The organism is Embleya sp. AB8 (genome assembly GCF_049739465.1).
GTDB lineage: Bacteria > Actinomycetota > Actinomycetes > Streptomycetales > Streptomycetaceae > Embleya.
On the sequence record NZ_JBMHHY010000019.1, the window covers coordinates 1 to 57,386 of the forward strand.

Here is a 57,386-nt window from a genome sequence, read left to right on the forward strand (position 1 = left end):
AGCAGCCTCGGCTACCGCACGCCCGTCGAATACGAAGCCACACTCGCGGCCTGACCACCACAACGACGGTGTCCGTCAAAGCGGAGCAAGCTCAACCGGCCTGCGCTTCCCCCGGCACCGGCCGAGAATCATCAGGGCCACCGCCGTCCCCGCCCCCGGATCCGACTCGGCGTCACGAATGTAGGCATCCGATGCCCGTACCGACGCGCGGCCCCGTATACGCCGCCTCCCGCGAGGCCGAGTCCGTGGCAGCCCCTCCGATGTGCTCCGACGGGTCGGGACGTAATCCGATGGCCACCTTCCGCGTGGTGTACCTAGGGTCGGCGGCATGACACACGACCCCGGGGACCCGGCGACGATGACACCGGGGATGGCCGCTCGAATCCGCACGTGGCGAGTCGACGAGGAGTACACCTTTCGCGCCGTCGCCCGGGCCGCGACCGACCTGTGGGGCTCCACCTGGGGCAGCAACCAGGGCTACGGCATGGAACTGTGCATCACCGCAGCCGAAATGCTCGGAGAAGACCCCCACGCGGACCCGTGGAACTGACACCCGGCAGGCCGATCCCCGACCGGACCCGAGTCGGTGGTCGGGGCGACCAGGCGCCACCAGGCGAGAGTCGGGGGCCCACGCCAGGGCCGGGGCCGGATGCGCCCTCGGCCCTGTCGCTTCACAGGCCGACGATCGAACGATGCGACGCGGGACGGACGGCGGCGCAGCGGCGGGCGACAGTGATCAAGCGGCCACCCGCGGCGGCCCCTTCGGGCTCGATCGCCGAAGCCCATGCGTCGGGCGGGCCGTAGCGGACCACCTGCGGAACTTGGTCGGTACGTGTCAGTTGCCCGGACTCGATCCGAGGCTCGCGACCGGGCGCAACGTCGCCGCCCGCTGCCGACGGCCGTCTGCTGCCACGACACCGGACACCCGCACCTTCGGGATCGCCGGATTCACCCGGTGTGAGATACGGGAGACCCGTCACCGGTCGATCGGCTTCATGTCACCGCGTATTCGGGACGCCGTCGCCGTGATCGACCGCACGGCGACACCACCACCCGCCCGGACGACCCCGCCCCCCGGTGACAACCCCGCCGATCCTCACAGCACCGCGCCGATGCCGATATCCCCGAAGTAGCCGTTGCGCGTGAGCGTTCGACGGGTCGCTCCGACCGTTGCGGTTTGAACGCGCGTCGCAGGATGCCGGGCCCCGACTGTTCGATCTGCGGTCCCGGAGACTGCCGGTCGTGGACCAACTCCCCGATGGAGACGCGCATATGGACCATGGCATCGTTCGGTCACATGCGCAGCTCGACCACCCGGATGCCGCCGGAGGCCAGACGATGGACACGCCGGGAGAGCACGTAATCGGCCCGATGGGGCGCCGTGTACGTGCGGGCCACGCGCTCGGCCGCCGCCTCGGCTTCGGCACGACCGCCCGTCACCGCCTCGGGCCTGCGCAACGTCCACACGGTGTCCTCCGCCGCCGGAACCCCCTCCTCGACCAGGACGTACCAGGACCCGTCCACCACCACGGGCTCCCTCCCACGCCCGTCGCACCGACGGGGCACCGCCACTCTCGCACGCGCCGCGCCGCACCGCGACGAGGCGGGGCGGGGCGAGGCGGGGCGAGGCGCAGGCCGGTGGGCGGCCGGGGCTGCCGAACTTGGGAGGGGTGGAGTGCGGTGGGCGAAGTACGGGGCGGGCGGCCGGTGATGGGGGTCGGCGCGTTCGTCGTCCACCGGGGGCGGACCTGGCAGGTGGTCGCCGTGCAGGGGCAGCGGGTCCACCTGTTGCAGGAGGACGGGCAGGAAACGACGCTGCCGGTCGGGCGGTTGTTCGCCGACCCGGGTTTCGAGGTCGCGCAAGGACGAACCGGTCGGCCCCTCGTGGGAACCACGGTGACCGACGCCCCCCGGACCACGGTCACCCGGTCCCCGGGGGTTCCCCCCGATGTGAGGACACGTCTTGTGTGGCATGTGCGAGCGTAGGTGGGATCGTCCGCAGCTCGTCTTCGTGGGCGGTGGGGCCGAGTCGGCCGATTCGGGAGTGGCGGCGTCGGGTGTTGTGTCGGGTGTTGTAACGGCTTGCCCGGCGGAAGGTGTCGAGTCGGGGGCCTGGCGGTGGGCCGGTGATCGGAGCCTTGGAGCGTCTCGGGTTCGAAGGAGGCGTTGAACGGCTCGGCGGCGGCGTTGTCCGCGGAGTCGGCGATCGCGCTCGTCGAACGGGTCGGGCCCGCTTCGTGGCTGGCGTCGGGCGAATGCCTCGGACGTGTATCGGGAGCCGTGGTCGCTGTGGAAGGTCGCTCCGCGCAGGTCGCCGTTCCGCGTGCGGGCGGCGGCGTGGGGGGCGTCGACGACCGGGGCGGCCCGCATGTGGTCGGCTGTCGCCCGGTCGGCGAGCCGTGGCGGGCACGGGTCGACGATGCTCGCGAGGTGGGCCGGTTTGGCGCCGGTGACGGGCTGGTGGGTGATGTCGCCGACGTGCTTGCGGTTCGGGGTGTCCGCGGTGGGGTCGCGGCGGATGTGATCGGCCACCGTCGGTGCCGCGGGATCGGAGAGGGTGGTGCGGTGTTTCCTGCGCGGATGCAGGCCCGCGATGTGATGCGCGCGCACCACGCGTTCGACCCGTTCGTGGTCGACCCGGATTGCGGCGTCTTGGAGTTCGGCGGTGACGCGCGCCGAGCCGTGGGTCTGGTGGAATCGACGTGGATCCGTCGGAACCGGGCGGCGGGACGCGCGTCGGTCTTTGTCCTCACGGTGCGGGCCGGGGCGGCGTTCGCCCATGGGTGGAACCCGGGTCCGGAGAGTTCCGGGACCCGGCGGAGCCGCTTGACGGCGTAGCGGCGTCGGTGGTCGGCGACGCACGCGAAGCGGTTCGTCGGCGCGTCTCGCCCGCGAAATTTTTGGCCGCCCGGCGCAGGATCTCTTGTTCCTGCCGCGACTCGGTGTTCTCCGTGCGCAGGGTCTGGTTCTCGGCTTCCGGCGGCGTGGCCGGCGCCGATCGGGTCGTGGGCGCGGGCGTCCTGTCGTTGCCCCGCCTGCCTTTCGTCACGCGAATCCGACTATGCGGCGTTTCGGCGTCGGCACCCGGATCGGCGGCGGTCGAGGCGATCGTCGCTCCGGGCCGCGGGTGATGCGTCGCGACCGCGACCCGCCTCGAACTCGGGCGGATGGTGCTTCATCCCCGCGGGGGCTCCGTTCTCCCGGAGCATCAGGATCCGGTGTCTTCGATGTCCTCGCATCGGGGGGATGCCCGACCCGCTCGCGGCCGCCGGCGTCAGGGCGATCGTGGGAGCGAGGCGAGGATGGCGTCGAGACCGAACTCGAAGACGTCCCGCTGGGTGAAGGTCGGGAAGTCGACGGTGGTGGCGTGCATCGCCGGGTACACCTCGGCCGGGAGGCGGGCCCACTGTTGGCGGACTCGTTCCCAGTGCTGCGGGTCCTCGTCCCAGGCCCGGCGGACGGGGTAGAGCGTGGCGCAGCCGAGGACGAAGCGGATCAGCGTGGCCAGCAGGCCGATCGCCGTCCGGTGGTCGATGCGCAGTCGCGCCAGGCGGGCATAGACCTGCTCGGACATGCGGGCCTCGACCTCGCCGACTCCGTCGGAGGGGGCGTTGATCCGCAGGATGGCCGGGTGCGTGATGAACAGTTCGAAGTAGGCGCGCATCAGCTGCCGGAGCCATGCGACGTCGTCGAGGCCGGGGTCGGGCCATTGGAATCGGCTCAGCAGCTCTGCGGTGACCGCGAGGAGGATCGCGTCCTTGTCGCGGAAGTACGTGTAGAGCGACATCGGGCGGACGCCCAGTCGGTCGGCGAGCCGGCGGATGGTCACCGCGTCCAGTCCGTCGCGGTCGATCAGTTCGATCGCCGCGTGGACGATGGCCTCGGGGCTGAGGGTGCCGCGGGGTGCGCGAGCGGGCGTTGTCTTGTGCCTGGGCGACGACATTGGGGTTCCTGATTCGTTCGGGACACCAGTTCCATCACTGTACCGTACGTTGTACGTTTCCTGGGTCGAGACCGATTCAGGAGGCCGGATGTCCGCGGACGCACTCCCCACCATTGCCTACGACCGAGCTGAGCGGCTGCTGCTGCACAACCGATCCCGGCTCGCCCTGCGGGCCAAGGCGAAGCCCGTGTGGATCGGCGGCGGCGAGAGGTTCTGGTACCGGGTCGAGACCGAGCGGGGCGGCGAGTTCGTGCTGGTCGACCCCGCCGCCGGGACCCGGGGGCCGGCGTTCGACCCCGAACGGCTCGCCGCCGCGCTGGCGTCGGCCGCCGGCCGGCCGGTCCAGCCGTACGCGCTGCCGTTCCGTGCGGTCGAGTTCGCGGACGGGGCGGTCGCGTTCGACGCGTTCGACGCGCGCTGGACCTGCCGGCTGGCCGACTACCGGTGCGCGCGGGACGACAAGCACGCCCAACCCTCACCGCTGGAGGTCGCCTCGCCGGACAAGAAGTGGGCGGCGTTTCGCCGCGGCCACGACCTGTGGGTGCGTTCGGCCGAGACGGGCGAGGAGTTCGCGCTCACCGCCGACGGCACCGCGGATCGAAGCTACGCGGGCCAACCCGACGCGGCGGTCCCCACGCACCTGCTCGGCAAGCTCGGCCTCGCGGACATGCCGCCGGCGCTGCTGTGGTCGCCGGACTCGGCGCGCGTCCTCACCCACCGCACCGACCAGAGCGGTGTCGCCCTGATGCATCTGGTCGAAGCCGTGCCGCCGGATGGCGGCCGGCCGCGCCTGCGCAGCTACCACTACCCGATGCCCGGCGAGCCGGTGACCCGCGGCGAGTGGATCGTCTTCGACGTCGCGTCCCGGACCGCGACACCCGCCAAGGCCGACCCGTTCCTGCTGCCCTACATGTCGCCTTTCACGCTGAAGAAGGCGTGGTGGGCCAAGGACAGCGCGGCCGTCTACTACCTGGATCAGCCCCGCGACCCGCGGACGCTGCGGCTGCACGCACTGGACCCGGCGACCGGCGAGGTGCGCACCCTGATCGAGGAGCACGGCGACACGCGGGTGGAGGCCGCGCAGGAGATCACCCAGAAGCCGATCGTGCACGTGCTCGCCGGCGGCCGCGAGACGCTGTGGTATTCCCAGCGCGACGGCTGGGGGCACCTGTACCGCTACCGGGACGGGGCGCCGGTCGAACAGCTCACCCGAGGGCCGTTCGCGGTGCAGGAGATCGTGCACGTCGACGAGGCGGAACGGGTCGCGTACGCCGTCGTCTCGGGACTGGTCCGGGCCGACCCGTACCGGCGCTCGCTGGTCCGGGTCGGCCTGGACGGCGGCGGGATCATCAAGCTCACCGACGACGATCTGGACCACGTGATCACCGCGCCGGAACACGGCCGCTGGTTCGTCGACTCCGCGTCGACCGTCGACACCCCGCCGACGATCGCCGTGCGCGACCGGGGCGGAGCCGTGCTGGTCGAGCTGGAACAGGCCGACATCACACCGCTGCTGGCCGCCGGCTGGACGCCCCCGGAGCGGGTCGCGACCCTGGCCGCCGACGGCGTCACCGAGATCTACGGCGTCCTGTACAAGCCCCACGGCTTCGACGCCGCGCAGCGCTACCCGGTGATCGACCACCCCTACCCGGGCCCGCAGATCCACCGGGTGGCGGCCTCCTTCGACCCGGGCGCCTACGGCCACGACGCCGAGGCGGTGGCGGCGCTGGGCTTCGCGGTGCTGGCCGTCGACGGCCGCGGAACACCCGGCCGGGACAAAGCCTTCCACGACCACGCCCACCGCAACATGGGCGGCGCGGGCGCACTCGAAGACCATGTCGCGGCGCTGCGCCAACTCGCGAAGACGCGTCCGTGGCTGGACCTGGACCGGGTCGGCGTCTTCGGCGTCTCCGGCGGGGGATTCACCACCGCCCGCGCCCTCCTGGCCTTCCCCGACTTCTACAAGGTCGGCGTGGCCGAGGCCGGCAACCACGACAACCGCTACTACCACGCGCTGTGGGCCGAGGCCTACGACGGACCGTTCGACCCGGACGCCGGGGCCCGGCTGTCCAACACCGAGCTGGCCGGGAACCTGGCCGGGAAACTCCTGCTCGTCCACGGCGACATGGACGACAACGTGACACCGCATCTGACCATGCGGCTGGTCGACGCGCTGATCGCCGCGAACAAGGACTTCGACCTGCTGATCGTCCCCGGCGTCGAACACAGCTTCCTCGGCCGCAAAGGCTACGTCACCCGCCGCCGCTGGGACTACCTGGTACGCCACCTCATGCACCGCGAGCCACCGGCCGGCTACCGGCCGGCGGACGTCCCGCTCTCCCCGGAACTGCTCGAAACCCTCTTCGGCTGACATGGACAGGAGCCTCCCCATGCCCACCTTCTCCGCCCGCGCCCTCCAAGACCTCTGCGACCACAGCCGCGAACGACTCGGCGTCACCGGCGCCCAGATCGCCCTCTCCAGCGCCGACGGGCTCCTGCAGGCCGTCTCCGGGACCGCGAACGCCGAACTCGGCACGCCGGTCACCCACGACACCGTCTTCCAGATCGGCTCCACCACCAAGGTCTACACGGCCGCGCTGGTGATGCAACTGGCCGACGCCGGCCTGGTCGACCTCGACGCGCCCGTCACACACCACCTGCCGGGCCTGCCGCTCGCCGCCGGCGGGCAGTGGCGCGAGATCACCCCCCGCCGGCTGATGTCGATGACCAGCGGCCTGGACAACGGACCGTACACCGACACCGGCCGCAACGACGACGCCGTCGCCCGCTACATCGACCTCCTCGCCGACATCCCGCTCACCTTCGCCCCGGGATCGTCGTACGGCTACAGCAACGCCTCGACGAACGTGTCCGGGCTGCTGATCGAGGCACTCACCGGTCAGTGCTGGGACGAGGCACTGCGCGACCGGCTGCTGCGCCCGGCCGGGCTCGTCGAATCGGTCAGCCTGTTCGAGGAACTGCCCTACCATCGCGTGGCGGTGGGCCACGTCGACGGCGTGGTCCGGCCGTGGTGCTTCGCCCGAGGGTGCGGCCCGGCCGGCTCGTCACTGGCCACCTCGGCCCGCGACCTCGCCCGCTTCGGGAGCCTGTTCCTGCGCCGGGGCCTGGCCGAGGACGCCACCGTCGTGCTGTCCGCCGACGCCGTCGCCACCATGGAATCACCGCAGGTGGACGTGCCGGCGCGGGTCTTCGCCGACTCCTGGTGCGTGGGCCCCTACCGCAAGGTCTGGGACGGCGTGGAAGTCTTCGGGCACAGCGGTACCACCCCGAACGGATCGTCCTGCCTGCTCTGGGTGCCGGCCCTGGACGTGGCGGTGGCGACGACCGTGAACACGCCGCACCGGGGCTACCCGTTCGCCGACGCGGTCTTCGACACGGTCTTCCGGGACTGGCTCGGCGTCGCGAAACCGCAGCGGCCCGTCCCCGACCCCGGCCTGGAGATCGACCCGTCGGCGTACACCGGGACATACGACGCCCACGGCGTCCACTACGCGGTCACCACAGCCGCCGGCACCCTGCTGCTGGACGCCCACGGCACCGGCACCGGCGCCGGGAAGATCCACACCGAACTGCTGCCGATCGCCGACCACCGCTTCCTGCCCGCCGACGACGCCGTCACCAGCCACCACACCTGGGACATCGCCTTCACCATCGGCACCGACGGGCAGGCCACCCTGCTGCACAACGGCGCGTTCACCGCCCGCCGCACCGCCTGACGGACGGAGGTTCCGGGTCATGGGAGTACACCGCCCCGAAACACCTCGCCCGCCACCCCGGCTCCACTACCACCACCCCGACTCCACTCCCGCCACCAGCGCAACAGCACGGGGTGCCGAGAATCCGGCGTCGGCTCCCGCTGAGGGCGGCGTTCGGTTCACACTGGGGACGACGAGATGTCCGGGGATGGAGAGTGTGTGGTGGAGCCGATGACGACGGTGGTGCGCGGCCGGGTGGTCGAGCTGCCGGGAACACTGGACGAGACCCGACGGGCGCTGCCGGTCGAGCGGCGCGCAGAGTTCGACGCGGTGATCGGAGGCACCCCGATCGCACAATTGACGCAGGTCGCAGCGGTGTGGGCCCTGCCCGTCGAGGCACGCGCGGACGCCGACGCCGCGATCGCACGGGTCGAGGCCGGCGACTTCGACGGCATGTTCAACCTCGACGGGACACCGGTGCGGTGAGCTACCGGGTCCGACTCACCGACGAGACCCGCAACACCCACAGCCGGCTCACCCCCGCCCGGAGGCAGGCCTTCGACCGCGGCATCTCCGACATCGCCGACGACCCCTACCGGCGCGGCACCGCCCCCGAAGGCAAGGACCCCGACCGCCGCACCGCCGCGTTCGGACCCGTGATCGTCGCCTACATGATCCACGGCAACATCCTCACCGTCACCGCCCTCCACATCATCCCCGCCCGAACCCACCCCGCCCGAACAGCGACCGCCCGAACGTGACCGCGCCCCCGACCCCCACCCGAACCATTCCGACAACGACTCGAGGGGCACCGTTCGCGTTGCGGCGCAGGGCAATCCGGCCGGGGCCCGGCCTGTCAGCCGACGTCCGCAGTCTCGGACCGCTTCGACAGGGCCCGTTCGTTCGTCGACGGACGAGCGGCGACCGACGATCTCGGCGGTCGACGGACGCTGCGGATCGACGGACGGTGACCCGGACACCGGGTATCAGTTGCCGAGATCGAACACGCCCCACGTGGTGAACGGCTCGGCCTGGACGTAGATCCTGCTTCCCCGGCCGACGACCGGGGGCGGAGCCGTCGGGCAGGGTGAGCAGGCCGACGTCCGTCGGCTCGACGGACGCTTCGGCGAGCTCACCGTGGGCGAGTCGGTCCCGCTGCTCGCCGTAGCCGCCGTAGAAGACCACCCGATCGCCGCGGACGGCCACCGCCTTGGCGCCCCGTACACGGTTCGCCCGCACCGTCACCGGCCCGTCGGGGCGGTCGGGGCGTATCTCGACGAGCGGGTGTACGGGCACGCCCAGGCGACGGTGCCCGACACGTTCAGGGCGTAGCAGTCGAACAGACCGGGGATGCCCGCGCCGTCCGACGTCCAGACGAGCCGGCCCGCGGCGCTCCACCGGCGGATTCCGGCCGGGTTCTCGTCGAAGTGCCCGACCCAGACGTGGCCGGCCTCGTCCGCGAGCAGGTGCTCGATGGCGTCGCCGACGGAAAAGGACTTCGAAGGTCCCGAGCCCGAAGTGGTCCTCCAGAGCCCGCGACAAGGCAGTCATGGAGGCCGCGTTGCACGAGTTGAGTCTCGCGCACAGCCGAGCCCTCGCGGCCCACGGCGTCGTCATTGCCGAACTTCTCGACCAACTCGGCGGGGCCACCGGCCGGCCACGCAGCGACGTCATCCAAGGTGTCGCTCTCGAACACATCCTGCCGCCTGAACAGGATCACGGCATGTGAAGTTGTGAATGGGTGCGGATCGGTACGCGAAGTCGCAGTGACGGGAGCCGGTTTCCGACTACGGGGCGCGTTCGGCATGCGCGACTCGACCCGGAACACATCGGCCGGTTCGACTCACTGTCCGCGATCCCGGAGCCCAGTTCACCATCGGCCGCGTGCCTCCCCGCACAGGACCACCCGACGCCCTTGCCTACAGAGGGGAAGCGCGCATCCGTGTTCGGGCGCTGCTACTTGTTCACCCTGTCCTTGAACGCCGCTCCCGGACGGAAAGCCGGCTTGCCGGAGGCTTTGACGTCCATTGCCTCTCCCGCCTGCGGGTTGCGCATGGTGCGGGCTGCTCGGTGGGCCCGATGAAACGTTCCGAACCCCGTGATGGAGACGTCGTTGCCTTCGGCCACAGCGGCCACGATCGTTTCGAGGGCCGTGTTCAACGCGTCGGCGGCGAGGGTTCGGTCATTCGTCACATCGCTATCGCATCGATCAGATCGCGCTTGTTCTTCGTGCGGAATTCCTTTCCTGGGTGTTGGGTGCGGTCAGACCCTCACACACTTGCCGGGAACACGGCACTTTGCAGCCAGACCCTCAGCGGACCGACCGGCTCGAAGCCCTGACGGACGGCGACCACCAGGTCATCTCCGTGCTCGTAGCCGACCACGGGCAGGGTGGGGAACAGCCGGTGCACCGCCTCCAGTACGACCGGCCACGCCGCGTCGGGGCCGCCGTTCAGCGCAAAGACGTTGGAGATTCCGACGACCTGGTCGCTGCGGCTCGCCACCGCTCCGGCATGCACCCCGCCGTCGGGGGACAGTCCGGCGATCACGAACGTGGCCGGGTCATTGAGCAGTTCGGGCCGGAAGAGGTCCGCGTTACCGTTCCCGCCGTCCCAAGCGAGCGCCCATGCGCGCAGCGTGTCCGGGGCGCCGGCCACGTCCCAGGCAAGGCCCGACGCGGTGGCGGGAGCGCTCGCCGGGCGGTGGATCCACTGCGCCTCGAACAGCACCTCGAAGCCGGCCTCCGCCAGGTCGAGGTCGGCGAAGCTGTCCTTGACGGAGGCACCGGGCGTCGAAGTGTCGATCCGGATCGCCAGCGCGGCCGGGTCGGCACCCGGCATCAGCGTAACCGCGTCGGGATAGTACAGCGGTGTGCGAGCCGGGGCAGTCCAGTCCTGTGCACCGAACTCACCCGCCAAGCCGTGTGATCGGCTCATCGCCGCGCACCATTCAGCGTTGTTGCGAGCGGCCGTTCGGATCAGGAGCTCATTCGGCATCGTCACGAGTGTGGATCATGGTCATCGGGGTCCGGGACGTCCAACGGTTTTCCGCGCCCGCAGGACGCGCGCTCCGCCCGAAGGCCCTGCGCCCGGCCTATGGAAAATTGTGTGACCGTGGCCCTGGGGAATTACGGGCTCTGTCGCTGATCTTGGATGCTGTTGGTGATCTTGAGGATTCCCCTCGGTTCGCCATGCTGACTACTTGGGCGGATGCTGCTTCGCTGGGAGAGGAGCGAACTGCGGCGAGGGGGCGGCTGTGTCGATGGGTTCGGGTTCGAGGGTGGGTATCCCGGTGTGAACCCTCGAGGTTGCACGGGCTGCCAACCCTCGTGGCACCGCGGCGATGTGGGTGCGGGATCGGCTCTCCGAGTTGTTCTGGGACGAGGACTTCGCGGACTGGTATCCGTCGGACGGGCGACGCGGGATTCGCCCGCTCGGTTGGCCGTTGGTATCGGTGTTGCAGTTCACGGAGAACCTGACGGACCCAGAGGCGGCCGAGGCGGTCCGTTGCAGGATCGACTGGCACGCGTTGGGATTGGAGTTGGACGATCCCGGGTTCGACCACTCGGTGTTGTCCGAGTTCCGTGATCGGATCGCGGAAGGCGATCGGGCGGACCGGCTGCTGACGGTGTTCGTGGAGCGACTGGTGGCGGCCGGGCCGGTGCGAGGTGGTGGGCGGCAGCGGACCGACTCCACGCACGTGCTGGCCGCAGCGTGGCGACTCAACCGAGCCGAACCGGTCGGGGAGAGTCTGCGGGCCGCGTTGGAGGCAGTGGTCACGGCGGACAGACGACACGCCGTCCACCGACCGCAGGGGCCCGTCGCCGGCGCCCTGCATCGTCAGCCGCGTCCCGCCGATCCCTCCTCCGCAACGACCTCGGCCGGGTTCCCGGAGGCGCGGACGGCCGCGTACGCGGGATACAGCGGGCTGCGCGGGTCGACGTCCACGGTCCAGCCGTCGGCGGCGTAGCGGCGTAGCGGCGCAGCAGGTCGGCGGTCCAGGTGGTGTCGTGGGGGTCGGTCGGGACGTCGTAGGGGCTGTGGAGCACCAGGACGGTGACGGGCGTGTCCCAGCCGGACCAGGTCGCGGTTTTGCCGTCGCGGACCGGGCGCAGGACGTGTTCGATGCGGCGTACCCGCAGGAAGGCGCCCGCGTCTCCGCGCAGTTGCGGTACGGCCTCGAGGGTGCCTGCGCGCAGGGTCATCGTGGACAGGTGGTCGCCGACGGCGGGTACGGTCGCGCCTTCGTGGCCGTCGTCGCGGGACAGGGCCGCGAGGTAGTTCCGGGATGGTTCGTCGAGGGGGCCGACGCTCTCGTACAGTTCGATGCGCACTCCGAGTTGGACCATCGGGTCATCCTCGTTGAGAGTCGCCGCTCGGCGCAGGCAGTTGCGTGAACGAGAAGTTGGGGATTCGGGTCCCGACGTCCGATACCTGGCGTCCTTGATGCCCCGAGACGACCGCACTCGCGGGCACGGCCGGCCTCGGGGACCGGCTTTGTTCCGTCGAACTCGGTGACACTGCGGTCATCCGGCTGACGATCGCTCTCCTGCAGGCCGCCCACGTGTTCAGCCCGCTCCTCGACGGCGACCCGCTGCGCCCGGCGGTCAGCCGGGCGCTCGCGGACCTGGGGCTTGGCAGTGTAGGTGGGTCCTGACTCCAGCGGTAGGTGAGTTCCGGGTTCTGGCAGATCTTGGGGAGTGGTCACGGAAGGCGACCTTGCTGTTCGAACGCGGGGGTTGGCCACGGGCCCGGGCACCTGATCCGGACGCCTGCCTCGTAGCCTCTGCCCATGACTGATGATCCATTTCCCTGCCGCTGTGTCCTTTGCCATGACTACGGCGATCGAGGCGACGCGGACCGGGGCGACCTGACGATCATCGAGAACGTGCAGCAGCATGGTTGGCACGTGGTCATGGTGCCCGAGGACGACATCGGTCCTGGATTCGCCTACACGATCGGCCTGTCACACACGCACAGCGCGCCTGAGCTCGCCATGTTCGGGCTCGATGTCCACGCCATGCATCTCATGCTCAATACGCTCGGCAAGGAGGCCGCGATCGGAGCCGTACTGGATGACGGCCGGCATCGTCATGACGTTGTCGACGGCCGGGAAGTCGCCCTCAAGAAGGTCGACCTCCGTTGGTACCGGACCTTCTTCGGAAGGGCCATCGGGTTCTACCGCCGACCGCCCTTTCCTGTGCTTCAGGTCGTTTGGCCTGATCCGGAAGGCCGCTTCCATTGGGATGAGCAGGTTGGGCAAAGGTACCGAGAGTCACAGCCTCAGCTGTGGCTGCCGCCAGGCGAACACTCTGCCGGCATCTGGACCACAGAGCTCTGACCCATGCTGCGAGAGGTCACCGGAGAAGGATCATCTTCCGGAGCAGGGTAAATCCGGCCCTGCCGTAGAGCTGCCTTTTGATCTTCTTGATGCGGTTCACGGCGCCTTCGACACTGCCGGAGTTCCACTCCAGGGTGAGTCCGGCCGTTACGGCGTCGAAGTCGCGGAGCAGGTGCAGTGCGAACCCGGTGAGGCCGGGTAGCCGGCTGGCGTCGACGGCGTCGATCCAGGTGGGAAGCCCGGATCCGGAACGGTGGCCGAGGAGCTCGCCGAATTCGCGGACGTGTGCGGCGGCCGCGTCCAGCTCGGGACAGCGGGCCAGGACCTCCTTGAGGTCAGCTCGTTCTTCCTCGTTCAAGGACTCGGGGTGCGGCCGGCCGGTCTTCGAAGGCTCCTGCTCCACCATGCTCGTGGCCCCACCCGTGCCCGTGATCGGCCTGTACAGGTTCTGCGCCGAAGGGAACACCCTGCGCGCACTGCGCGACGCCGGCGTGCGGCGGTCTCGTCGTATGGGTGGTGGTGGAAGCCTTGGGTTCCGTGTTCGCGGTTGTGGCGCACGCACACCCACCGCACCAACACGGCCGTGGTCGCCGGGTCCACCGCCAACCGGTCCAACAACGACTCCCGGCGCAGCCCGGCGGTCGAACGGTGCGACGCGGATCCGGTGGGAGACAGGGTGCAGGACCGGTGGGTGCGAACGGCTCGACGGGGCCGAAGGTCGGCGCGGGTTGCGGTCGACGTCGGTACGGTCGGTGAGGAGATGGGTTCGGGCCGGGTGTGCGGGAGTTGCTGGGGTGTGGCGTGCAGGGCGGCGCAGGGGGCGCCGGTCGAGGGCCTCGACGGCTCCGGGGGGGCTTGCTGGGTCGTCGGGCGGGCGGTGTGCAGCCCGGAGAAGGACACGTGCCCGCCTGTCCCGCCGTACTCCCCGAACCACTCGGTCCGGCCTCGCCTCGAGGAACCCCCGGCAATTCCTTACTACTTACCGACACGGTTAATTCCTTACAGAAAACCTGTGTGGTTGTGTGGTTTCGGCCGGTCTCGTTCGATGCGAAGGCCGAAGCATGTTGGTTGTCACCAGGGCGCGCCGCGGAGCCGCGAGAGGGCCGTGCGGGAGGTGAGGTGGTGGTTTAGCTGCCGGAGCCGAGGCGGCTGAAGGCCCAGCGGAGGATCTCTTGGTCGACGTGGGTGCGGCCGGTGCGTTCGAGGGCGGTGTGGGTGTGGGCGGTCAGGCGGGCCCAGTTGCGGAAGTTGCCGTGGGCGGCGCGTGGCTGTCGGCGAACGTGATGTCGTTCGGGTCGGCGTCGGCCCAGATGGGGTGGTAGAGCGGGATGACGTCCTGGACCTCGTCGGGGGTGAGGCGGGTGAAGCGCTGCCGGATGAAGATCCGGGAGCAGACGACTCACCCACGAAAACACCCCGAACTGGCACGATATCTGAACCTGGAACCAAACACGATTACGGAACAAAACGCTCTTTGAAGGCGCTCTCACCTGCACGGATGGATTTTCGGCACCCACCGCGTTGTCCAAGGGGTGGTGAGGCCGGTTCCTCCGGCGGCCGGCGTTGCCTCCCGGGCCGGGGAGCACCGATCGCCCGGCGAAGCGCAACTCGTGGATGGCCACTTCGGTGGCGGCGCGGCCGGGGGGTCCGGCGGCATTCCCGGTCGGGAACGCCGCCGGGCCCGGGAAGACCCTGGATCCCGCGGGGGCGACGCGGACGACCGCGCCGAACGGCACCGGTTTGGTGACCTCTCCCGGAAGGGTCTTGCCTGGGGCCTTGTTTGCGTTACGGCCTACAGCCAGAAGGTGGTCATGTTGTTGTTCCACCCGGATGCAAACAGCTGTTCGTGTGCAAAGCCCGCGTTGATCCTGAGGCGGGTGTCGGACCTCGGCGTTATCTGGCCGCCGGTCGGAGCGCCGTTGCTGAAGGAGAGCCGCTGGTTGCTATGGCCGTTGCAGCTCCAGACCAACATCCTGTCCGTGCTGGGTAAGTCCAGGCGCAGGCCCAGGTGTAGTACGGGTGCAGGTACCAGCCGCCTTCGCGGGCGGGCTCCAGGCACCAGCGCTCGTTGTCCTGGACGTGGCCGTTCTGGGAGACGTACTCCCAGGTGTCCACGACCGCGCCCTTGCCGCCCAGCCGTGTACCTCCATGTACGCGTTGCCGGCCCGGTAGGTGTGTACGCCGCGCCCCCGCATCGGTCGGCGGCGGCCGGCGGCGCCGTCGAGGCGTGCGCGGCACCGGTGCCGACGCCGAGCGCCGCCACCGTGGCGGCTGTGGGGCGTTCACGAGTGAGGTTGACGTGCGGGAATGGGTCGAACTGATGCTCGGTTTCCCGTGTGTTCAGAGATCGCTTCCCGCCGACCGTGAGCCTGCTCAGAGTCCGCGGAGTGCGTTCCAGAGGTCGTCGTATGCGTCCCAGCAGTCGACGGTGCCGTCGCTGTTGAGCGAGCCCATGTACCAGTCGTCATCGTCGACGGCCTTCACGACACAGAGGTCGTGGAAGCCCAGGACGATCTCCGGCTGTAGGACCTCGTCCGGAGCATGTGGTTGGCCCAAGTACGTCACGACCCGCTCGGTGTTCAACACGACGGCCTCCCGATCACCGGACACGTCGCGTATCCGCTGAAGGGTCCAGCCGTCGGGGAGCTCGCCTCGTGTCATGCCACCGATTCTGTCGAACCGCACCGATCACGTATGCGACGGGGTGTTCAACGAGTGCGTCCGAGGAGGCGACTTGCGGTGCCTTTGCGGATGGTTTTCCGGCCGTCCGAAGATCGTTGTCCCAGTTGGGCGGCGGAGCCTCGGTCTGTGTGTGGCGTTCTGCGTTCGTGTGGTCAGTCGGAGTTCGACCAGACGAGGATGCCGGTTCCGAGCTCGGTGGTCACGGGAATCCATGCCTCCGTTACCTCGGACAGGCGGGACTCGTCGACGTGGATGGGAGTGCCCGGGTAGCCCATGACGGGGGCGGAGTCGAAGTCCGCAGGGAACTTGATCGTGGAAATCGCCGCGCGGAGCGAACCTAGGTGGTCCGAGGTCCATGTCCGAGGCCCGCCGCAGCCGGAGAACTCCCTCACGAACAGGTCGATCAGGGCCGCATACGCGTCGGGGGCCTCGATGGGGATCAAATGACCCTCGACCCGACTCTGCATACAGGCGGTGCCGCACGTCTGGATCTCGTAGACCATGCCGCTCGGGGCTTCCAGGACGACGAACAACCAGTCGTAGTCGAGGCGGTCGAGGTGATCGAGATCGACATGCATTCTGCGGCGGCGCTCCATCCCCGCATCCTGCCCCATCCTCGGCGAGGCCGTTCTGTGCCACAGCGCGGGGGATTCGACCCTGACTCGCGAACAGCTCGGCCGGTTCCCGCCGGGAGACACGTTGTCCGGCGTCGCCCGGCGAGCAGTGCCCGGGAGTTACGCCTGTTCCACATCTTCCGGCGGCACCGGCCGGTCCGCTTCGGGCGCTACGGCCGGGGATTCGTCGACGGTGAGCCTGTGTCCTCGGGCCGCCGGATACGCATCCAAGTCGTGTATATGGCCGTCATGAGGGTGGACAATGCCGTCGTAGTGCCTGGCGGCGGGGTTGCCACTTCGCCAGAGTTGCACCCATTCCCATCCCGGCGGGGGGTGGGGCGCGGGCGTCCGTCAAAAAAGTTGTGCACCCCACGGGCCGGCCGGGATGTTCACCGCGCGCGTTCGTGGCTCTTGCGGCCCTCGGCGGCCCTCTCGTGGTGGGGACATGCGGCCGCGGAGCAGGGCGGCGCGGGTGAGTTCGGTGCCGGCGGGGGCGCGGTCGAGGAGGGTGCGTGGTCGGGAGCCCCGGGGCGTGGAACCGGCGTTCGCGGAAGGTCGAGGATCGGGGAAGCATGCGGTCGCGCCGTCATGGTTGCCCAAAACGCCGTCGCGTCGACCGGGTTCGACATGCGGTGCGTCGTGCGCGTCGGGTCGCTCCGCGAGTGCGGACACCTCGTAAACCTCGTCCGGCGTCGCGCGCAGCCGTTCGACGTCCGCCCACACCACGTCGATCGGGACCATTCCCGGCAGAGCCCCGTGTTCCGCCTCGCGTTTCGCGGCCACGAGGTCGCCGAGGTACGCCGGTGCCGCATCCGGGCGCAGGCAGGCCGGTTCCCGCGGGTCGGCGACCACCCGCCCCGTCCTCATCAGGTGGATTCCGGCCGGCCGTACCCGGAACGTGCAGAGGAGCGGCTCGAGTTCGCGGGTTCGGTCGAAACAGTCGCGACCGGGTACGGGCGAATCCGGCGCGGTGGTGCGCGTGGTGCCGGGCCACCACTCGGGGCACGAGCACCACCAACTCGGCGTGCGCGGCCGTGGTGTGCACGATCAGTGGCGACGGCAACTGCTCCAGGACGCAGCCGTTGCGACGCGGCAACAACCGCGCGAACCTGCTCAGGTCGTGCCAGATCAACGGCCTGGACACGCTGGAGTCGCAGAGTCGACCGGACAAACCCTACCCGGACGGCCGAATCGCGGCGAACTGTGCACTCATGGCGGGACCCAGGTGGTCGACAAGGCCGTATCCGGGCTGATCCGGCCACGGCAGATTGAACAGGAACGAGGTAGTAATCACCTGGGCCGTTTCGGGGACATCGAGTCGAAGCTGCTCTTCCAGGAACCGCAGCGTCACCCGCCAGTCCGTCTCGTCCCCTCCGAGGAACGACGCAACGGTCTCCCGAACGACATCCCAGAAGAACACATGCGGCAGGACACCGTGCTCGTTGAAGACATGCACGTCGAACAAGTCCTCGAAGCCGGGCACAACCGCGACCAAATCCCGCACCAGCCGAACATCCCGCTCCACGGCACCCCCTCCCCCGGGCCCTCAGAGTAGGTCCACCGGCGTCGAGTTGGCTGCGAATAGATCCACCGGCATCGAGCCGGCCGCCGAGGTGCCGGCGCAGCGCGTGGCCCCGGGCCCGCGCACGCCAATCCCGGCCCTGGCGGGAGCGTTCCGGCAGTGCCCGGTGCGGGGTTTGTCCGGCGGCGGCTTCGATACCGCCCGCCTCGAGGATGCGGTCGTGGACGGAGATCGGGCGGGTCGCGGGATCCGGTCCGTGTCGTCGGGCCTGGTCGTGGACTGCGGCGAGCATCGCGTCGTAGTCACGGGGTGTTCCGGTGTCGCCGTCGACGTAGCGGTGGGGGGCGCAGCTCCCGGACTCGGCGATGCCGTGTCCCATCCGTCCGATCACGCGCAGGAGTTCGGTGTCGAAGCTCGGCCCGCGGTCGTGCACCAGGGGCAGGGCGGTGTGCAGCACGTGGGCGGGGAATGCCTCGTAGCCGGCCTGGGGATCGGTGACGTCGAGGTCGAGGAGTTCGGCGATGGCTTGACGGTACAGGCGGGCGGTGGCGTTGGGGCCGGTGGGCGGATAGTAGCCGTGCGCGTCGGGCAGGCGCCGCGACCCGATGGCCGCGCCCACGCCGGTGGTGTCGAGTTCGCGCAGCAGGAGGCCGATCTGTTCCAGGGGGTAGGCGAGGTCGGGGTCGGTGTAGGCGGCGGTTCGGCAGCCTTCGCGGGTGAGTTGTTCGAGGCCCACAGCACGGCCGGGGCCTTGGCGCCGAGAGGTTCCCCCTGTTCGTGCCCAGGCCCGGGCCGCGTCGGGCGGTCCGGGCCCCCGCCGGCCGGACCGGTAGGCACCGATCGGGCACGGCCCGGGTGGGAATGCTCGTCCACTCTTGTACGGCCTGCCGGTGGCAGAGTCGGGTCGGTCGGAACGTCGGCGTGGCCCGGCGTCCGGCCTCGCCGGCCCGGAAGCGACAGGACCCGGTGCCGGTCCGGAGGAGTGTGCAGCGGTGATCCGGACGCCGGACCGGGCCACCACGCCGACCGGCGAGGAGAGGCGCACCGAGGGTCTGCACGTCGGCGACGCCGACCTTGCCCGCACGTCGCCGCCGAGTTCGCCCACACCGTCCACGGCCGCTACCGCTTCGCGCTACCCGCCGAGGTCGCCGACGGTCGCCTGCGGCGCACCTGCAAGCCTTCCGACGCCGACACCGACCCCGCGTTGACGTTGGCGTAGAAGATCACGCGTTGGGGATAGGCCGCCCCTCCCGAAGAAGAGGCAAAGCAGGCAACGGTGTTGCGGCAGTGGACGTCGGTCGACAACGCCGACGGCGACCTACCGGCTCTCGGCCACGTCGTCGTCGAGTCGCAATCCGCGAACGCGGTGACGGGCCGGGTGACGGGCTGCGGCAGGTTCGACGTCCGCGGTGCCGTAGGGCTCGACGGTCGAGGCCACGTCGGTGCGCGCCTCGAACGTTTCGTGAACCTGCCGGACGACGGGTCGAAGCCGGGTTCGGACCCGGCGGAGCAAGACGATGCGGGACCTGTGGCGCCCGGCGCTCGAACGGCGCCGCGCTCTCCCTCGCGCCGGAACGCGTGACGGCGAATTGCTCCCGGTACGCCGGGCCCGACCCTGTACCGGTGCGTGCCGTGGTCCCACTGTGGGACTGCGGGCTTCGTGGTCCGCGTCGTACGCCCTCCGTAAGGAGAACGGTCATGCCCGCACCTCGCACCGTCGTTCCACAGGGATCTCGTCGCCCGCTCGCCGCGCTCGCCGTCGTCGTCACGCTCGCTTCGGCGGGAGCGGTGATCGCGCCGGCGTCCGCGTCCGCCTCGCCCGTCGACATCACCTGCCTGACGGGCAACCGGCACACGGCCTACACACCGCCGCTGACGAACACCCCGAAGCCGGAGGCACTCGCCATCTCCGACAACTACAGCTGTATCTCCCTGCTGAGCGGCGTCAGCAGCGGATCGAGCAGCCTCGCGGTCGAGCTCCCCTCGTCCAGTTGCCTCCTCGAACTCACCTTCCTGACCTCCCTGCCGGTCGCGTACCACTGGAACACCGGGCAGTCGAGCACCATCACCTACGCCACCAGCAACGCCGTCCGCGCGGCCGACGGCACCGTCACCACCACCAGCGTGGGGGCCGTCACCGCCGGTCTGGGGTCGGGGCAGGCGGCAACGCTGATCACCGTCGAACCCGCGCTGAACCCGATTGCCTGCGCCACCACCGGACTGAGCGACACCAACAGCCTCGCGGTGAGCCTCGTCATCGCACCGGTGTGAGCAAAGCGCACCACCGCGCACGAGGTGCGAGCACGCGGGAACGGGAATCGTGGTGCCCGTCGCTTCGCGGCCCTGCCGCGACCCGATCGCACCGGGCCCACATCGACCGACCCGACCGCCGCTCGCGACACGTCGCGATCACCGCGAACCGGCCGCCGCCGACGCCCCCTTGCACCCACGCGCGCGAGAATTCGCCACACCACCCGACGAATATCGCCGGTCTACCCGACCCCGGGTGCGCCGGCGGCATTCGGTACGCGGCACCGCCGGCGACACTCCACCCACGGCCGCCGGGACCCGGGCACGTCCCGACCCGCACCCCGCCCGCCCACGTCCGGCAGTTCCCGGAACAGCTCACCACGCGCGGCCGAACGCCCGACGCCGACGACCCACGCCATCCCCACTCGGCGCAACGCGCCGCCCGCTCCGGGCCGTTCGCCGGCGCATTCCCCGTCATCGCCGTCGCCGTCACCCGCCGGGAAGCCGCCACCGGCCGTCGGCGTCAGGCGCCCGCATGTTCACCCCGGGCGCGGTGCCATGGCCAGTCGAGCGCCGATCCCCCGCAGCGGGGCCGAGCTTGGCCATCGCGTCGTGCCCGGCGTCCACCGGGTGGACGTGGACGGTAGCACTGACGCAGCGGCTCCAGTCCTGCGCGGTCCGCCTCGGCGCCGCCCTCGGCGCTCCAGATCGCCAAGGTGCGGTACCCGAGTTCGCGCGGGTGCCGCAGGGCCGGAGCACCGGCTCCGGCGAGGCGGGTGTCGGGGACGCCGGTGCGCCGTACCTGGTTCGGTCGACGGCCTCCTGCGAAGCGTTCGCGCAGGTCCGGGAGCCCGGTGAGGTCCGTCCCCCGGTGCCATCGGGGTGCGGCGGAGACCGGGTACGGGCGGTCCGGGAGGACGATCGGCACGCCGGCCGGCCAGGAGACCGTGCTATCGCCGGTGGACAGGGCGAGGGCCGGGCGGGCATCGGCGAGGATGCGAGCCACTCGTTCGGCCGGGGGCGCCGGGTCCGGGGGAAGGTGGGCCGCCCCCGACTTCGGGACCGCCGGCAGGGCCATCGGCAGGTCGGCCGTCCGTGGCGGTGCGACCGCGACGATGTCCTCGGGTCCCACCCCGCGCTCGACCGACAGCGCGGCCGGCCGGTTCGCCCGCGAGTTCGACTCCCCGTAGGTCGTCTCCTGTCCTGTGTACGGCACCGCCACCGTGCCGGTGCGCGTGATGCCCGGGTCTCGAAGGCTTCCGGGAACGACGGCGGGTGCGGCACGGGGGCACCGTCCTCGTTCGCCGGCTGCGGCGGGTGGTGGATTCGGACCCGATCCGGAGGCCGCGGGCTGCGAGGAGAATTCGGGGCCGGCATCGAGGTATGGCCTCCGGGCACCCGCGAACTCCCGCCCGGTGCCACCGAAGCGGTGGCACCGGGCGGGGGGGTCGTCCTCGCGCTTTCCGCCCTCGCGCACCCCGTCCGGCGGTGTCGTCCGGGATGATCGGGCCGGTCCGGGCCTACACCGCGCCGGTCGCGACCAGCAGGAAGGGCATCCGGTGGTGGGAGTTGGAGTAGTCGCCCTGGGTGTCCGTGCCGGAGGGGACGTAGATCCCGCCGCTTCCGTAGTGCCCGAACGGGGCTCCCGACTGTGCCTGGAAGGGGATGTCGACGGTGGTGGCCACGCCTGCGCCCAGCGATCCGATTCCGGCGGGCAGTTGCAGTTGGTAGACGGAGGGGATCGCCGGATCGTTGTTCTCGTACAGCGCGGAGAAGCCCGGCGGGCGACCCGAGGAGGGCACGCGGGTGTAGAAGGGTGTCGAGAACGTGAAGTAGGAGACGCTGTGGGTGCCGCTGAGCAGGCTGCCGGCCCCGTTGTAGAAGAGGAACGGGATTTCCTGCGCGCTGCCGCCGATGACGAGTGGGACCTCGTGGTGGACGTAGTACAGGTTCACCGATCCCGGGGTCGGGCTGTTCACGCTCTGTCGGACCGTATAGACGGGCCAGGAGTTCCGGGTGAGGTCGGAGTCGACATCCACGGTGTTGCCCGCGTCGGTCGTGAAGACCGCGCGGCCGGCCGCGGGCGAGGTCGGGGCATTGGCGTCCAGTTTCAGGCTCACCGTGATGGCGACACTGCTGCCGGCGGCGATGCCGCTGAAAGCGACCTTGATGATCGACGGGACGGCCGCGGCTGTGTTCTGGTACAGCCAGCTCGATGTCCCGCCCGTGACGGTGGGCAGTGTCGGGACATTGACGTAGAACGGCGTGATGAACTTGAAGGAAACGGACCCGGTGGCGTTGTCCGGACCGAAATTCCCACAGGTCACGACCATGGATCCGTTGCCGGAGGAGTCGAACTGTCCCATCTTCACGTTGCAGTACAGGTTGACATTGTTGGTCATCGCGAGCTCACAATCCGGTCGATGGTGGGGGAGGTGGCGGTGGTGGTCGTCGATCCGACGACGCCCGGGGTGGTGCTCCGCCGCCGGGGGCGGCTTCGGGCACCGAGTGCCTCGTGATGGCTTCGGGCGGGTCGGACGAGTGTCCGATCCCCGCGCCGGTGTCGGGCTCTTTCATTCGAGACTCCTTTGCCGGAAAATCCATATGAATCCATGATGACGACAATCGCCGACCGGTCGCTTCGCGCATCCGCAGACCACAGGGGTCGCGATGGTATCGACCCACCACTCCTGCACCGGAAGATGAAAAGAATCATCGGGCAGGGCTGCCGAAATACGCCCGTCGTCTCCGGATGCGGATCATTCCCACGCACCGTTGTTTGTTCCATCATCGAAGCTAGCACCCAACGCCCGGAGGCGATACGGCGCGGGGTGAAAGAACGCCGATCATGTGCACTTCCTACAATGGATCATAAATCCCGCCCGGATGACGGGAAGAATATGGACACATCCGGCGGAATAAAAATGGAAATAGACATCGGAAATAAAGGTGCACATCTTTCCGGTGAGGCTCTGCGCATCGCAAGGGGAAATTGACCGCAGGAGGGGCGCAAGAGGTCGGGTAATGATATGGCACGATTCTCTCGAGTCGGGCCGGGGTGAACCGAACCGGAGGAATCGAATTCGAGAGGGCATCGACGGGAAGGCAACCGGGCTCCGTATTCAGGGCGTCGCCCGACGCCTGCCCGGACCGCATCGGGCGGATGGTCGCCCGGGTCCCGGCGGCCGGTGTACCGCCGCCGGACGTTGCCGAAGTACGCCGTCGTCAGGCGGCGTTCATGCGGCAGGCGCGGGAGTCGGGCGAACAATGGGCGCGGCTTCGTCGCCGCCGGAGTCGGCGGCCCGCTCGGGCGCGGGTGACGAGTTCGAGCGGGCGACGAGTTCGAGCTGTACCGCGGAGGCGTTGCCGTGCCGGTACGCCGGCAACACCCGGATGGGTGGGCTGATCTCGAACCGGTCGCCGCGGCGGGCGCCCGGTGTGTGTGGCGGTGGCGGCCGGCCGGCCGGCGCCAGACGGTGCGGTCGGAGACATTCGGGCACTGCGCCGTGGTGCGGACGTGTACGCGGCTGAGGCGGTGTTCGGGAAGACGCCACAGTGCGGCCGGCCGGGTGGCGTCGGTGACGTCCCAGCCGTAGAGCCGTCGGACCGCGGCTCGCTGGTTCTCCGGTTCGCCAGGCGGCTCTCGCGGTGACGTCGGGTCCGGTTTCGTGGGTGTCGGCGATGGGATGTGGGATGCGGCTCGTCGGACCGAGGGTCGTGTTGCGTGAGCTCGAACTGTCGGACGTCGGCGACGTCTTCGGGATCTACAGCAACGATCGGGTGCTCACGTTCCGCTCGCGGGACAAGCCCACGCGCGAGGAGGTGCGCTCCATGGTCGGGGACGGGGTCGACCGCGCCGGGCGGGAAGCGCGTCTCGAGTACTTCGTGGCGATCACCTTCGTCGACGACCGTCCGGCGTCCGCCCGGCTTCGGGCCGGTCGTGGCACGACGCGGCCCGGCACCGCCGGCAGGTGGGGATGATCTCCGCCGGCCACCCCATCCCGGCCCTCCCCGACCTGTGCGGCCCCACCCCGGTCACGGCCGGCGACGAGCGGGAGACGTTCGTGCGCGCCGCGGACGGCGGCATCACCTATGCCTCCAACCGGGTCGACTTCGCCTCGGCCGGCGTGTCGCCGGCCGGCTCCCTCGCCGGCACCGGGCTCGTCCGGCCCTCTCCCGAGCGGATCCTTCGCCGCGCCGGCGCCGTGGGCGCTGCCGTCGCACCGGCTGCCCGGCCACAACCGCTCGGCCCTTCCGGCGGACAGTGCCCGGGAGCTCAAGTCCGGGGTGTTCCCGACGCGGGAGGCCATCGCCGCCGCCTCCGGCGACCGGGCCCAGGCACAGCCACGGGCACGGATCGACGCGTGGAGCACCCGCGGGCCCCTGCGCCCCGGGCAGGTCACTCAGCTGCCTCGACCGCCCACGGGTCGAGTTCCACCCCATCGCCGAAGCGGCGCAGCAGTACACCTGCCGGCGCCGCGGCAGCAGCAACACGCCGGAGCAACCGCGGTGGAAGCCGGCCCGCAACGAACCCACCCGGTTCCGTGAACCGCACCCGGCGATCACCGGGTCGATCGCGCGCGACGGCTACCACGACCTGCCCGCCACCCGGTTCCACCCGGTTCCACCGCTCGAAGGCCCGGACCGGACCCCGCCTTGTCACCGAGGAGTCCGAACCGGTCCAAGACGGCAAACCCGTCGTGGAGTCCGACCTCGCCGCGACGACCGTCGAGAGACTCCTCCCGGGCGAGTCCAAGAAGAACGACAACCCAGGCCATTGGCCTGGGCAAGGACGTCCTCCTGCGTCTCATCAGCGCCCTGCCCGACCCGGAGCCCGGCGAAGTACGAGTCCTGGGTGTGGACGACTTCGCACTCCGCAAGGGGCACAACTACGGGACCGTCCGACGCCCGCGAGTTCACGGAAACTGAAGGGTCTTCGGGGGGAACCCGAGGGTCCGTCGATGTGCTGTGTGGTAGTGGGCCCTCGGGTTCGCCGTTCCGGGAGTTGGCGGGCCGAGTTGGCGTAACGGATCGCGGTCTTTTCGTCCAGGCCGAAGACCTCGGCGAGGTGGAGCGGGTCGGGAGCACTTCTTCGCGGCGGGCGAACCGGCGGGAGACGCGGGCTGAGCCGCAGGCGGGCGAGCGGGCCTGCGTGGACTTGCACGGGGTTCTTCCCGCCGTTCCCCTTGGACTCGTAGGTTCAAAGCCGGGACACCCCCCGCGAACGACCGCGCTTCGGCATGCTCGTCGACAGGACGCACTCCCGCGCTCACCGGGCCACCCTGGTGGGGGCCGGAGGGGCCCACTGCGTCCGCATGGCACAAGCATGGCCGCGTTGGCGATTCGGGCGGTTCCGCAAGCAGGGCAGTCCGCCCCGGAGTCGAGAGAGGGAAACAATGAGGAAGATCGACATCAAGCGGAAGGGCACGGTCCGCCGGGCCGCCGTGACGGCGGCTGTGTTGGCCCTGGCGGCCGGTGGGGTCGGTATCTCGGCAGGCTCCGCCGCAGCGTATAGCGGCTGGTACCAACTCAACTCTCACCCCACTGGTAATGGTGTGGGCGTGTACAACTCCCAGTGGGGCACCGCCAAGGTCGGCTACTACGACCTGGTGTCGGCCTCGTGGTCCGGGGACAGGATCCACCCTGTCTGCTGGATAAGAGGCGCGGACATCGACAGCGCCGGGAATGTGTGGTACAGGCTCGACGCCGCGCAAAAGACGAACGTCGACCCCTACTACGGCCGCACGTACGTCTACGGCGCCTACGCAGACGGCAACTGGCTCTTCCACAACAACCAACTGAACGAGTGCTGACCACCCACTGATGCAGTTGCCCCGCCCGTTCGCCGGGCGGGGTCTGTACAGCCCGAGGGTCCGACTCTCTCATCGCCCACCGCCGCTGCCCTACGGCTGCCGGATGGAACTCGCCGACAACGACGCGTACATCCCGGAGATCGCCTCCCACCGACTCCGGCAACTGCCGCACGGCGGGCGGCAGTCCGTGGCGATCCCGGTGAAGGTCACGCGCACCGCACGGTTCGTCGGTCCGGACTACAGCATGGCCGGGAGCGGACCCCGGCTCGGTCACACCGGTTCGCTCACCGCTTGCCGGATCCCCCGGAGGTAGGCGGTCTGCTCCTCCACCCGTCGGTTGCCCGAGCTCGTTCACGCGTGTCCCGCCAGGCTCCGCAACTCCACGGTGCCGCCGTCGACCAGCGTCGGAACCGGCATGCCGGACGGTGTCGTCGCGTTCGCGGCCGTCCCGGAGCCGATGTCGGCGATCCGGTCCCACGACACCTCCCGGCGGGACGCCATCCCACGACGGACCAGCCCCTCCGGCGAGATCCGCACCCCGCAGAGGCAGGCCCGCACGACACCCCAGAGCCCGGCGGCGAGGTAGATCACGGCCATGACGCAGTCGCCCACGGAAGGCGCGGACGACAAGAAGCCGAGTCCGATGAGACAGCCCACCAGGCCACACCCCGGCACGGGTATCCGCCAGGGACTGCGCAGCGTCTCCGGAACGACCGGACGGCTCGCTCTGCGCTCCACTTCGTTCCGGACCGACGACACGGACCCGCGAAGGACCCGCGCGGAGTCGCAAGAATCTCCCACAGCGCGAACGCGCGTCACCGGCTTGTCCTTTCGACGGCATCGACGATCGTCGGTGTCGAACTCGCAAGCGTGCAAGGCGGATGACAGGGCCGCCCACCCCGGAATACGACCCGGCACCCCGTGTCCGGCCATCCGCCCGAACCCGGGAGCCCCGACCCACCCCGCCGAAGCGGCGCGACGGCACCCGTGTCGAGGGCGAGCCGGGCGCAGCGCACGCGTCACGACGGCAAGGCCCGTCCGTCACGGAACCGACCTCACGCCGGCAGGGGGAGCACACGCGGCCGCGCCATCCCGTGTTCGGCGGCCGGCCCCGATGGTCGAGCGATCCGAACATCGGCCCCGCCGGGGCCCGTTCCACAGCCTCGCCGCCCACCGACACCGACGCCGGGAACCTGCACCGAGCCACCGCCGGTAGGCGCCGCCGCGCGCGTCGACGGGGCGCGCCTACCAGCGGGCCAGAGACGCCGAAGTGGATCAGGGCATCGTGAATCAGAGCATCATGGATCAGAGCATCACACTTCGGAGCATCACACCAAGGTCATGCTGATCTGCTCCCCCTGCACGGTCCAATGTTGGCGGGGCCCGGAGGGGTCGCAGGACTCCACATTGATTATGCGGGTCCTCGGGTAGTCGCTTGCCAGACACATGTCGGGGCTCGCGGACAGGTAAATCGACTCGCCACCGATGCCCCAACGCTGCTGGAACCCCGAGTCGCACGACGCCAGATAGACGATGCGGGTCCTCGGGTAGTCGCTTGCCAGGCAGATGTCGGAGCTCGCGGACAGGTGGATCGACTCGCCACTGACGCCCCAACGCTGGCGGGGCCCGGAGTCGCACGACTCCACGTTGACTATGCCGCTCCTCGGGTGGTCGCCGGCCAGGCACATCGTGCCGACGAACGGAACCCCATCGGCAGGTGCGGTGGCGGCCACGGCAGCCGACGGCAGCGCGGCGGAGGTCAGCGCGAGTGCGACAAAGGCGGCGGGTACAAGGAACTTGCGAGATACGGTAGCCACGAGATGGAACCCTTCGCGGTCGGCGGATCCACATCGGCCGGGACGCATCTGGTGGTTCCGGTCGACGGATCCGAATGAATGCGGCGCCGAGAGGTTCCCCGCGATTGCCCGGCCGCATGCGTCGCGTCGCGTGCCATGGCCGGTTGTCGATGACGGCGCGGCCCACGAAGTCCCCCGCGCCATCGGCGTACCGACGGACCCGCACCCGGCGGATCGGTGCGGACGCGGGCCCGGCGACACCGCGATCACCGTTGCCCGATCGCCGTTGCCCAACGGTGGGGCGACCGGCGCCCGACCGCCTTCCCCGAACCCGACACCAGCCTGCTCCCGCCCCCGATCGCACCGGGCGGCAGCGGGCGGCACCGGGCGGCAGCGGTGCGATCCGGCCCGGCCACCTGCCGAACTTCGGCGAGCAGAACGGCGGTTCCACCCCCTCCGACGTACTGCGCACCCCCGGGTGCGGATCTCACGGATGTGCCGCTGCCGGGCCAACGCCCTCTCCGCGTCGCCGGGGAACCACGAGCCTCACTCCGGGTCCCACGCCCACCGAACACGAAGACCCCACCTCGGCACCCCGTGTTCGCCGGCGCATGCCGAACTCCGTCGGCGGCCGCTCACGTTCCTCGGTCGTCGAGGACGAGGAGTCGTCCCGACCCTTCCGATTCGGGTGCCCCTTCTCGTCGGCCCCGCAAGGGGCCCCGGGAGGGCCGTGCCTACAGCTTGGCGGCCCGGATCAGCAGGGATCGGGCGGTCAGGCCGCTGGTGACTGCGGCGATCCCGGCCAGAATCAGCATCCCCGGCCAGGCCGCGCCGAAGCCCAGTAGCGCCGAGTCCCGTAGGCAGCGGACCACGTACGTGACCGGGTCCACCCAGGACAACACACGCAGCACCGGGTCCATCTGCTCCACCGGGTAAAACGACGGGGCGGCGAAGAGCAGTACCGGGGCCAGGACGTTGATGGTCACGGTGAAGCGTTGGAAGTCGGTGAACAACGTGGCAAGCAGCAGGTAGAGGCCGTTGCAGGCGAAGGAGGCCAGTACCGTCGCTCCGAGCAGGGCGACCCAGTGTCCGACGGGCCAACGGAAGTCGAAGACGGCAATCGCGATGCCGAGCGCCGCCAGGGTCTGCGCCAGCACGAGCGCCGTGCTGGCTGCCAGTTTGGCCACGACGTAGCTGTCGCGTCGCAGGGCGTACGACCACAGCTCCAACTCCATCTGGCCGAGCCGCTCCTGGAAGAGCGAGGTGCCCGCTGTGGTCGCCGCCGCCAGCATGGAGGAGAGCAGCAGCGCGGGGACGGTGAACTCGGCGTATCCGAAGACGTGGCCGCGGTAGCGGACGTCGCCGACCATGTGCGAGAGCGAGGTCGCGAAGAGCAGGAGGTAGACCGCGCTCGGCGTGACGGCCAACAGCAGGTTCGTCCGGTTGCGGGTGAGCAGGCAGTACTCCCGGTACAGGGTGGCGAGGGCATCCTGACGCCACCGACTGCGCCGGGCCGCGGGCGGGGGCGGGACCGCCGTGGCGGGCGCGATTTCAGTGGTCACGGTGGCTCTCCACGAGATCGAGAAAGGCATCCTCCAGCGACGGGGCGCGGTACTCCACGGAGGTCACGTCCAGGCCGTCGGACCGCAGTCGGGTGAGGATGGCGGGCAGCCTGGCGCGGACATCGCGGCCGGTGATCTGCACCAGCCCGTCCGTGGTGACGGTCTGGAGTCCGGCCTTCCGGGCCAGGTCGGCCAGCGGCTCGGGCCGGGTCGCGTCGGCCGGGAGGACCAGGGCCACCTGCGGGCCGAAGCGCTCGGCGAGTTCGCGTGGACTGCCGTGCTCCAGCAGGCGGCCCCGGTCGATGATCAGCACGCGGCCGCAATTGCGTTCCAGTTCCTCGACGTAGTGGCTGGTCCACAGCACGGTGGTGCCGTGCAGGCTCCGCAGGTCCCGCAGCAGTTCCCACATTCGGCGGCGCCCACTCACGTCCATACCGGCGGAGGGCTCGTCCAGCAGCAGCAGGCGGGGGCGGCCGAGCAGCGCCCGGACCACCTGGAGACGTCGCCGCTCGCCGCCGGAGAGGGTGAACACCAGTTGGGCGGTGGCCCTACCGAGCCCGAGAGTGTCGAGCAACTCCTGTGCCACCGGCCGGGCTTCGCGCCAGCGCAGGTCCTTGAAGGCGGCGGCGATCCGCAGGTTGTCCAGGACGGACAGCATCATGTCGAAGGGGGCTGCCTGATGGACGACACCGAGGTGGCGCTTCGTCAGGCTGCCGACCGTCGGCTCGGCGCCGAACAGGGCAACCCGGCCCGCCGTCGGCGTGGTGACGCCGCAGAGCAGCTTGGTGAGCGTGGTCTTCCCCGCGCCGTTCGGCCCGAGCAGCCCGACCACAGCTCCGTCCTCGATCTCGAACGAGATGTCGTCGACGGCGTTGCGCGACATCTTGGCATAGCGCTTGACCAGGTTCTCGACGCGCACCGCGGCCGTCATGGACACCGCCCCACGGCCGTCCGGCCGCTCCGGCCCGCCGATACCGCGGTGGGCCGGATACCGCGGATCGCCCGGATCCGAGCGCGGACGAACTCTGCGGTCTCGGCCGGCGACGTAGTACCGAAGCGGACGTGGAAGTCGGCGGTCCCGGGCCGCAGTGGCGGCGGCCCGACCGGGCCGGCCGTCGGGTCGCCGAAGGTGTACCCGAGCAGGACGTCGATGTCGCGCCGTCCCGCCGCCGCGAGGATCTCGTCCAGCGCGGACTCCGGGAGTGCGCCGTACGGGGAGACGCCGATCACGGGCCGCGCGTCGCGGCGGCCCGGTCCGATGTCGTCGAACGGCCCGTCGAACGGCCCGTCGAGCGGATCGTCGGGACGGGCCGCGAGGTCGCACGGGTGGTACGTCGGGGGCGGGCCGGGAATCCAAATCCGGGTGCGGCTCGACCCGGTGTCGGGAAGCGCGGCGAGGGCCGTGAGGTCGGGGGCCCGCGGCAGTACGACCCGGTGATACTCGGGCACCACTGCGAGGTAGTCGTCGGGCCGCATCACCGGATCGATCAGCGGGAGATTGTCCCCCAGCGTCAGCAGGCCGCCCGCCGCCCGATCCACCACGCGGTGCGTGATCAGCTTCCGGCCGATCACGGCAACCGTCACATCGCCCGGTACCACCTCCCCGAACGGCCGGTCCACCAGGGTGATGACCGTCCCGGGTCGGATCGTGGGCAGCATGCTCTCCCCGGACGTACGCAATTTCGCCCTCCCCACCGAGGCGAGCGCACCGCGCAGCAGCTCGACCTCCGGCGGCGCCTCACGCACGAGCCTCCCCCGATTCTGCCGCCACGAGCAGTTCCTGGGCCAGCAGCCGGTCGACGAACTCCTGGACGTCCCTGGCGATCAGCGCCTGCTGCGCGGGGCTGTCCGCACCGTGACGCCGGGTCAGCTCGGCGATCACGTCCGCCACGGAGTGAGTCTCGGCCAGTTGGAGCCAGATCTCGGCCGCGGTGTGGTTGAGGGTTTGGAACTCCCCGCTTCGGGCGGAGTAGAGCCGCACCTCGCCGTCCGACGGGGTCCAGACTACTTCGGAGTCGATCAGGTAGCGCGTCATCGGCGGCGGTCCTCTCTCAGTGGACGATCGGCAGCAGGCGGCGGTCGGCGGTCTTCCAGTCCTCGTACACCGGGTGCACGGAGTCGTCCCGGACGAGATGCGGGCGGAACATCTCGTCCCGTGCGGCCTTGAGCCTGATTCCCGGGACGCCGGAGGCGCTCCACAGGCCGGCGATCATCGATTGGCGCAGGATGCGGCAGAGGTGGCGGCCGTTGCGGTGCACGTCGCCGGTCTCCGCCATGTGGTAGGCCCGGCAGCCGCCGCCGCAGGCGCCGCGGATGTAGCAGTGCCGGCAGTCCTGGAGGTTGTCGCCGGTGAAGACGTTGTTGGTCCGCATGTCGGCGAGCACCGGAGCCGCGAGGATCTCCACCAGCGGCTGCCTGCGGATGTTGCCCGCGATGTGGACCTTCTCGGTGACGAGCTTGCAGGGGTAGACCGTGCCGAGGGAGTTGACGTAGACCTCGTTGCCGCCCATGCCGCAATTGCCTTTGACGGAGCAGGGTTTGGCCGCCTTCGGCCCCTCCGGCAGCAGCTTGGCCGCGAGCGGGTGGGTCCAGCAGAAGTCCAACACCTTCTGGTAGTGGGTCCAGCCGTAGTCGTAGCCGTCGGTCGCACCCCGGCCCAGATCGGAGTGGTTCATCAGCCGGACCCGGGAGATGTCGAGGCCGGCGACGAACTCGGCCAGCCGATCGAGGACGTCGACGTTGTCGGGAGTCACCACGTGGTTGATGGTCGGGACGACGCCGGCCTCGTTCAGCAGTCGAAGCCCCTGCGCCGTCCGGGCGAACGTGCCTTTCCCGCGGGTGCGTTCATGCGTCTCCACGGTGCCGCCGTCCAGGCTGACGGTGACGTGGTTGAAGATTTCCGCCATCTGCCGCGCCGTTTCGAGCCGGCGGATGGTGGTGCCGTTGGTGATGATGTTGGCGGCGAGTCCGCGTTCCCGGGCATGTCGGGCGACGGTGAACAGGTCCTTGCGGAGCATGGGTTCACCGCCGGTGAAGACCATGACGCGGGCCCCGGCGTCGGCGACCTGGTCGACGAGATCGAGCGACTCGGCGGTGTCGAGCTCGCCGGGCAGGGGCTTCTCGGACGAGGCATAGCAGTAGGGGCAGCGCAGGTTGCAGCCGTCCGTGATCGCGTAGTAGACCATCGTCAACTGCGGTTCCGGCCGCCGCACCACGGGTCGGCGGCCGGGCAGGTAGGCGAGCCAGTTCAACACCAGCTTCGCCAACGTCCGCTCGGCCAGTCCGGGGTCCGCAGGCGGGGTGCCCGTCGCGCGGTCCGGGGCGGCGAGTGCGCGGAGCACCTGGGCCTCGGGGATGGTCAGCATGCACCAGGCCGCCAGCTCGGGATTGGTGACCAGGCGATCCTCGCCGTTCGTGAAGTACACCAGGTCGTCGGGGACGAGCACGTCGTCCCAGAGATCGAGCAGTTTCATCCTTCACCTCGACCGTGAGGGGTCGGTGCCCGGCCGTAGGAGGCCGGGCACCGACCGGACTTGCGTGATGGACGGTGCCGACTTACGGCGCGCCCTCGTCGCCGGTGCCGCTGCCCGCGCCGGAGAACGCGCCACACGTACAGGCGCAGTTCATCTCGGCTTCGAACTCGGCCGGCCTCATCTCCGGCTTGACCCAGGCGATCTCGGTCATGGTCCGCATCCCTTCTGTGGGTGAACTGCTCGGAACCGCAAGGCCCTTGGCGCCACGCGTCCGACCCGTGGACACGGTGGTGACCGGAACGGCACAGCCGAATGGAGGGCAGCCGCCCGGCCGGGGCGCGGCGCGCGTTCTGCGCGCTTCCTGCGGTGTGAGCGATATGAGCATTGCGTCAGGCTGCTCGATCGAGGCAGTGCAAGGCCTGCACTGGCGCCGTGCGCAATCCGCCATGGTGCCCCGCGCGGCGTCGCGGGCACGCGACGAGGAGACGAAACCTCGCAGTGATTCGGGTCCCGTTCCGGGCTTGTAGTACTCACCGAAAAGGCAACGAATACCGCTGATCCGCAGTGATACGCACGTCGGTGTCATCGGTTCCGTCGCCGTCGTATCCGCCGTGGGTCCGTGCCCGGCCGGGGCGGCGGCGTGCGGGTCAACGCCCCGGGCCGGCCTGGGCGTTGGGCCGGACGAACGCAGCCCAGGACCGCATCCCGAACTGGCAGAGCAACCGCGCCTGCTTCCAGTCCGGCATGCAGTCCCTCGCAGTCCCGTTCGAGACGGTGCAAGTCCCGTACGCCAACGGCAGGTTCCTGCCCGGCTACTTCGTCAAGCCCGAACCTCGCGCCACCCGGTGATCGGGCATCGATCACACGGTGGACAACGACTGCACCAACTCCCGTGCGGGGCTTCGAAGGGTGTCGAAGGTGATCGTGGATCCGTCCGTGAATCCGACCCTGCACACACGCTGATAGACATCCCCGCGAGCCAGGGTCGCAGCGGCCACGAAGGAGCGGGGGATGTCCCGGAGCACCTTCACGCCGCCGCCGTCTCCGTCCTTGACCATGACCAAGAGGAGGCGCTGATTCGTGACCGCGAGGACCGGGCCGTAGTGGCTCGATCTGGCGTCGAGCCACAGCTCCCCCGGCATGCCCAGCGCGATGCTGCCGGGTTCCCCGGCGAGCGCCTCGTCGCGGCCGGACTCGATGTATACGGCGCCGATGATGGTGCAATAGAGCAACAACAGCCTTACCGTTCCACCCAGTCCGATCCGCAGCGCGGTCGATCTCCGGACGCCGTATCGCTTGTCGACTTCGGTGTATTCCTTGCCGTCCATGACCGTGCCCGGGGCGCCGTTGCCGTCGGGTCGACTGCCGGTGGTCAGTTTGACGTAGGCGACGCCGCGCAGGTCCTCACCTGGACCGAGCAGGGTTTGCATCGCGACTCGGAGCTCGGGCAAGCGCAGCAAGGCTCCCCTTCGAATGATGGATCGGTCAGCTCTTGGTCAGCGCCGAACCGATGTCGGTCTTCGTGGGTGGTTCGGGAACGAGTTCGACGCCTTGCTCGTCGTATTCGAGCTCTCCGAAGCCGACGGTCCGCATGATCGCTGCCATGAGAACGCAACAATCATCCCAGTCGTCGAGAGCGGTGGTGGTCATCTCGAAGATTGCCGTCCACGCCTGGCCCGGCAGCGGGATGTGCACCTGGAAACGGCCCTGCGGCATCTCGACCGCGATTCCGTCCGGGTGCAACTCGGGTGGGAACTGGTAAGCGCCCAGCTCGACGGCAGCGGCAGCGGGTCCACACGGCAGGTCTATCGGCCTGACGTCCGCATGCGGCAACCGGCTGCGGAGTAATGCCAGGAGGCCCTCGATCGCCACGTCCGGCGTAACGAGGGTGGTCTCCACCAGCGTCATCACCAGCGTGATGGTGTCGAAACCCTGACCGTCCTGTCGTGGAACAGGCATCAAGGCGGCGAGATGTGCGCCCTGTTCGTCCACGGCCTCCGTGACACCGACCCAGAATGCCAAGGTGTGCAGGAATCGATCCGACTCGCCCTCGTCCGGTCCGAAAGTGTCCCTGACCATCTCGTAGATGATCTCGGATCGAGTGTCCTCATCGCCGCTCAGCGGGATCTCGACGAACTGTTCCGGCAGTACGAGGCCGAATTCGGGAAGTCTTGTGTTCGGCACCGGATTCCTACTTCGCTCCGTGTACGGCGTTATAGAACGCGTTGGGTATGAGGCCGCCGGTTCCCTGATTCTGTGGGAACCAGTACTCCTTCAGGTGCGGAATCTTGAGGCTCCCCTTGAGGCTCTCGAGGACGGCCAGGCCCTTACCCGAAAGCCGCACACCGTCCCCGAAGACCTTGTTGGCCTTCATGAGACCGCCCCCGATGATGCCGCCCTTCTGCGCCGTCAGTTTGAGCGGCGTCAGGGCACCCTGCGCGAATTTCCCGCCGGCCCGCATCGAAGTGACCCCGCCCTTGAGTGCGCCCAACCCGGGAACCACACCCAGGGCGTCACCGAACAACCGGGGTCCCCATTGCGTCCAACTGCCGCCTCCGCCCGCAGCCAAGGTCGTGGTGTGACCGATGAGAGCAACACCCGAGAATCCCGTGCCGACTCCCATCAGGGCCACGCCCACCGGCGCTCCGATGCCGGTGGCCGCCAGGAAGATGCCGACCACCTGAAGGCCCGCGCCGATATCGCCGATCACATCGCAGACCCGGTTGATGACGTCCGCGTTGTCCTTGATCCACTTGCCGACGTGCTTGGCCGCATTCTTCATCTTCTCGCCGAGGTGGGCGACCCCGCCCTTGATCTTGTCCCACATGCCCGGCTTGTTCGGGGCGCCGGAGGCCGCGTCGCGGATGATCTTCGCGATCTCCTCGGCGATGCGATCGTGTTCGTCCTTCAGGCGCTTCGCCTGGTCGATGATCGATTCGAGCGAACCCTGGGCCTTGTTCAGGGCGTCCTGCGCGCCCTTCAGCTTGGCTTCGGCATCATGCAATGCCGCGTCGGTGTCGAAGTGCTTGCCCGCGAGCAGCAGATCGGGGCTGTCCTTGGCGGAAAGGAGGGCCCGCTTGGCCGCCGCCGCCTGGGCCTCGAAGTCCTTGGCCTTCGTCTGGAACACGCCGAGCTGGGTCTGCCACGAATGCAGTTGCGCGGATGCTTTGCCGATCGAGTCGCGGCCTTCGGCCAGGTACTTGGGGATCGGGCCCAGGTTCTCTCCGAACCCCTTGGCCGCGTCCCCTTCCCACATGCCGCTCTTGCCGATCGAGGTCATGACTTCCGAGGTCTGCTGTAACTGCGTACCGACTCGGGTGAGCGTGTCGACGAGCTTTCCCATGGCCTCGACGTTGCCGGGGGCCGGGTCGAATCCCAGGGCCGGATAATCCGCGTCCGTCGTCATTACTTGGCCCCGTTCAAGACGTTCGCTATGTTGCTGTTCGTCTTGCCGGCGATCGGCCCGGCGGCGTTGTTGGCCGGACGACCATCCGCAGCTTTCTGCAGCGCGTCGGCAATGCTGTCCTCGACGATCTTGTAGTTGTCCCGGATCGTCCCCAGGACGCCCGTGATACCCGCGGTGTTCTTGTGGATCAACTCGATACCGTAGGACCACTCGCTCTGGAAATGATCACAGGCGGAATCCAGCGACTTGTGCCCCGTACGACCGGGACCCGTCTCCTTCATGGCATTCATGGCGGTCTTCATCTCGCCCGCACACGAATCGAGCTTCCTGAACAGATCGTCCATTTCCGCCAGGACGACCTTGAAGGAACCCGACATGGCCCGTCAACCCCTTCGATCATGGGCAAGGCACCCGCGAGTGCCTCGCTCCCCCGTGTACTCGCGCGGAAGTCTCGCTGCGTGCCGAAGTCCGGGTCCGGATCGACCCTCGGGTCACCTCTCATCGGCAGACATCCCGCGAGATGACTGCTTTCCTGCTGTTCGGCCGTCGCAACAGAATCGGATTTCCGCGTGCGGCTGCACCATAACCGCCGGCGCGTGATCAACTCACTACGGTTTATCGATGATTTACGTGGCGCGACGTTTTGCGGATGAACATCGGATATTGGGTCGATGATCCTGTTTAACCCGTATCGTCACGCCGGCTGACCCGCTTTCGACACGCTTGCGTACGTCATTCGGGCGCTCGCGCCGGGCGACCGTCGGGGTCCCGGGTCCCGGTCGCCCCGCTCCCCGGTGAGGCCGCCCAAGTCGGTCTCTCCGGTCGGTTCCGCCACCGCGTGCCCTCGTCGGGGCCGGCGTCACGAGCCGGGGGCGCGGATACCTTCGGCGGCCCTGTCTCGGGGTGATCGCCGCGCCCGGACCCGGGAGCGGTTCCCGTCCGGGCGCAGCGACGTGTCGGCGCCGGCGCTCGCGCGCGGGGGAGCCGACGGGTCGGGGCGGTCGGTGCCCCTGGACGAACGGTGGGTGAGCGGCGTTCGCACGGGCACAAGGGGAAGGTTGCTTGTTCCCTGGTCGCCAGCGGGTGACGACCTGCTCGATCCGCTCCCACGCCTGGGCCATGCTCACCGCCGCCGCCACGGCGTCGCCCTCGCTGCCCTCGCCTTCTTCGGCGCCGGCCGCAGCCCCGGCAGCACGGTGACAGGGGCGTCCATCAGCACCGCGACCGCGTCTTTCACCTTCGCCGCCGCCCGGCGAAGCCTCGGCATCTCCCGCAGCATGGCCCTGTCGTCCGTGCGCTCCGCGCGGGCCGGCAGTTTGGTCGCCATCAGCACGTCGAACAGCGTCAACGCGTCGTCCACGCTCGCGCCCTCCAGATGCCGCACGGTGGCCGGCCGGCGCCGCCGTGTCCAGCCGGAAGAACTCCTCCAGCTCCTGGACGGACGGCTCCTCGGCGAAGCGACCGCAACGGGCAACCTGATCATCAGACGGGTACTCAGCAGACACAAACCGTCACGTTGGGCACTCGGCGCCACAACCACCCCACAGGTGATCAACCCGAGACCATCCGATCCCAGGGCAGAACGGCGACCGCCTCAGCGTTCGATCCTGGGGGAATACACCAGTCCCACGCCCCACTTGTATGGTCGGAGGCGAGTCCGTCCCAGGACGCGGCCTCGGTGCCGCTCACGGTGGACGCGACCGGCGAAGCCCGTCAGGAGCGGGGCCGGCCGAGGTCGGCGCATACCGCTCCGGCGATGGCGTGGGCCCGCTGGACGATGAACGGTATCCCCGAGGTGATGTACAACGTTCCGTGGGTCAAGTCGCCCAGGGCGAACAGCGGTTGGGGTCGGTCGTCTCCCTTGGCGATGAGGCGGTCGGACAACGGGTCGATGCGCAGTCCCCCGTGCGGGTCCGCGACCGCCGCGCCCAGGCGGATCAGACTGTCGACGAGGGGCTGCGCGTCAGGGGGGACGGGGTGGAAGGCGCTGCCGGCGGCGCTGACCACGATGGGGGCCGACTCGGTCCGGCCGTGGGCATGCGCGTCGAATCCGCCGGTGTCGGACGGGGCGATGTGGCGCAGACCCGGGAGGACTTCGAGCTGCCCCGAACCGCCGAGTGCCAGGAGGCGCTCGGCGTTGACGCGGGGCATGGGGCAGCAGAGGCTGGAGATCTGCGAGTGGTACTCGGCAAGCAGCGCCGACTTGTCCGACTCCGGTAGCAGGTAACAGAGTTCCTGGCCGAAGTCGTGCGCCACCTGGTAGAGCAGGCCCAGCGCGGCGGGGATTTCGCCGTCCAAGTGCCTACGCAGCCGGGTGAGTGGTGGTTCGCTCGTACGGATCTCGTGGCCCAGGCCGTCGGGGTCGTGTCCGGCTGCCGCGATCTCGGCACGCGCCAGAGCGAAGAGAGCCGGAGCGCCGTACGAACCCTCGTGCGCCAGCTGCCGGATGCGCGCGCGGGTGAGCTCGGTAAGGGTGCGGGGACGAGCGGGCACGGCGGGCCGGACGGTGGGAAGGAGCCCGTGCCGGGAGGCGAGCAGGATCCTGCCGCGGTGCCCGTGGGCGGCCAGGGCCACGGTCACGTCCGTGGCGGTGAGCCCGGTTCCGATGACCACCACGTCCCGGTCCGGTGGGATGCCGGCGAGGCCGGTGGATGTGGGGTAGGGCGCCCCGACGAATCCGGGTCGGCCGTACAGTCCGAACGGATCACTCTGCCCCTGGCCGCCGACGCAGAGGACAACTGTCGTGCAGGGGACGGCGATTCGCGCGGTGGTGACGATGGCTCCGCGACGGGCGATCCCGATGTCGCGGACCTTCTGGTTGACGATCCGGACCTCCCAGTTGCGTTCGCGAAGCCTGCCGATGGCGGCCTCGGCTTCGGCGACGAGGTAGCCGCCGAAGTGCGCTCTGGGCATGTACCACCCGCCGGTGTCCCGGGTTGGTTCGCCGAACTGTGCTCTGGCCCAGCGGCCGGCGTGCTCGGGGTCGCCGGCGTGGATGGACATCTCCGATATCGGAGCATTGGCGAGGATCTCCGGGCCGTCCTCCTGGTACACCCGGCCGCGCCAGAGGCGGTCGTCGGGCTCGAAGACGACGATCGTGCGGCGGCCTTCGAGCGTGGCGGGCAGCTGGTGCGACAGTCCGACCAGCAGACAGGCGGCGGCCGTGCCACCGCCGATGACGGCGATGTCGGACGGCGCGACCCGTGCGGGCGCCCGTGGCACGCTGCCGGATTGGGCTGAAATCATGACCCGCCTCTCCGAAGGTGTAACCGCTCAGCCGAGTTGGCCCAGGTCCGGATCAAGATTTTCTCTGCACCCGGGGACCGCGGCCCTGGTATCCACGAAACTCACTCTGGGTATCCCAGTTCGGTCCGGTCAAGAGGGAAGTCAAATTTTGTGGCGAGCAGCCGGGCAATGATCTCCGCCCTGCCGATCACATTCCCCGCCCACCGACGGAAAGATCCTGCGGTGCCGTTGGAACGAGAGGCGGCGCAGCGGCCCTGAAGTGGCCATTCACTGCCATTGGGGCCTATTTCAAAAAGGCAGGTACTTCCATTCCCACCGCCCCCTCCCGTTCTGAATTCCGGGCACCCTGCCACAGAAACCCTCTTGACACGACCGGGCGACCTGCTCACAGTGGGATTCATGGACATCAAAGCCGAAGATCTGATTAGAAAATCAATTCTTGATCCAGGCTCGGACAATGATTTCTACCCACGCCCCGAGAGCCGCGGGCTGATCAATCTCCGCTTCAACGAGAACATGTCCGGCGGACCGTGGCTCCGCTATCCCGACGACGGAGTCGACGCGCTGATCCACCACTACGCCGCTGCCCTGGAGGCGTTGGATCCGGCCCCCGTGCGGACGCCGCACCCGGGCGAGTGGGACCGGACGAGAATTCTGATCACCCGTGGTGCGATCGACGCGCTCGACCTGGTGATAGCGACCTTCTTCGAGCCGGGCGTCGACCAACTGGTCGTGACACCACCCCACTTCGAGTACTTCGACCGGCTGGCGGCACTGCACGGCGTCGCCCGGCGAGCCGTACCGCTCGGCGGCCCGCGCCACGACCGCCTCGACGTCGACCGGTTGGCGGCTCTGCCGGTCAAGGGCGTGCTGCTGTGCAACCCGAACAACCCGTCCAGCACCATGCTCGATCCCGGTGACCTCGACCGGCTCCTGGAGCGCTTCGCGGGCCTGGTCGTCATCGACGAGGCGTACATCGAGGTGTCCGGACGCTCCTCGCACCGCCACCTGCTGGCGGAGCACCCCAATCTTGTCGTGGTGCGCTCGATGTCCAAAGGGCTCGGCATGGCGGGCCTGCGACTGGGAGCCGTACTGGCCGACCCGGTCCTGGTGTCGGCGCTGCGCGCCGCCCGGTCGCCCTTCGCCGTGCCGACTCCCGTGCTGGACTGCGCGGTCCGGGAACTGGCCGACGTCTCGGCGCTGCGCCGCCGCATAGCGGGCTTCATGGCCGAACGAGCGTGGCTCGCAGCCGAGTTGGCCCGCATCCCGAAGGTCGCCGAGGTCTTCGCCGACGCGGCGTTCGTCACGATCGGGATCTCGGACGCGCCCGGCACGGCGGCGCTGCTCGGCCGCGCGGGCTTCGACATCGTCGCCGAGCCCGGCGGCTGGCGCGACCACCTGCGGATGTCCGTGGGCTCACGGCAGGACAACACCCGACTCGTCGCGGCACTGGACGCGGGCAGCACGGCCGGACCCCCGACGTAATCCACTCCACCGACCCACCCTGACCCGAAAGGGCGAACCATGAACGACCAGCCCAACCAGACGGCCCCCCGGTCCCCCACCCACGTCACCACCGTCGGCCGCGAACAGATCCGCGCGGTCTCCACCGTCGAGGCCGGCGGCGAGACCCACCACCTCGGCGAGCAGCGCGACTTCCGGCGCAACGAGGACCTAGCCGGATTCGTCCCCCAGCAGGGCCGGCTCTCGCTGGCCTGGGTCCGTCTGCACGACGGCGAGCGACTGGACCTCCACGAGCACCCGACGAAGTCGATGATCCTGGTCTGTAAGGGCTCCGTCCGCCTGATCGGCGACCGCGAGGAGACCCTGCACGAGGGCGACACGGTGTGCGTCCCGGTCGGCTCCCGGCACGGCTTCGAGACCGTCGCCGGCCAGGACTTCCACGGCCTCTCCGTACAGTTCGAGGGAGCCGGCCTCTACGAGGACGAGGCCGGGCCCCGGGTCCGCTTCACCGAGCAGGCCCAGGCCTCGCTCGCGCAGCTCGATGAGCTGAACCAGGAACGGCTGCGCCGCTTCTCCGGCCACCGCTTCTTCAAGCCCTTCGACGATGGCAGCGTCGGGCACGACGCCGCACTGCGCGCCCGCTTCGTCGCGGTGCTCTACGTATGGTCCGTCTACTTCCAGCGCATGCTCTACGCGCGGCAGGCGCTCTGCACCGACCCCCAACTGCGCGAGACCTACGCCGCGCACCTGCGCGAGGAGTTCGGCCACGACGTGCTGCTGCGCGAGCACCACGGCGTCAACGCCGAGGTCTACGACCCGATCCTGGAGGCGGTCGGAAACTGGTACGTCATGCAGATGCACGGCGCCAACGAGGCCGCCAAGATCGTGATCGTGCACATGGTCATCGAGACCGGTTGCCAGGTCTTCGGCGAACGCACCGGCCCGGCCTTCCCCGTCGAGGCCAAGGCCGACTCGTACTTCGACCTGCACGCGGCCGTGGACGAGGACCACCGCGCGATCGGCCGTAACTACCTGCGCACCCGCTCCCCCGCCGAGTACCCCGAGCTGATGCGCGTCAGCGAACAGGCGTGGGACCAGTTCGACCTGCTCTTCGAGCGGATCGCCGCCTACATGACGAACTGACGGACTGACTGACGGACCGACGAACGCACAGGCGGACAGGGGCGACCGGCCCGACGAACGCGACCGGCCGCCCCTCGCGGACCGACCGCCACCGCACCGGGACCCGACCTACGCACCACCGGCACAGCGACCGACACTCCCGAAGCCGAGGCGGGCAACACCGTGGACGCAGTCTTCGCCAAGCCACGCATCGTCAGCGAACAGCGCCCCGACGGATCGATCCACCTGGCCTCCGCGGAACCCCTCACCGCCCCCGCTCCCCACCTGGCGGCCCTGCTGCGCCGGTGGGCCGACCAGACCCCCGACGCGGTGCTCGCCGCCCAGTGGCACGAGCCCGACGGATGGCGGTCACTGACCTACCGGCAGGCCCGCGAGCAGGCCGACGCGCTCGGCGAAGCGCTGCTCACCCAAGGGCTGGGCGCCGCAAGGCCGTTGCTCATCCTCTCCGACAACTCGCTCGCCCACCTGGTGCTGACCCTGGCCGCCTACACCGCCGGCGTACCGCTGGTACCGCTCAGCACCGGCCTGTCGCTGCTCAGCCCGGACCACCGGAGGCTGCGCGAGACGGTACGAAGTGTCCAGCCAGGGGCGATCTACGCCGAGGACGGCGAGACATACGGCCCGGCGCTCGCGGCCCTGCGCGGTCTCTCCCCGGTCGTGATCACCTCGCGGAACCCGCCGGACCTCCCGCACACCGTCGGCCTGGCGGAACTGCTGCGCACACCGCCGACCAACCGGGTGGAATCGGCCTACCGGGCCGTACGGCCGCACTCCGTGGCGAAGATCCTCTTCACCTCGGGATCCACCGGCGACCCGAAGGGCGTGGTCAACACCCACGGCATGCTCTGCGCCGACCAGCAAATGATGCGCCAGGTCTGGCCCTTCCTGCGTTCCACCAGGCCGATCCTGGTGGACTGGCTCCCGTGGAGCCACACCTTCGGCGGCAACCACAACCTGCACCTCGTGCTGGCCTCGGGCGGCACCCTGTACATCGACGACGGCGGGCCCACCCCCGAACTGTTCCCGCGCAGCGTCCGAAACCTCCGCAACGCCGCACCGAACCTGTACTTCAACGTGCCGGCCGGGTTCCGGATACTCCTCCGGGAACTCGAGGCGGACACCTCCTTCGCCACCACCTTCTTCACCGACCTGAAGCTGATGTTCAGCGCGGGCGCAGCACTCGCGGAACCACTACGCCGACGCCTGCTCACAATCGCGGACCGGGTGACGGACCACGAAGTCCGGTTCACCACCTCGTGGGGCCTGACCGAGACCGCCCCGGCAGTCACCTCGGCCCACCTGGACACCGACGAGCCCGGCGCGATCGGCGTCCCCCTGCCCGGATTGTCCCTGAAACTGGCCCCGGTCGACGGCAGACTGGAAATGCGGGTCAAAGGCCCGAACGTACTGCCCGGCTACTACAAGCGGCCCGACCTCGACGCCGTCGCCTTCGACGAGGAGGGCTACTTCCGCACAGGTGACGCCGGGCGGCTCATCAACCCGGCCGACCCCGGCCAGGGCCTGGTCTTCGAAGGCCGCCTCTCGGAGGACTTCCAACTGGCCACCGGCGCCTGGGTCCAGGTGACACCGCTGCGCTCGGCACTGCTCAGCGCCACCGACCTGCTCGCCGACGTCGTCATCCTCGGAGAGGGGAAGACATACCCCGCCGCACTCGGCTGGCCGGCCGGCGGCACGGACCGGGTGGACGCAAGAGGGGCTCTAGGGCGGGCACTCGCCGAGCTGAACCGCGACGCCGATCCCTCCCGCCACGTCGGACGGCTGCTGATCCTGGACGAGCCCACGAGCCAGGATGCGGGCGAACGCTCGGACAAGGGCTCCATCAACCAGCGACGCGTGATCGAGCGAAGGCCGGCAGCGGTCGAACTGCTCTATCGGGAACCCGCACCGGCGGAGGTCATCGTTCCTGTCCCGGCAGTACCGCAGCACACCGGGGCGGACGAGGCTGCGGCCTTGTACCGCCCCTGCGGACGAGACACCATGCGGCGCTATCCGTCGTAGGAATACCTCCGCCCACCTACGGTGCAGCCAAGTTCCTCGACTGTTTGCATGCATTTGGTCACCGGGGCGTCGACTACCCGCCGGACGACGAACTCGCGGCCCGTGCCGAGAACACCCGAAAGGCGCGTCAATTTCAGGTTGACGATTGACGGATCGTCAACGTACGAGGACACGCCCCGTCCGGGTCGTCGGATCGCCACCGTGTCGTTGGCGGGTGATGGCACAGAAGTCGCGGGCCGGATCGCAAGCCGTGTGCAGGTCCGGGCATGCGTTGAGGACCTGGTCGAGTTGGGCTTGTTCGACGCTGGTCAGGCCGCCGACTGCCCGCGGTTCGTCCCCGTGCTCGAGGGAATACGGGTCCGCGGACCCGCCAGGCGTCCCCGCACCCGGCCCGACACGGTCGCCGGGGACAAGGCCCACTCGTCCCGCGGCAACCGCCTCCCCCCGCGGAAACGCGGCATCGAGGCGGTCATCCCGGAGACGAGGGACCAGGCCGCCAACCGGAAGAGGAAGGGCAGCAGGGGCGCGCGGCCCGTCGACCTGATCGAAGGGCGGGTTCGCGAGTTGCTCCTCGAACTCCGCACGCTCCTTCGGACCCAGTCGCCCACGAATCCTCGCGATCGTCGCCGGCCCACCGTCCACCATGACGGGGTGTTTTCGGCCGTCCCGGGCGAAGTCGCCTGGCCCGAAACCGCGTTGGCGGGGCCCGGGCCCGGTGGCACGATGAGCGGCGCCATGCACCATCCGTGAGCACGTGATCACGAGGAGATCCGTGTGAAGCCCAGGACCTTGACCCTGCTCGTCGCCGCGACCACCGCCGGTGCGACCCTCGCCGCGCCCGTCGCGGCCGCCGGCCCGACCGCCGGCGACCCCACACCCGCACCCGTGACGATCGCCGTGCCGTGCGACGCCGCCGCCCCCGGCGAGGCGATCACCACCGCGAACACCCACCCCGGCAGCACCCTGACCCTGGCCGCGGGCTGCACCTACCGACTGAAGACCCCCTTGCCCGCGCTCACCGCCGCCGTGACGATCCACGGCGCCGGCGCGACCCTCGCCCGCGCCCACGACGCACCCGACTTCCGGATCCTGCGCGTCGACGGCGTCGCCGTCGACCTGTCCGACCTCACGGTGACCGGCGGCCGGGCCGAAACCGGCACCGACGGCGGCGGCATCCTCACCACCGGGGCCCTGACCCTGACCCGCGTCGTGATCCGCGACAACCGGGCCGGCGACGGCGCACCCGATCACGACGGGGGCTCCGGCGGCGGCATCGCCGCCCCGAAGCCCGGATCCGTGACCGCCACCGACACCCAGGTGATCGGCAACGCCGCGGGCACCAGTGGGGCGCACATCTCCGTGCGGAGCGCGGCCCCGCAGGGCGGGCGGGGCGGGGGCATCTCCATCGTGCGCAGCACGCTGACGCTGGTGCGCGGCACGGTTGCGGGCAACCGGTCCGGAGACGGCGGACTCGGCGTGGACGTTGCGGATCCCGCATGGGCCTCCCTCGCGGGCGACGGCGGGTTCGGCGGCGGCATCGCCATGGTCGGGGGGCGGGGCACCGTCTCGGACAGCAGGATCTGTGGCAACACCGCCGGGAACGGCGGGACGGGGGGCACCGTCACGGCCGGACACGACGGGTACGGGGGCTACGGCGGGGGCGGCGGCAGCGGCGGCGGCATCGCTCTGCACAGCGCCAGGCTCACGCTCGCCGGCACCGCGGTCTGCCTCAACGCCGCGGGCGACGGCGGACCGGGCGGACCCGGCGTGCTGCATCGGGGACTCTCCGGATGGAACGCGCCCGGCGGCGGTATCGACGTCGGCTCCGGGACGCTGGTCGTCACCGGGGGTTCGATCGTCGGCAACCGCACCGGGCACGCCCACGATGCCCCCGGGGCCCCGGACGGCGGCGGGATCACGAACAGGGAGGGCAACCTGACCCTCACCGGCACCGCGATCGTCGGCAACCGCAGCACCCTGGACGGCGGCGGCATCGCCCAGGACTCGACTCGGCGGCACCCGGCGGACATGAACGTCACCGACACCACGATCGCCGACAACGTGGCCGGCGGCACCGGTGGCGGCATCTTCGCGTCCGGAACCAACGGCACCGGCACATTGACCACGAGCACCGTCACCGGCAACACCGCCCGCACGTGCGGCGGCATCGCTGTAGGCCCGCACGTCGACCTGAAACGCGATCGCGTCATCGATCGGGGGAACCACCCGGACGACTGCTGACACCGGTCGCCGAAGGCCGCCCGAAGACGCGCCCCGCCACCGGACCCGGCCGGGGCGCGGTCGCGCGGGCGGACGACCGCGCGACCGGACGACGGGGAGGGCCCAGCGGTGGTGGCCACCGACGGCGAAGTTCTGCAGTGCTTTCGGCCCATCCATCAGGGCGCGTGTCAGCCAAGCGGTCAGGTCGTTCCCTCGTCGTTCCCGGGTGATGGCGGCGAAGTCGCCGGCAAGGACGTGCGCCGCCGCGAGGTCGGGGCACGCGGTCGGGACGTGATCGAGTTGTGTCCGTTCCCCGTCGGTCCAGGCCCCGGGGCGTGGCATGATCCAGGCGGCGATTCGCCGCGGGCTCGGGACTGCTCGTACTGGGGGCGTCACCGTCGAACCCGGCGTGGCTTCTTCTTCCCGTCACCGCCGGAGCAACCGCACCGGTGGTGACGGCGCCGCCGCTTCGACGGACTCCTTTTCGGCAACTTCCTTCCGACGGCGGCAGTCCGGGCGTCCGGGGCGCAGCCGATGGCGTTGCAGGTGGCGCGAGTGGAACTCCTCGCCCGGATGGGGTGCGATCCGCAGAGCGGACCGCCGTCCCGATGGGGCTCGTCGACGCCGACGAGGCACATCCCAACACCGGGTGCGAACGATCCGGGCCGGCACCGCCTGCGGTCGGGCCCACGCCGTGGAGTCGCAGAGCGCGCACGGGTTCGACCCGAGGTCCGACGCGCCGTCCCGGTGGACACGCAAACGGTCGTCGTCTTCGAGAACGTCTACGCGATGGCCTACTTCGGTGCTGCCCGTGCGTGATTCGAGAGCCCGAGCGTCGATCATCCGACGGTCGTCCACGCGTCGTGGTCCGCTCCGTTGTCCACGCTGCGCAAAGTCGGAGGCAACCCCGCACGCCCTCGGGGGGCGCGCGATCCGCCGACGGTTGCTCCCGCGTGGTGGTCGGCGTTGTTGTCCACGTTGTGCGCGGTCTGCCGCAGTCGGGTGCGGCCCCGGCGATACGTGTGCCGAACTGCCGGACCGGAGTGGGAAGTCCGGCAACGGGGACGAACCCCCGACCCACCGGTGAAGAGTCGGCGAGTCGGGGGTCGCGTCATGCCGGCGGCGTGCGCGCAGTGCGCGGGGACGGCCCTGTGGGTGAGGGGTCGAGCGTGAAGCCGGTGGCCGCGAGACCGGATCGGGTCGGCCGGACGCCGTGGATCCACAGCCTCGAACGCACGACGTAACGGATGTTGCGGGTGGGCACAACCACCGAGCCCAACCGACCGCAACCGCGGCGTCCCGTCAGGGCCGTGCGGCCGAGAGCCGGGCTGCGCCGATTGCCGCAGGCTCGGAGCGCAGCCACCACGAGGGGTTGTGGGTGCCGTCCGTGGTGCGGCCGTCGCGGTGGACGTAGTGGCGGACGTCGCGGCCCGGGTCGGCGAAGGCGCCGTTCAGGGCGCGCTCCAGCCATTCGGAGCCGAAGCGGAACATTTCGGCGGCCACGCCGCCCAGCGGGTGGAACTCGTTTTCGTACACCTGCATCTCCTTGGGCGCGCGGACCAGTTCGTAGTTGGCCAACGCGGCCTCCAGCGGCGTGAGTTCGTCGAACTCGCCGATGCCGAACCGGACCGGACCGGGGAGGTGATGTCGCGGACCAGGTCGCCCAGCGGCATCCGGGCGGCGAACTCGCGCTCGAACGCCTCCTCGTCGGTGTAGCCCGCCATGTACATGAGGTTGTGCTTGAACGTCGGCTGCGCGCGCTCCAGGCCGGAGATGCAGTCGCCACCGGGTGTCTCGAACACGGCGAGCGCTCGCACCCGCCGTTCGGTGGTGGTGGCGCGCACCCCCCAGTACGCGCCCATGCTGATGCCGAACACGCCGATCCGGTTCGGGTCCACCTCGGGAAGTGTGATCAGGTGGTCGATGTATCGGGTGGCCGCCCGCTCGTAGTTGGCGAGTTCGAGGGTCAGGCCGTTGGCCCGGGTCTCGCCCTGGTCCGGGCCTTCGACCGAGAGGGCGACCATGCCGCGCGACGTGTAGAAGCGCTCGGCGGCCTGGATGCGGACCACCTTCCCGGGCCCGTGTCCGCGAGGAAACCACCCTGGAACACCGGCGGTCCACGCGCTGCTCGACCGGGGCGTCGGCCTACCGGACTGCGCCCGCCGCCTGCAACCGGCGTTGAACACCGTCGAACGTCATGCCCGCGTCCCCGAGCCCGAGCAACCGACGAAGGGTGGGTGCGCGGCGTGCGCGTGCTTCGGTGTGGTGTCGCGGACATCGAATGCGCACTGACGGGTTGGTCAACGACTCGCGTTTCGCCGCTGTCGGTGAATGAGATCGGCGACAGCCGTGGGCCGGCTCAGGTATGGCGAGTGGCTGGTCTCCCATGTCTCCGAGGCCGAACAACGGGCCGCGAAGCGGCTGACCAGTGGAGCTGCGATGGCACGGTCGTCGCGGGCGGCGACATAGACGGAGGGTGTGTCGCGCCAGCTCACGCGGCTCGGTATGGTCCCGAAGATCGAAGGCGGTTCCGGACGCAGCAGCTCGATTGCGCGGGTGGCCGTCGGTTCGTCGACGTCGCCGTAGAGGTTCTTTCGAGCATCCGCGGGATCGAGTCGAAGCCGCCCGTTGTCGTCGAGGGCAGCGAGCAACCCTTCGGCGGGGGCGCCGGTTTCCTTCGCGACTTCCTCGAGGAGCTGTGCGGGTGATTCACCGACATCGAGAAGCCAGCCGGCCAGGAAGATCAGTCCTGCCGCGCCACGGACCGTTCCGGCGATCACACCTCCGAAAGAGTGCCCGAGCACCAGCGGAGGTTGCTCGGAGGCGGTGACGATGTGCTCGACCAGGGCGGTGCTGTCGACCGGCGACAGCTCGTAGAGGTCGGGCACTTCCACACTCAGATTTCGGGAGCGCAGCAGCGCGACCAGGTCATCGTAGTGAGCCGGTTGATGCCAGGCACCGTGCAGGATAATCACGTCGGTCATGCCCGCAGGCTACTCGGGGCCAACCGGCACCGTTCGCCTCCATGCCACCCGTCCGCGGTCTTGTCCGTCGTCGTATCGGCCCGGTCCGCACGGTGGTTCACACGAACCGACGCAGCAGCGACCAGCGTCGAGCGAAGCAGCAGAGCGGCGTCGCACACCTCCGGCTCCCAGCCCCGCCCCCGGACGACGTGACCGAACAGGACACGCCGGCGCGGACGGCCGGTTCGCCGGCGCCGTACGCCAGTCGGCCACCACCCGCGCAACCCAGCCGCGCCCCGCCGGAGTTCCAACTCCGGATGTCGGCCCGGTGAACAGTCACTTCCCTGCCCGCGCAGCGCTTACAGCGTGTAGTAGTTTCGGGCCGCCCACTCCTCAAGACCCTTGCTGCGAAGGCTGTCCATGTCCGTTCTCACGTATCCAGAGGCCATCGGCGTCGGCCTGCTCCAGGGCGTCACGGAGCTCTTCCCCGTCTCCAGCCTGGGCCACAGCATCCTGCTGCCCGCGCTGCTCGGTGGACACTGGAAGGAGGATCTCGACGTCTCCGCCGCCGACTCGCCCTACCTGAGCGTGCTGGTCGGCTTGCATCTGGCCACCGCCCTGGCCCTGATCGTCTTCTTCCGGCGCGACTGGGTCCGGGTCATCTCCGGCCTGATCAGCTCCGCGCGTCACCACCGGATCGAGACGGTCGACGAGAAACTGGCCTGGCTGCTGATCGTGGCGACCATACCCGTGGGCATAGCCGGGCTCGCCCTCGACAAGGTGTTCCGCGAGAACCTCGGCAAGCCGATCCCCGCAGCGATCTTCCTGACCCTCAACGGCCTGGTGCTGTTCGTCACCGAACGACTGCGTCGCGGCGGCACCGGCCGACGCCGCGCCACCGACAACGTACGGATGGTCGGCGACGAACACCTCCACCCGGACGAGCTCTCGGACCGGCGGATCGCCAAGCTCGGCTGGGGCCGGGCCCTGATCATCGGCGGCGCGCAGGTCCTCGCCCTGCTGCCCGGCATCAGCCGCTCGGGCGTCACCATCAGTGCCGGGATCTTCAAAGGACTACGCCACGAGGACTCCGCCCGCTTCGCCTTCCTCCTCGCCACCCCCGTGATCGGCGCCGCCGCTCTCCTCAAGGTCCCCTCCCTCCTCGGCCACCAGGGCGACGGCATCCGGGGCCAGGTCCTCGCCGGCGCCATCGCCGCCTTCGTCGCCGGATACATCGCGGTGCGCTTCCTGACCCGGTACTTCGAGACCCGTACCCTGACCCCCTTCGCCGTCTACTGCACCCTGACCGGGGCGGGCAGTCTGGTCTATCTCACCGTTACCTGACCCCCCGGCCGCGGAACCCACGGCCGCTCATCGAACTCCCGGACCGGCCGCGGCCGATCCCGGTACACGACCGCGCCGGACACCGGCAGGAAACCAACGCCGACCCGGGCGAATTCGCTTCGTATCCGTCCCCGGCCGGATCACGACTGGGCGGCGTTGCCCGCGAGGCGATCACCTGGCCGAGACCGGTCCGGCCGTTCGCGTTCCGCGTTCGCCGGTGGCACGGCGAACCGGTGTGGGAACGTGGCCCCGGTGGCCACTCGCCGGCTCGATCCGGCGTTCCTTCGTCCGTCATCGCAGCCGCCCGGTACCGGCGTTCGGAGACCGCGCACGCGTCTCGCTCCTGGGCGCCTTGGGACCTCGCTCCCGGGCGAAGTGAGCCGAGGCGGCGTCGTGTTCGGGAGCCGGAACCGTCGACGGCGGTGCCGGTCATGCGGGCGAGGCCGCGACGGTGGTCGGCAACGTCCAGCGCTGGCCGACGGATCCGTCGCACGTGACCAGGTCGAGCTGTGTCCCGTCCACCGTTCCCGACGACCCGTCGCGCAGACACAGCCCCGAACCGACGTTCCACAGGCCGCCGCCGAGCGCGGGCAGCCACTGCTGGTACGGCGAGCCGTTGCACGGGTGCAGGGCGACCATGGCCCCGGTGGTGCCCAAGCACATGCCGGCATGCCCGATGGTCCCGTCCATGGCGACCGTCCACTGTTGCGCGGCGCCGCCGTGGCAGGTCCACAGGATGACCGGGTTGTCGGGCGTCGTCGCGTTCCCGGCGTCGTCCATACACTTGCCGGGCGTGCCGGCGGTGGTCGGGCCCACCGGGTAGCCGCGCTTCGAGCTCGACGAGAACGACTCGGTCCCCAGGCCCTGGCCGCCGTTCCAGATCTCGAATCCGGCCTCGACCGCGATCAGGTGCCAGTCCGGGTTCACCACGCCGCGCACCACCGCGTCGCGGACGAACGCGCGCAGGTCCAGATCGGTGACGGACGCCGCCGGGTTCTGCAGTCGGTAGCCGAGCAGCGGCCACGTCTTGCCGTTCGCGCTCATCGTGGTCTGCCACGCGAGGTACGGGACACCCCCGATGTTCGCGACCGTCCCCGGCGGGCTGTCCGACGCAGGGCGGCGGTCGAGCCAGATCATCAGCTCGGCGCCGTCCGGCTGGCCACTCGGGTCGGTCGTCGGCGTCGAGTTGAACCACAGGTCGTACGCGGTGTTGTAGTTGCCGGTGCTTGTCGGTCGCGTCGACCAGCTGCTCGTCGCGGAGCCGATCTCACGGACCGGGAGGGGGAGTTCGGTCTTGGCCGGGTCGGTGCAGGTACCCCAGTGGCAGCCCTCGAAGATCTCCGGGTAGGCGGCCGGCCCGGCCGGCGGGCTGACGTTCGCGCCGGAGGTGGCGACGGTGAATCCGCCCTCCTGGTCGACCGTGAGGCACTGTGCGAAGCCGCCGTAGTTGTTGTTGTCCACGATGTAACGGCCGTCGGCGACCGGTGCGGTGGCGTACTGCCCGCACATCGGCGCGGGTGCGGCACTCGCCGAACCCGGCGTCGCGGCCGTACAACTCGCGCTCAACGCCGCGGCCAGTAGTACGGACTTCCAGCGTGCCGCCAACCTGTGTGCGATCGACACGGTCGTCGCCCCTCTCCCCGTGTGGCCATGACCAGGAAAGCCTAGTGTCCTGGTCCGGAGCGCCGGTCGCGGTAGTGGCCGACGGCGTCGATGATCCGGTCGGCGGTCCTGGTCCACTCGACTGGATGAGCGTTGGCGTTCCAGAGCTCGATCCACTCGGTGCGCCGCACCCGCGGCTGACGACGCACCGCCACACCCGGAACCCCCTGGGTCTCCCGATCCTGCGAAGAGCCGGAACGACCCACTCCGTCGGCCACCATGTCCTACGGGCGTCAGTTGAGTCCGAAGACCGGGTGCGGGCGGTACGGCGTCTCGAGCGAGGTCGCCTGTTCCTCGTCGAGGGTGATGTCGAGTGCGGCGATCGCGTCGTCGATGTGGTGCGGCTTGGTCGCTCCGAGCACGGATGCGCTCACGGCGGGTTTCGACAGGATCCAGGCCAACGCCATCTGGGCCGGTGGCCGACCGTGTTCCGCGGCGAGTGTGCGCAGGGCGTCGACGACGTCGAAGTCGGCGTCGGTGTACCTCCGGTCGGCGATCGGGTCGTTTCCGGAGCGCGTGGTGCTTCCGTGGCCGCCGCGCTCACGGGTGCCGGTGAGCAGCCCGCGGGCGAGCGGGCTGTACGCGAGGACTCCCACGCCCTGGTCCGAGCAGAGCGGGATCATCTCCCGCTCCTCTTCCCGGTAGAGCAGGTTGTAGTGGTTCTGCATCGACACGAACCTGGTCCAGCCGGCCGCCTGCGCCGTGTGCTGGGCCTTGGCGAACTGCCAGGCGTACATGCTCGATGCGCCGATGTAGCGGGCCTTGCCCGCGCGTACCACGTCGTGCAGCGCCTCCATGGTCTCCTCGATCGGGGTCTCGTTGTCCCACCTGTGGATCTGGTACAGGTCGACGTAGTCCGTGCCCAGTCGTTCGAGCGAGGCGTCGATGCTCTCCAGGATGTGACGGCGCGACAGGCCCCGGTCGTTGGGTCCGGGACCCATGGGGTAGTACACCTTCGTGGATAGTACGTAGTCCTCGCGGCGGGGGAAGAGCTTGGCAAGCAGGGCCCCGGTGATCCGCTCGCTCTCGCCCTGGGAGTACATGTCGGCGGTGTCGTAGAACGTCACCCCCGCCTCGGCGGCTCGGCGCACGATCGGCTCGGCCGCGTCCCGATCGAGGTGCCAGGCCTCCCAGTAGGGGTGGCCGGGGTCCGGAGGATTGCCGTAGCTCATCATGCCCAGGCAGATCCGGGACACCTTGAGTCCCGTCGAGCCCAACCTGACGTATTTCATGCGGTTTCCTCACTTCGTTGGTGGTGGATTGCGACCGCGGTGACGATCAGGGCGATACCGACGCCACCGAGCGGGGAGGGGATCTGGGCCAGGACGACGATGCCGGTGATCGCGGCGGTGGCGGGGAGCAGGGACGACATCAGCGCGAAGGTCGCCCTGGAGATGCGCGCCATGGCCAGCTGATCGCAGACGTAGGGGATCACCGACGAGCAGATCCCGACGCCGAAGGCAGCCGCCAGGAGGGCCGGCGTGGCGACGGTGCCTGCGGCGTCGGCGATTCCGACGGGGGCGACCACGATCGTCGCGATCAGCATCGAGGCGCCGAGACGATCGATGCCCGAGGCGCCGCCGTCCTGGGCGAGGCGGTGGCCGAGGATGACGTAGAGGGTGAACAGCACGCAGTTGGCGAACGCGAGGGCGAGGCCGAGCGGTTCGTCGACGAGGTGCGCATCGGTGAGCAGACAGACCCCGGTGCCGGCCAGAACGAGCGCGAGCAGGTTACGGCCGGTGCGGACGGCGACGGCCGCCAGGAGCACGGGGCCGAGGAACTCGATGGCCCCGACGGTGCCCAGCGGCAGCCGGTCCAGGGCAAGGTAGAACACGCTGTTCATCACGCCGAGCACGGTGCCCAGTGCCAGCAGCTGCCGACGCCGGCGCCAAGGGGCGGCGCCCCACACCCGCCACGGGCGCCGCCAGACGGCGAAGACCACGGCCGCGGAGGCGATCCGCAGCCAGGCCACGCCCAGCACGTCGACGCGGGCGAAGAGCAGGACCGCGCAGGCGGGGCCGAAGTAGTGGAAGACCGCGCTCGTCACGAACAGCACCGGCGGCGGGACCCGCTCGGCGGCAGCGGCGAAGCGTGCCGGTGAGGCGCCGAAGCGCAAGCGTGGGGGCGTGTTGAGCACGGGAAAAGGATCGCAAGCAGACAGGGCCGAGGACCATGCCGAATCCGAAAGCCAATCGATCACTTGCTTTACGATTGGTGCCGGGGAACAACGGTTTACCTTGCACTGAGGAAGAAGGTGCGGACGTGGACGCAGTGGACCGGGCCATACTGACCGAACTCGACGCGGACCCTCGGCTGTCCATGGCCGAGTTGGCCCGCCGGGTCGAGGTCTCGGTGCCCACGGCACGGGATCGGGTACGGCGGCTGCGGGAGGACGGGGTGATCCGTGGCTGGCGCCTCGACGTGAACCCGGCGGCGCTGGGCTATCCCGTGGCCGCCTTCGTCCGGGTCCGCCCCGGCCCGGGGCAATTGCCGAAGATCGCCGAGTTGGCGCGGAGCCTGCCCCAGGTCAGCGAATGCCACCGGATCACCGGCGAGGACTGCTTCCTGATCAAGGTGCATGCCACCGGCCTCGACACCTTCGAGGAGGTACTCGACCGCTTCCTCCTCCATGGGCAGACCACCACCTCGATCATCCAGTCCACCCCTGTGCCACCGCGTACGCCGGGGCTGTGACATCAAGAGCACGGAGCCGGAGACGGAGTTCGAGGACGGCCTCGGTCCGGTCCGCAACGAACGCCGGAGCGTCCGGCCGGTCGGCGATCGGGTGACGGCCCTCGGGCGCCCCGGGGGCAGGGGCGCTTGCCATGCCTCACGTGACTCGCCCGTGACTCGCCGCCGTCGCGGACCCCAATCAGGAGGTGGGTGCCGGTTGGTCCTCGGGGTGCTGGTCGGTGGGGTTGCGGAAGGTCACGGTCAGGGTCCCGGTGAATCCTTGCGTCGGCTCGGACGGCTGCGCCTCGGCGGCACGTTCGGCTCGCAGGCGGCGGCGGGTCACCCATGGGTCCTCCTGGTCGGGGCCGGGCCAGGGGACCTCGGTGGTGTTCTCGAAGATGCCGTGGGGGTTGCGCCATTCGGCGATGTACTCCGGGCCGACGCCCAGCACGTCCAGGATGAGCCCCAGCGCCTGCGCCGCGTTGCGCTCGCCGGCCGGATCGAAATACACCGCCATCCGGCCGTCGTCGGGTCCCCGTCCCAGGTCGTCGAAGACGAATCGGGTGCCGTCGACGGTGAACAGGGCGCCGTGGACGGGGCCCGGGTCGACCCAGCTCTCCTCCAGATGCAGCCGGAGTCGATCGGCGAGCGGGCGCAGCGGCACGTCCAGGATCGCGATCCGGCGATGGAGGGCGATCACGAGGTCCCACATGCCGTACTGCTGCGCCGGATTGCTCGGTCCGTCGTGATACGGGATGGACGGGGCCGGCTGCCACGTGGGCTCCGGTCCGGGAACGGGTGTGCGGACGGTGTCGGTCATGGCGACTCCCCTGGTCGGCGGGGCATCTCCCGGCCCCCTGCGCAACGTATCCGGTCGGCGGATCACGGTGATGGTCGGGCCCGGGCGCAGCCTGGGGCGGGGGTCCGGCGGCGGTGACCCTCCTCTGCGGTGCGGGTGTCGGGCCGGTGGTCGGGCTCGCGTTCGTACACGGTGATCCGCCGGTCGATCGCGCTGTCGCAGGCGGCGATCTGCTCCCTGCAGTGGCGCAGCGGGAGTTCCCCGGTGGTCTTCGGGCTGTCGGTGCGGCCGGTGATGTGCAGGAGGTGTTCGGGCAGTTGCCGGTCGGCGTTGGTGACCTTCGGGGTCGGACTAGGTCACGGGCACACGACGCCGGTCACCGCGCTCGACCGAGGGCCGGACCTGTCGCCGGTTGCGGACGGATTCTCGCCGCCGAGGCGTCCGCACACCGGGAGACCAGGGGACGAGCAGCAGTGGAGGGCGGAGCCCGACCAGATCACGGGCAACATCCGGATCCCGTCACGGCTGCGGACGGCTGTTGCGGGTTCCGCGGGCCGCCCTGCCCGTCTGCGGTTGGCGACCCAGCTCTGCCGGGATCATCGAAACTCCGGTGGTTCAGGGCGACTTGGGAAGGTCGCCCCGTTCAACCGGAGTTTCGTTGCGTTCGTAAGGGGTCGGCCCGGGCCCATCGTCCCGCTGTGGCGTGCGGACTCACATTGACCACCGGACTTCGAAACGCCCCCATGCGGGCGGATGCGGCGCACCGACGAGGGTTCACGTCGCTGCCGTACACGGTGATGCGGCGTGATGCGGCGGGCGAACCGGCGGGAGACCGGAGTGGGCTGCGGGCGGGTGAGCGGGCCTGCGTGGACTTGAACGGGATTCCTGCCGCCGCTCCCCCGGGACTCGTAGTTTCAGGGGAACGGCGGTCGACGCACCAGCCGTAACCACGACCGATCGGCAGGTCGTCACCAGGGAGTGCAGGACGGCCAAAAAAAGTCACGCATCACGTGTGGATCCGCAGGTCCGTGCCGGTGAGGCCCTCCCCCAAAGGAGCCGCCCCCAACCGGTTACGTCGGCTTGACGGAGACCCGTCACGAAAGGTGGACAGGGAAATGACCTTGAACATCCGCAAGAAGCTCGCAGCCGCTGCGACGGCGGCGGCGCTGGCGACGGTAGGAGGCGTGCTGACGGCTGCCCCGGCCAGTGCCGACCCCATCGATTGCACCGTTCACGCCCACGGGTCGGCCGGCGTCACCAGCGTCACGCTTCACGTCGACCTCAACCCGTGCTACCACAAGGTCGTGGTGAAGGTCTTCTGCTGGAGCCCCTTGTCGGGTGACAGATCGGCGACCAACTCATCGAGGGCCTTCTACGGGGACGTCGTCGCGGACTGTAGTTGGCGCGGCCAGTTGCAGCACTGGACGTGGTGGAGCGAGCTGTAACGGCCCCTGCGGCCGGCTCGCGACCGACAGCGCGACCGATGCGCAGCCGCCCCGGGCCCTCGCGCACCTGGTGGACGAGGCGGCCGAAGCGCACGGCCTCGCACCGCACTACGCCGGCGACGATCCCGCGGCGGTGTCGCGGTCGAGGAGGCAGTCGCCGGCCGAAGGACATCCCCGCGATTCTCACGGGAAGTCCGCTCCGGTCGGCTGGTCCGAGAGGGCCGCTACCTCCAGAGGTCGGCCCAGGCCCGGGCGGCGTGGGCGATCTCGTCCGCGCCCCAGACGCCGTTC

At 69.9% G+C, this 57,386-nt stretch carries 51 protein-coding genes and 3 pseudogenes (1 of these 54 running past the window's edge); 20 read left to right on the forward strand and 34 right to left on the reverse strand.

Annotated features, from left to right (window positions below):
- Positions 1-328: 328 nt before the first annotated feature.
- Entirely contained in the window at positions 329-550 is a 222-nt protein-coding gene (locus ABIA38_RS27120; RefSeq protein ID WP_424641461.1) for a hypothetical protein, read from the forward strand.
- 743 nt (positions 551-1,293) lie between these two features.
- On the opposite strand, the gene ABIA38_RS27125 is transcribed toward ABIA38_RS27120, so the two are convergent.
- From ABIA38_RS27125 to ABIA38_RS27135, 3 genes and pseudogenes are all read right to left on the reverse strand, one after another.
- Positions 1,294-1,527, reverse strand: coding sequence for a hypothetical protein (locus ABIA38_RS27125; RefSeq protein ID WP_424641645.1), 234 nt, complete (start codon positions 1,525-1,527; stop codon positions 1,294-1,296).
- A 732-nt stretch (positions 1,528-2,259) separates the two neighbouring features.
- Positions 2,260-2,781 (reverse strand): annotated as a pseudogene (locus ABIA38_RS27130) (IS3 family transposase); the annotation flags it as partial.
- 493 nt (positions 2,782-3,274) lie between these two features.
- Positions 3,275-3,943: a TetR/AcrR family transcriptional regulator gene (locus tag ABIA38_RS27135; protein WP_424641462.1), complete on the reverse strand. Its 669-nt coding sequence runs from the start codon at positions 3,941-3,943 to the stop codon at positions 3,275-3,277.
- Between the two features lie 88 nt (positions 3,944-4,031).
- On the opposite strand from ABIA38_RS27135, the gene ABIA38_RS27140 reads away from it, so the two are divergent.
- From ABIA38_RS27140 to ABIA38_RS27160, 5 genes are all read left to right on the forward strand, one after another.
- Entirely contained in the window at positions 4,032-6,314 is a 2,283-nt protein-coding gene (locus tag ABIA38_RS27140) for a DPP IV N-terminal domain-containing protein (RefSeq protein ID WP_424641463.1), read from the forward strand.
- Positions 6,315-6,333: 19 nt separating this feature from the next.
- The gene (locus ABIA38_RS27145) at positions 6,334-7,680 is read left to right on the forward strand and encodes a serine hydrolase domain-containing protein (protein WP_424641464.1); all 1,347 of its coding nucleotides are present in this window, start codon (positions 6,334-6,336) and stop codon (positions 7,678-7,680) included.
- Between the two features lie 177 nt (positions 7,681-7,857).
- On the forward strand, positions 7,858-8,145 hold the full coding sequence (locus tag ABIA38_RS27150; protein ID WP_424641465.1) for a hypothetical protein: 288 nt from the start codon (positions 7,858-7,860) through the stop codon (positions 8,143-8,145).
- Positions 8,142-8,420 carry a type II toxin-antitoxin system RelE family toxin gene (locus ABIA38_RS27155; protein ID WP_424641466.1) on the forward strand — a complete coding sequence of 93 codons (279 nt, stop codon included), beginning with the start codon at positions 8,142-8,144 and terminating at the stop codon, positions 8,418-8,420. Before ABIA38_RS27150 ends, ABIA38_RS27155 begins: the two co-directional genes overlap by 4 nt.
- A 788-nt stretch (positions 8,421-9,208) precedes the next feature.
- On the forward strand, positions 9,209-9,388 hold the full coding sequence (locus tag ABIA38_RS27160; RefSeq protein WP_424641467.1) for a hypothetical protein: 180 nt from the start codon (positions 9,209-9,211) through the stop codon (positions 9,386-9,388).
- 227 nt (positions 9,389-9,615) lie between these two features.
- Here ABIA38_RS27160 and ABIA38_RS27165 read toward each other — a convergent pair whose 3' ends face one another.
- Positions 9,616-9,852 (reverse strand): HU family DNA-binding protein, encoded by a 237-nt coding sequence (locus tag ABIA38_RS27165; protein WP_424641468.1) that lies wholly within the window; start codon positions 9,850-9,852, stop codon positions 9,616-9,618.
- Positions 9,853-9,929: 77 nt separating this feature from the next.
- Positions 9,930-10,595, reverse strand: coding sequence for a hypothetical protein (locus tag ABIA38_RS27170; protein ID WP_424641469.1), 666 nt, complete (start codon positions 10,593-10,595; stop codon positions 9,930-9,932).
- Between the two features lie 406 nt (positions 10,596-11,001).
- Between ABIA38_RS27170 and ABIA38_RS27175 the strand changes: the two genes are divergently transcribed.
- Positions 11,002-11,628 carry a transposase gene (locus tag ABIA38_RS27175; protein WP_424641470.1) on the forward strand — a complete coding sequence of 209 codons (627 nt, stop codon included), beginning with the start codon at positions 11,002-11,004 and terminating at the stop codon, positions 11,626-11,628.
- Between the two features lie 822 nt (positions 11,629-12,450).
- Complete coding sequence (locus ABIA38_RS27180; RefSeq protein WP_424641471.1) at positions 12,451-12,999, forward strand: DUF4262 domain-containing protein; 549 nt, start codon at positions 12,451-12,453, stop codon at positions 12,997-12,999.
- Positions 13,000-13,015: 16 nt separating this feature from the next.
- On the opposite strand, the gene ABIA38_RS27185 is transcribed toward ABIA38_RS27180, so the two are convergent.
- The 6 genes and pseudogenes from ABIA38_RS27185 to ABIA38_RS27210 all read right to left on the reverse strand — a co-directional run bounded on the left by ABIA38_RS27185 (position 13,016) and on the right by ABIA38_RS27210 (position 17,820).
- Positions 13,016-13,405, reverse strand: a complete 390-nt coding sequence (locus tag ABIA38_RS27185; RefSeq protein ID WP_424641472.1) for a transposase — start codon at positions 13,403-13,405, stop codon at positions 13,016-13,018.
- 1,967 nt (positions 13,406-15,372) lie between these two features.
- Positions 15,373-15,660 (reverse strand): hypothetical protein, encoded by a 288-nt coding sequence (locus tag ABIA38_RS27190; RefSeq protein ID WP_424641473.1) that lies wholly within the window; start codon positions 15,658-15,660, stop codon positions 15,373-15,375.
- 173 nt (positions 15,661-15,833) lie between these two features.
- Positions 15,834-16,277, reverse strand: coding sequence for a DUF6210 family protein (locus ABIA38_RS27195; RefSeq protein WP_424641474.1), 444 nt, complete (start codon positions 16,275-16,277; stop codon positions 15,834-15,836).
- A 369-nt stretch (positions 16,278-16,646) separates the two neighbouring features.
- Positions 16,647-17,162 carry a hypothetical protein gene (locus ABIA38_RS27200; RefSeq protein ID WP_424641646.1) on the reverse strand — a complete coding sequence of 172 codons (516 nt, stop codon included), beginning with the start codon at positions 17,160-17,162 and terminating at the stop codon, positions 16,647-16,649.
- Positions 17,163-17,223: 61 nt separating this feature from the next.
- A pseudogene (locus tag ABIA38_RS27205) lies at positions 17,224-17,439 on the reverse strand (DNA polymerase beta superfamily protein); the annotation flags it as partial.
- Between the two features lie 30 nt (positions 17,440-17,469).
- Positions 17,470-17,820, reverse strand: coding sequence for a hypothetical protein (locus ABIA38_RS27210; RefSeq protein WP_424641475.1), 351 nt, complete (start codon positions 17,818-17,820; stop codon positions 17,470-17,472).
- A gap of 1,695 nt (positions 17,821-19,515) precedes the next feature.
- Between ABIA38_RS27210 and ABIA38_RS27215 the strand changes: the two genes are divergently transcribed.
- The gene (locus ABIA38_RS27215; RefSeq protein WP_424641476.1) at positions 19,516-20,088 is read left to right on the forward strand and encodes a hypothetical protein; all 573 of its coding nucleotides are present in this window, start codon (positions 19,516-19,518) and stop codon (positions 20,086-20,088) included.
- 502 nt (positions 20,089-20,590) lie between these two features.
- Here the strand turns inward: ABIA38_RS27215 and ABIA38_RS27220 are convergent.
- Positions 20,591-21,283, reverse strand: a complete 693-nt coding sequence (locus ABIA38_RS27220) for an AMP-binding protein (protein WP_424641477.1) — start codon at positions 21,281-21,283, stop codon at positions 20,591-20,593.
- A gap of 304 nt (positions 21,284-21,587) precedes the next feature.
- A complete protein-coding gene (locus ABIA38_RS27225) occupies positions 21,588-22,469 on the reverse strand; it encodes a hypothetical protein (protein ID WP_424641478.1) in 882 nt (293 codons plus the stop codon).
- 1,291 nt (positions 22,470-23,760) lie between these two features.
- Between ABIA38_RS27225 and ABIA38_RS27230 the strand changes: the two genes are divergently transcribed.
- The 3 genes from ABIA38_RS27230 to ABIA38_RS27240 all read left to right on the forward strand — a co-directional run bounded on the left by ABIA38_RS27230 (position 23,761) and on the right by ABIA38_RS27240 (position 26,193).
- The gene (locus ABIA38_RS27230; RefSeq protein ID WP_424641479.1) at positions 23,761-24,048 is read left to right on the forward strand and encodes a hypothetical protein; all 288 of its coding nucleotides are present in this window, start codon (positions 23,761-23,763) and stop codon (positions 24,046-24,048) included.
- A gap of 1,415 nt (positions 24,049-25,463) precedes the next feature.
- Positions 25,464-25,880: a hypothetical protein gene (locus ABIA38_RS27235; protein ID WP_424641480.1), complete on the forward strand. Its 417-nt coding sequence runs from the start codon at positions 25,464-25,466 to the stop codon at positions 25,878-25,880.
- 10 nt (positions 25,881-25,890) lie between these two features.
- Complete coding sequence (locus tag ABIA38_RS27240) at positions 25,891-26,193, forward strand: hypothetical protein (protein ID WP_424641481.1); 303 nt, start codon at positions 25,891-25,893, stop codon at positions 26,191-26,193.
- A gap of 38 nt (positions 26,194-26,231) precedes the next feature.
- Here the strand turns inward: ABIA38_RS27240 and ABIA38_RS27245 are convergent, their stop codons facing one another.
- The 14 genes from ABIA38_RS27245 to ABIA38_RS27310 form a co-directional block, all read right to left on the reverse strand.
- Positions 26,232-26,477: a PH domain-containing protein gene (locus tag ABIA38_RS27245; RefSeq protein WP_424641482.1), complete on the reverse strand. Its 246-nt coding sequence runs from the start codon at positions 26,475-26,477 to the stop codon at positions 26,232-26,234.
- 731 nt (positions 26,478-27,208) lie between these two features.
- Entirely contained in the window at positions 27,209-27,697 is a 489-nt protein-coding gene (locus tag ABIA38_RS27250) for an RICIN domain-containing protein (RefSeq protein WP_424641483.1), read from the reverse strand.
- A 713-nt stretch (positions 27,698-28,410) separates the two neighbouring features.
- Positions 28,411-29,238, reverse strand: a complete 828-nt coding sequence (locus ABIA38_RS27255; RefSeq protein WP_424641484.1) for an ABC transporter permease — start codon at positions 29,236-29,238, stop codon at positions 28,411-28,413.
- The gene (locus ABIA38_RS27260) at positions 29,228-30,169 is read right to left on the reverse strand and encodes an ATP-binding cassette domain-containing protein (protein WP_424641485.1); all 942 of its coding nucleotides are present in this window, start codon (positions 30,167-30,169) and stop codon (positions 29,228-29,230) included. The genes ABIA38_RS27255 and ABIA38_RS27260 overlap by 11 nt, the downstream gene beginning before the upstream one ends.
- On the reverse strand, positions 30,166-30,984 hold the full coding sequence (locus ABIA38_RS27265) for a S24/S26 family peptidase (RefSeq protein ID WP_424641486.1): 819 nt from the start codon (positions 30,982-30,984) through the stop codon (positions 30,166-30,168). Before ABIA38_RS27265 ends, ABIA38_RS27260 begins: the two co-directional genes overlap by 4 nt.
- Positions 30,977-31,273, reverse strand: a complete 297-nt coding sequence (locus ABIA38_RS27270; protein ID WP_424641487.1) for a PqqD family protein — start codon at positions 31,271-31,273, stop codon at positions 30,977-30,979. The genes ABIA38_RS27265 and ABIA38_RS27270 overlap by 8 nt, the downstream gene beginning before the upstream one ends.
- A gap of 16 nt (positions 31,274-31,289) precedes the next feature.
- Entirely contained in the window at positions 31,290-32,711 is a 1,422-nt protein-coding gene (stsB, locus tag ABIA38_RS27275; protein ID WP_424641488.1) for a StsB family radical SAM/SPASM domain sactipeptide maturase, read from the reverse strand.
- An 82-nt stretch (positions 32,712-32,793) separates the two neighbouring features.
- Positions 32,794-32,922, reverse strand: a complete 129-nt coding sequence (stsA, locus tag ABIA38_RS27280) for a StsA family sactipeptide RiPP (RefSeq protein ID WP_424641489.1) — start codon at positions 32,920-32,922, stop codon at positions 32,794-32,796.
- Positions 32,923-33,571: 649 nt separating this feature from the next.
- Entirely contained in the window at positions 33,572-34,162 is a 591-nt protein-coding gene (locus ABIA38_RS27285; RefSeq protein ID WP_424641490.1) for a hypothetical protein, read from the reverse strand.
- A gap of 34 nt (positions 34,163-34,196) precedes the next feature.
- Positions 34,197-34,895, reverse strand: coding sequence for a hypothetical protein (locus tag ABIA38_RS27290; protein WP_424641491.1), 699 nt, complete (start codon positions 34,893-34,895; stop codon positions 34,197-34,199).
- Between the two features lie 7 nt (positions 34,896-34,902).
- Positions 34,903-36,117, reverse strand: coding sequence for a putative T7SS-secreted protein (locus ABIA38_RS27295; protein WP_424641492.1), 1,215 nt, complete (start codon positions 36,115-36,117; stop codon positions 34,903-34,905).
- Complete coding sequence (locus tag ABIA38_RS27300) at positions 36,117-36,494, reverse strand: hypothetical protein (RefSeq protein ID WP_424641493.1); 378 nt, start codon at positions 36,492-36,494, stop codon at positions 36,117-36,119. The genes ABIA38_RS27295 and ABIA38_RS27300 overlap by 1 nt, the downstream gene beginning before the upstream one ends.
- 746 nt (positions 36,495-37,240) lie before the next feature.
- Positions 37,241-37,477, reverse strand: coding sequence for a hypothetical protein (locus ABIA38_RS27305; protein ID WP_424641494.1), 237 nt, complete (start codon positions 37,475-37,477; stop codon positions 37,241-37,243).
- Between the two features lie 353 nt (positions 37,478-37,830).
- Positions 37,831-39,363 carry an FAD/NAD(P)-binding protein gene (locus ABIA38_RS27310; protein ID WP_424641495.1) on the reverse strand — a complete coding sequence of 511 codons (1,533 nt, stop codon included), beginning with the start codon at positions 39,361-39,363 and terminating at the stop codon, positions 37,831-37,833.
- A gap of 399 nt (positions 39,364-39,762) precedes the next feature.
- Between ABIA38_RS27310 and ABIA38_RS27315 the strand changes: the two genes are divergently transcribed.
- The 5 genes and pseudogenes from ABIA38_RS27315 to ABIA38_RS27335 all read left to right on the forward strand — a co-directional run bounded on the left by ABIA38_RS27315 (position 39,763) and on the right by ABIA38_RS27335 (position 46,230).
- Entirely contained in the window at positions 39,763-40,848 is a 1,086-nt protein-coding gene (locus ABIA38_RS27315) for an aminotransferase class I/II-fold pyridoxal phosphate-dependent enzyme (protein WP_424641496.1), read from the forward strand.
- 39 nt (positions 40,849-40,887) lie between these two features.
- Positions 40,888-41,970, forward strand: coding sequence for a cupin domain-containing protein (locus ABIA38_RS27320; RefSeq protein WP_424641497.1), 1,083 nt, complete (start codon positions 40,888-40,890; stop codon positions 41,968-41,970).
- 162 nt (positions 41,971-42,132) lie between these two features.
- Entirely contained in the window at positions 42,133-43,989 is a 1,857-nt protein-coding gene (locus ABIA38_RS27325) for an AMP-binding protein (protein ID WP_424641498.1), read from the forward strand.
- A 303-nt stretch (positions 43,990-44,292) separates the two neighbouring features.
- Positions 44,293-44,529 (forward strand): annotated as a pseudogene (locus ABIA38_RS27330) (IS5/IS1182 family transposase); the annotation flags it as partial.
- A gap of 234 nt (positions 44,530-44,763) precedes the next feature.
- Positions 44,764-46,230 (forward strand): hypothetical protein, encoded by a 1,467-nt coding sequence (locus ABIA38_RS27335; RefSeq protein ID WP_424641499.1) that lies wholly within the window; start codon positions 44,764-44,766, stop codon positions 46,228-46,230.
- A 1,430-nt stretch (positions 46,231-47,660) separates the two neighbouring features.
- On the opposite strand, the gene ABIA38_RS27340 is transcribed toward ABIA38_RS27335, so the two are convergent.
- Both ABIA38_RS27340 and ABIA38_RS27345 read right to left on the reverse strand, forming a co-directional pair.
- Complete coding sequence (locus ABIA38_RS27340; RefSeq protein WP_424641500.1) at positions 47,661-48,278, reverse strand: alpha/beta hydrolase family protein; 618 nt, start codon at positions 48,276-48,278, stop codon at positions 47,661-47,663.
- Positions 48,279-48,509: 231 nt separating this feature from the next.
- Positions 48,510-49,193 (reverse strand): alpha/beta fold hydrolase, encoded by a 684-nt coding sequence (locus ABIA38_RS27345; protein WP_424641501.1) that lies wholly within the window; start codon positions 49,191-49,193, stop codon positions 48,510-48,512.
- A gap of 399 nt (positions 49,194-49,592) precedes the next feature.
- On the opposite strand from ABIA38_RS27345, the gene ABIA38_RS27350 reads away from it, so the two are divergent.
- Positions 49,593-50,516, forward strand: a complete 924-nt coding sequence (locus tag ABIA38_RS27350) for an undecaprenyl-diphosphate phosphatase (protein ID WP_424641502.1) — start codon at positions 49,593-49,595, stop codon at positions 50,514-50,516.
- Positions 50,517-50,945: 429 nt separating this feature from the next.
- Here ABIA38_RS27350 and ABIA38_RS27355 read toward each other — a convergent pair whose 3' ends face one another.
- The 3 genes from ABIA38_RS27355 to ABIA38_RS27365 all read right to left on the reverse strand — a co-directional run bounded on the left by ABIA38_RS27355 (position 50,946) and on the right by ABIA38_RS27365 (position 54,315).
- The gene (locus tag ABIA38_RS27355) at positions 50,946-52,139 is read right to left on the reverse strand and encodes a ricin-type beta-trefoil lectin domain protein (RefSeq protein WP_424641503.1); all 1,194 of its coding nucleotides are present in this window, start codon (positions 52,137-52,139) and stop codon (positions 50,946-50,948) included.
- A 272-nt stretch (positions 52,140-52,411) separates the two neighbouring features.
- Positions 52,412-53,410: an aldo/keto reductase gene (locus ABIA38_RS27360; RefSeq protein ID WP_424641504.1), complete on the reverse strand. Its 999-nt coding sequence runs from the start codon at positions 53,408-53,410 to the stop codon at positions 52,412-52,414.
- The gene (locus tag ABIA38_RS27365) at positions 53,407-54,315 is read right to left on the reverse strand and encodes an EamA family transporter (protein WP_424641505.1); all 909 of its coding nucleotides are present in this window, start codon (positions 54,313-54,315) and stop codon (positions 53,407-53,409) included. Before ABIA38_RS27365 ends, ABIA38_RS27360 begins: the two co-directional genes overlap by 4 nt.
- Before the next feature lie 125 nt (positions 54,316-54,440).
- On the opposite strand from ABIA38_RS27365, the gene ABIA38_RS27370 reads away from it, so the two are divergent.
- Entirely contained in the window at positions 54,441-54,872 is a 432-nt protein-coding gene (locus ABIA38_RS27370; protein WP_424641506.1) for an Lrp/AsnC family transcriptional regulator, read from the forward strand.
- Positions 54,873-55,050: 178 nt separating this feature from the next.
- Here ABIA38_RS27370 and ABIA38_RS27375 read toward each other — a convergent pair whose 3' ends face one another.
- A complete protein-coding gene (locus ABIA38_RS27375; protein WP_424641507.1) occupies positions 55,051-55,671 on the reverse strand; it encodes a hypothetical protein in 621 nt (206 codons plus the stop codon).
- Between the two features lie 1,094 nt (positions 55,672-56,765).
- Here ABIA38_RS27375 and ABIA38_RS27380 point away from each other — a divergent pair.
- Positions 56,766-57,095 carry a hypothetical protein gene (locus tag ABIA38_RS27380; protein ID WP_424641508.1) on the forward strand — a complete coding sequence of 110 codons (330 nt, stop codon included), beginning with the start codon at positions 56,766-56,768 and terminating at the stop codon, positions 57,093-57,095.
- Between the two features lie 224 nt (positions 57,096-57,319).
- Here the strand turns inward: ABIA38_RS27380 and ABIA38_RS27385 are convergent, their stop codons facing one another.
- A protein-coding gene (locus ABIA38_RS27385) for an aminoglycoside phosphotransferase (RefSeq protein ID WP_424641509.1) crosses the window boundary here: on the reverse strand, positions 57,320-57,386 show its 3' portion. It continues 791 nt past the right edge of the window; 67 of the gene's 858 nt are visible here — the last part of the coding sequence; its start codon lies off the right edge, out of view; it ends in the stop codon at positions 57,320-57,322.

Coding starts and splice junctions, on each gene's coding strand:
- ABIA38_RS27190 (WP_424641473.1), bottom strand. CDS start 15,660: ATGACACGAGGCGAGCTCCCCGACGGCTGGACCCTTCAGCGGATACGC.
- ABIA38_RS27350 (WP_424641502.1), top strand. CDS start 49,593: ATGTCCGTTCTCACGTATCCAGAGGCCATCGGCGTCGGCCTGCTCCAG.
- ABIA38_RS27120 (WP_424641461.1), top strand. CDS start 329: ATGACACACGACCCCGGGGACCCGGCGACGATGACACCGGGGATGGCC.
- ABIA38_RS27320 (WP_424641497.1), top strand. CDS start 40,888: ATGAACGACCAGCCCAACCAGACGGCCCCCCGGTCCCCCACCCACGTC.
- ABIA38_RS27225 (WP_424641478.1), bottom strand. CDS start 22,469: ATGACCAACAATGTCAACCTGTACTGCAACGTGAAGATGGGACAGTTC.
- ABIA38_RS27360 (WP_424641504.1), bottom strand. CDS start 53,410: ATGAAATACGTCAGGTTGGGCTCGACGGGACTCAAGGTGTCCCGGATC.
- ABIA38_RS27300 (WP_424641493.1), bottom strand. CDS start 36,494: ATGTCGGGTTCCTTCAAGGTCGTCCTGGCGGAAATGGACGATCTGTTC.
- ABIA38_RS27315 (WP_424641496.1), top strand. CDS start 39,763: ATGGACATCAAAGCCGAAGATCTGATTAGAAAATCAATTCTTGATCCA.
- ABIA38_RS27135 (WP_424641462.1), bottom strand. CDS start 3,943: ATGTCGTCGCCCAGGCACAAGACAACGCCCGCTCGCGCACCCCGCGGC.
- ABIA38_RS27260 (WP_424641485.1), bottom strand. CDS start 30,169: ATGACGGCCGCGGTGCGCGTCGAGAACCTGGTCAAGCGCTATGCCAAG.
- ABIA38_RS27160 (WP_424641467.1), top strand. CDS start 9,209: ATGGAGGCCGCGTTGCACGAGTTGAGTCTCGCGCACAGCCGAGCCCTC.
- ABIA38_RS27345 (WP_424641501.1), bottom strand. CDS start 49,193: ATGACCGACGTGATTATCCTGCACGGTGCCTGGCATCAACCGGCTCAC.
- ABIA38_RS27240 (WP_424641481.1), top strand. CDS start 25,891: ATGCAGTTGCCCCGCCCGTTCGCCGGGCGGGGTCTGTACAGCCCGAGG.
- ABIA38_RS27295 (WP_424641492.1), bottom strand. CDS start 36,117: ATGACGACGGACGCGGATTATCCGGCCCTGGGATTCGACCCGGCCCCC.
- ABIA38_RS27150 (WP_424641465.1), top strand. CDS start 7,858: ATGTCCGGGGATGGAGAGTGTGTGGTGGAGCCGATGACGACGGTGGTG.
- ABIA38_RS27170 (WP_424641469.1), bottom strand. CDS start 10,595: ATGAGCCGATCACACGGCTTGGCGGGTGAGTTCGGTGCACAGGACTGG.
- ABIA38_RS27375 (WP_424641507.1), bottom strand. CDS start 55,671: ATGACCGACACCGTCCGCACACCCGTTCCCGGACCGGAGCCCACGTGG.
- ABIA38_RS27200 (WP_424641646.1), bottom strand. CDS start 17,162: ATGAGGACGGGGCGGGTGGTCGCCGACCCGCGGGAACCGGCCTGCCTG.
- stsA (WP_424641489.1), bottom strand. CDS start 32,922: ATGACCGAGATCGCCTGGGTCAAGCCGGAGATGAGGCCGGCCGAGTTC.
- ABIA38_RS27185 (WP_424641472.1), bottom strand. CDS start 13,405: ATGGTGGAGCAGGAGCCTTCGAAGACCGGCCGGCCGCACCCCGAGTCC.
- ABIA38_RS27180 (WP_424641471.1), top strand. CDS start 12,451: ATGACTGATGATCCATTTCCCTGCCGCTGTGTCCTTTGCCATGACTAC.
- stsB (WP_424641488.1), bottom strand. CDS start 32,711: ATGAAACTGCTCGATCTCTGGGACGACGTGCTCGTCCCCGACGACCTG.
- ABIA38_RS27230 (WP_424641479.1), top strand. CDS start 23,761: ATGCGGCTCGTCGGACCGAGGGTCGTGTTGCGTGAGCTCGAACTGTCG.
- ABIA38_RS27380 (WP_424641508.1), top strand. CDS start 56,766: ATGACCTTGAACATCCGCAAGAAGCTCGCAGCCGCTGCGACGGCGGCG.
- ABIA38_RS27235 (WP_424641480.1), top strand. CDS start 25,464: ATGAGGAAGATCGACATCAAGCGGAAGGGCACGGTCCGCCGGGCCGCC.
- ABIA38_RS27310 (WP_424641495.1), bottom strand. CDS start 39,363: ATGATTTCAGCCCAATCCGGCAGCGTGCCACGGGCGCCCGCACGGGTC.
- ABIA38_RS27195 (WP_424641474.1), bottom strand. CDS start 16,277: ATGGAGCGCCGCCGCAGAATGCATGTCGATCTCGATCACCTCGACCGC.
- ABIA38_RS27270 (WP_424641487.1), bottom strand. CDS start 31,273: ATGACGCGCTACCTGATCGACTCCGAAGTAGTCTGGACCCCGTCGGAC.
- ABIA38_RS27245 (WP_424641482.1), bottom strand. CDS start 26,477: ATGGCCGTGATCTACCTCGCCGCCGGGCTCTGGGGTGTCGTGCGGGCC.
- ABIA38_RS27175 (WP_424641470.1), top strand. CDS start 11,002: ATGTGGGTGCGGGATCGGCTCTCCGAGTTGTTCTGGGACGAGGACTTC.
- ABIA38_RS27215 (WP_424641476.1), top strand. CDS start 19,516: ATGCCCGCACCTCGCACCGTCGTTCCACAGGGATCTCGTCGCCCGCTC.
- ABIA38_RS27145 (WP_424641464.1), top strand. CDS start 6,334: ATGCCCACCTTCTCCGCCCGCGCCCTCCAAGACCTCTGCGACCACAGC.
- ABIA38_RS27140 (WP_424641463.1), top strand. CDS start 4,032: ATGTCCGCGGACGCACTCCCCACCATTGCCTACGACCGAGCTGAGCGG.